Consider the following 56697-nt stretch of genomic DNA (forward strand, 5'->3'; position numbering starts at 1 on the left):
GCGAGGGTCACGGTGATTTGCGGTGCATTCGCCGCATTGGCGGTCGGGGTGAAGCCCAACAGGCGCACGGCAGCTTCGGCCTGAGCCTGCAGTTTCGGCAGGATCTGCGCGCCCTGCACGGTGATCGCGCTGGTCTCCGGGTACAGGCCACCACGGGTGCCGAGGGTTGGCGACGGACGTCCGTCCACCACACGCACCACAACAGGCTGACCGTGGCCGACGGGCGCCAGTTGAGCCGTCAACTTGGGTTCCGGGTTCAGTTGTTGCGGGCTGTGGGCGCAGCCAACCAGGGTCAAACTGGTCACAGTGATCAAACCGAACAACAGGCGTTGCAACATGCTCTTCTCTCCAGAATCAGGCACAAACAGGCCGGCAGTATAGCGGTGCGCCACTGCGGGGAACCAGCACCGCACAGTGTTTGATGATATCTCTGACAAACCCTTGCTCATGCGGTTCCTGTCACACAGATGTCACCCCCCATACACTTGCACGTAATGGCCTGCAGGCAACCTTCTCGGCAGTCACCCAAACGGTATTTTGCCATGCGCCATCTGATCTCTCTGTTCGCGCCACGCCCACTGCATCGCTGCTTCGCCCTGCTCGACCGCAACGGCCGCTGCCAGGCCTTCAGGCAGTGCAGCCTCCAGCCCATGGGCGATGGCTGGGTTGAAATCGAAGAGATCCGCCTGAACTGGCTGAATCAGCCACTGCCTGCCGGTGCCCGCGTCGTTTCCCGGCAGCACCGGCCACGCTCGCGTGCACAACATCTGATGACGACCTGACCAAACACCTAATAAAAGTCATTAAACACGACCATTTCCCTGCGTTTCTTAGATACAATCTCCCCCCGATTATAAGGACGTCTCCTGATCGGGCCTCGCAGCATCGTCAATGCGCTTGTATTGACACCCCGAACCGCCCACAGAGAGCCGCCCACACAGATCGAGTGAAGCTGGCGCGCTTGCTGTTTTGTTGAGCAAAACCTCCACTTTTCGCGAATCTGCAGAGCTGTCATTACGCTCGGTCACTGAGCTGTTTGCCCGTTTTGCCTGCCCTGTATCCCATGGCGGCAATCCATCCGGGCACGGTGCCAGGCTGGGACAGCCCTTTTTTGAGGTTCACGTCTTCAAAAGAGCGTGAAAAAAACGGGTTTTCACAACTTCACAAGAGTGTGGCGAGCAAATGAATAGTTTTGCGTCTGAACATGCACCATTAGCGTCTACAACAGCCCAACGACACAGGACCGAGTATTCCTCGAACACCGGAGCCTGAAGCCTGTCCGCTACGGATTTGGTTGCACAAACGGATGTATCGACCATAAGTCGAATTGCCTCCCGCGCGCCGAAATGAGTTCATATGGCTCATAGGCCCGGCAGGTAGCGTCCGTCGAAGTTGCGATAAATTGCGAAGATTCGGACATGGCGATACTGCCATGAGATCCAGGGGCATCACTGACTCGCCCCGGAACGCCTGGCAGCCATGCCGACAATTTGGTGCTGCAGATTTTGGAGACGCGTTAAATGGCGCATAACGAAGCAGTCGACGTAGTACTGGTTGGGGCCGGCATCATGAGTGCCACCCTTGCAGTACTGCTCAAAGAGCTCGACCCCGCGATCAAGCTGGAAGTCGTCGAGCTGATGGATTCCGGTGCCGCGGAGAGTTCCAACCCGTGGAACAACGCCGGTACCGGTCACGCCGGGCTGTGTGAGCTCAACTACACGCCGCAGGCCGCCGATGGCACCGTCGACATCAAGAAAGCCGTGCACATCAACACCCAGTTCGAGGTGTCGAAGCAGTTCTGGTCGTACCTGACCAAAAAAGGCACGTTCGGCTCGTGCAAATCGTTTATCAGCCCGGTGCCTCACCTGAGTTTCGTGCAGGGCGACAGCGGCGTGTCCTTCCTCAAGGAGCGCTTCAAGGTGCTGAGCAAGCACCACGCCTTTTCGGACATGGAGTACACCGAAGACAAGGCCAAGATGGCCGAGTGGATGCCGCTGATGATGCCTGGCCGCGATCCTGGCGAAACCCTCGCCGCGACCCGCGTGATCAATGGCACCGACGTCAACTTCGGCGCCCTGACCAACCAGTTGCTCAAGCACCTGACCAGCGCACCCGATGCCCAGGTCAAGTACTGCAAGCGCGTGACCGGCCTCAAGCGCAGCAACGGCGGCTGGACCGTGAGCATCAAGGACGTCAACAGCGGCAACACCCGTGAAGTCGATGCCAAATTCGTCTTCCTCGGCGCGGGCGGTGCGGCACTGCCGCTGCTGCAAGCCTCGGGCATCGAAGAGAGCAAAGGCTTCGGCGGCTTCCCGATCAGCGGCCAGTGGCTGCGTTGCGACAACCCGGAAGTGGTCAAGCACCACCAGGCCAAGGTCTACAGCCAGGCTGCCGTAGGTTCGCCGCCAATGTCCGTGCCGCACCTGGACACCCGCGTGGTCGAAGGCAAGAAGTCCCTGCTGTTCGGACCTTATGCCGGTTTCACCACCAAGTTCCTCAAGCACGGCTCCTTCATGGACCTGCCGATGTCGGTTCGCGCCGGCAACATCGGGCCGATGCTTTCCGTGGCAAAAAACAACATGGACCTGACCAAGTACCTGGTCAGCGAAGTGATGCAGTCGATGGAGCAGCGCCTGGAGTCCCTGCGCCGCTTCTACCCTGAGGCGAAAGCTGAAGACTGGCGCCTGGAAGTGGCCGGCCAACGAGTGCAGATCATCAAGAAAGACCCGAAAAAAGGCGGCATCCTGCAATTCGGTACCGAACTGGTCGCGGCCAAGGACGGTTCCCTGGCGGCACTGCTCGGCGCTTCGCCAGGTGCCTCGGTGACCGTTTCGATCATGCTTGAGCTGATCGAAAAATGCTTCCCGGGCAAAGCCAAGGGCGAATGGGCCAGCAAACTGGCAGAAATCTTCCCGGCCCGGGAAAAGGTCCTGGAAACCGACGCTGCGCTGTATCGAAAGATCAATACGCAGAACAACGTGGCCCTGGAACTGGTTGAAGCCAGCAGCGAGACCGAAAGCTACGCTTGATTCGGCCTTATAAAAAACGCCCCGTTCTCACTGAGAGCGGGGCGTTTTTTTATGCCTTTATAAGATCGCAGCCTTCGGCAGCTCCTACAGGAGGTACGCCGTTCCAAAGTAGGAGCTGCCGAAGGCTGCGATCTTTTGATCTTTAACCGCGAGCTTTTTCGATCAGCTCGATGTAATCCGGCGCGTTGCGCTGATCCTTGATCAGGGCAACGAAGTCATTTCCGTGCTCATCCTTGCCATTCACGTCGTAACCCGCTTCGACGAAGAACGTCAGGAAACGCGCGAAATCGTCGATGCGCAGGCCACGGTAAGCCTTGACCAGTTTGTGCAGGGACGGAGAAGTCGCGTCGACCGGTTCGAAATCGAGAAACAATTTGATCTGCTCATCGCCGATCTCGTCACCAATCACTTGTTTTTTATCTTTACGCATTGCCGACTCCAGCTCGCAGACATTTCACGGGGCGGGCAGTTTACCCCTGCGCAGGCACAAGGCTCAACGCGGACGAGTACTGCCGGTGTGCAGATCGGCCCAGACATGGCCATTGGCATAGCTGAGAAACTGGCAATACACCGTGTCGTTGCGCAACAAGTCGATCACCACCCGGTATTGCGCCAGCGGGTAATAGAGGGTCAGGGTCTTGCTCGCCTCGTCGTAAACCGGCTTCTTCAGGCTTTTGCTTTCACCATCGAAGTTGATCAGCACCTGACTGATGGTGGCACCCTTGTTGAGGGATTTGCCCTTGAGACGAATCATTAATGGGGACGTGACCGGAATCGGCTGTTGATTGGATTGACGCTGAGCACCGACCACCACCGAATAATCGGTGACCTGCATCAGTTGCTGCTGTTCGGGATCACTGTCACGCAGGGTCAAGTCATCGGGCGGCAGGAACTGCGCATGCATGGGCGCCGGCGCGGCGGCCAGGGGCAGGCTGAGGGTCAGCAACAGGGCTGTGCAGCAGCGGATCGAACGGCTCATGGCAGGCTCCGGAATCGGGGCCGAGCACTCTAGCATGGGCTGAAGGAAGTGGTTCAAGTGCACAGAAACCCCTGTGGGAGCGGGCTTGCTCGCGAAAGCGGTGTGTCAGCTAATTTGATGTCGGCTGACACGCCCTCTTCGCGAGCAAGCCCGCTCCCACAGGGGCAAAGATCAGTCGAACTGCGCGCGCATCCAGGCCTGATACTCGGCAACACCAGGCTCGCCTTCGCGTGGCGCCCAATGCGCCAGCTCACCCTCACCGACCGGGCGATAAGGTCCGGCCTTGCATTCGAACATCAGGCTGTCGGCCTCGAGCACCACCAAACCGTGGAACACACCGGTTGGCAGGTCCACGCCAACACAGTCGCCACCGGCCTGGAGCACGGTCTTGCTGAGCACCGCGCCGGTCTCGTCAAAGATCAACACACCCAGCCGCCCCTTGAGAACCAACAGGGTTTCGGCCTTGTTGGCGCCCAAATGCCGGTGAGGCGGGATATACGTGGACGGCTGCAACCCCACCGCCATGCGATGGCAGGCGTCTTCCATCTGATGGAAGTTGTGATGCTGGCGCCCACGAGGACTGGCCGCGGCTTTCCCGGCCAGCTCGGCGAACAGGGTCTGATCCAGAAAGCGAGGCGTATCCATGTCTTACATTCCTTTAACGGCGAAAATCCCGTTGGCGTTACGCCAGTAGCCTTTGTAGTCCATGCCGTAACCGAAGATGTAGCGATCGATGCACGGCAGGCCGACGAAGTCGGCCTTGAGGTCCGGACGGGCCTTGCGGTCGTGGTCTTTGTCGATCAGCACGGCGGTGTGCACTTTGCGGGCACCGGCGTGTTTGCAGAAGTCGATGATCGCGCCCAGGGTGTGACCTTCGTCGAGGATGTCGTCGATGATCAGCACGTCACGGTCGATGAAGGAAACTTCCGGCTTGGCTTTCCAGAACAGGTCGCCGCCGCTGGTTTCGTTGCGATAGCGGGTGGCGTGCAGGTAGGACGCTTCCAGCGGGAAGTGCAGGTAGGTCAGCAGCTTGCCGGAGAAAATCAGCCCGCCGTTCATCACGCAGAACACCACCGGGTTGCTGTCCGCCAGTTGATCGTTGATTTGTGCACCGACGCGGGCGATGGCCGCCTCGACTTCAGCTTCGGTGTACAGGCAGTCAGCCTCTCGCATGATTTGACGGATATGCTCGAGATCAGCGGACATGGCGCTCTCCAAGGTTTTGGGGGGAGGGACGGATTCGGAAAAGCGGGCAAAGGTACGCATCAAGCGAGGCCAGATCAAGCGTTTGTGGACTAACGTACTGTATGTCTATAGGACAACACCCTCGGATAGATTAATCTAGGCCGGTTTTTTTGCCCGCCGCCGGAGCCTTTCCCCATGCCCATCCATGAGATCCGCCACCCGCTGATCCGTCATAAACTTGGCCTGATGCGCCGCGCAGACATCAGCACCAAGAATTTCCGTGAGCTCGCTCAGGAAGTCGGCGCCTTGCTGACCTATGAAGCCACCAAAGACCTGCCGCTGGAATCCTACGATATCGAAGGCTGGTGCGGCACGGTGTCGGTCGAGAAAATCGCCGGCAAGAAGATTACTGTCGTGCCGATCCTGCGTGCCGGCATCGGCATGCTTGAGGGCGTGCTCAGCCTGATCCCGGGGGCCAAGGTCAGCGCCGTCGGCGTTGCCCGCAACGAAGAAACCCTGCAGGCCCACACCTACCTGGAAAAGCTGGTTCCGGAAATCAACGAACGCCTGGCGATGATCATCGACCCGATGCTCGCCACCGGCAGCTCCATGGTTGCCACCATCGACTTGCTGAAAAAGGCCGGCTGCCGCGACATCCGCGCCATGGTGCTGGTTGCCGCCCCGGAAGGCATCGCCGCCGTAGAGAAAGCTCACCCGGACGTGATCATCTACACCGCTTCCATTGATCAGAAACTGAACGAACACGGTTACATCATCCCTGGACTGGGCGATGCCGGTGACAAGATCTTCGGCACCAAGCAGAAGGACGCGTGACCATGCAGCAAGAGTTCAACGATCCGCTCTGGCGCACGGTGCTGTCGGGTGCACAGATGCTGTTCGTGGCCTTCGGCGCCCTGGTGTTGATGCCGCTGATTACCGGACTCGACCCGAACGTGGCGCTGTTCACGGCCGGCCTGGGGACGATCCTGTTCCAGATCGTCACCGGGCGTCAGGTGCCAGTGTTCCTGGCATCTAGCTTTGCCTTCATCACCCCGATCATTCTCGCCAAGGGCCAGTTCGGCCTGGCCGCGACCATGGGCGGCGTGATGGCGGCAGGTTTCGTCTACACCTTCCTCGGCCTCGCGGTGAAGATCAAAGGCACCGGTTTCATCGACCGCTTGCTGCCGCCGGTGGTAATCGGTCCGGTGATTATTTCGATCGGCCTGGCCATGGCGCCGATTGCCGCCAACATGGCCATGGGCAAGGCCGGCGATGGCAGTGAATTGATTCATTACCAGACGGCAATGATGATTTCGATGCCCGCACTGCTGACCACACTGATCGTCGCGGTATTCGGCAAGGGCATCTTCCGCCTGGTGCCGATCATCTCCGGCGTACTGGTGGGCTTTGGCATGGCGTTCTACTTCGGTGTGGTCGATACCGCGAAGATTGCGGCGGCACCCTGGTTCGCCATCCCGCACTTCACCGCGCCGGAGTTCAACTGGCAGGCGATTCTGTTCATCGTTCCCGTGGCCCTGGCCCCGGCCATCGAACACATCGGCGGCGTGATTGCCGTGGGTAGCGTGACCGGTCGCGATTACCTGAAGAAGCCCGGCCTGCACCGCACCCTGCTCGGTGACGGCATTGCCACCACGGCGGCCGGTCTGTTCGGCGGCCCGCCCAACACCACCTACGCCGAAGTGACCGGCGCGGTGATGCTGACCAAGAACTACAACCCGAAAATCATGACCTGGGCGGCGATCTTCGCCATCAGCCTGGCGTTCATCGGCAAGTTCGGCGCACTGCTGCAAAGCATTCCGGTACCGGTGATGGGCGGGATTCTGTGCCTGTTGTTCGGTTCGATCGCGGCGGTGGGGATGAACACGCTGATCCGCCACAAGATCGATCTGGGCGAGGCGCGCAATCTGGTGATTGTGTCGGTGACCCTGGTTTTCGGGATCGGCGGCGTGCTGATCGGCACCGGCACCGGGCCGGACGATTTCGGCCTCAAGGGCATCGCGCTGTGCGCGGTGGTGGCGATTGGCTTGAACCTGATCCTGCCGGGCAATGACAGCTGGAAGCACAAGAAAGCGGATGAGCCGCTGATCTAAGCAGGTTCGGATTCTTCGCTGACTGAAAGACCCTCTTCGCGAGCAAGCCTGCTCCCACATTTGGAATGCATTCCACCTGTGGGAGCGGGCTTGCTCGCGAAGCTTTTAAAGCGCCAATGGCGCTCGCTCGCACAATGTACTCAATGCCCGAGCCCAATGCGGGTCATCGTTGAGGCACGGCACCAGCACCAGGTCCTCTCCCCCCGCTGCGCGGAATTGTTCCTTGCCGCGATCACCGATTTCTTCCAGGGTCTCGATGCAATCGGCAACGAACGCCGGGCACATCACCAGAATCTTTTTCACGCCGCTTTTGGCCAACTCATCCAGGCGCGCCTCGGTATAGGGTTCAATCCATTTGGCGCGTCCCAGGCGCGACTGGAACGACACCGACCACTTGCCCTCAGGCAACCCCATGCGCTTGGCAAACTCTGCCGCCGTACGCAGGCACTGGGCGCGATAACAGGTGGCGACCACCGCCGGCGACGCTCCGGCGCAGCAATCACCGCCACCCTCGAAGCAGTGACCGGGGTTGAGTTTCTTCAGATGTCGTTCCGGCAAGCCGTGAAAGCTCATCAGCAAGTGATCGAAATCCTGCTCCAGATAGGGCCGGGTCGTGGCCACCAACGCATCGAGGTATTCCGGTTGGTCGTAGAACGGCTGGAGCACCGACAACTGCACGTCGAGATTTTTCTCGCGCACCACGCGCCTGGCCTCCTCGATGACCGTCGTCGTGGTGCTGTCGGCGAACTGAGGATAAAGCGGGGCCAGGGTGATTCGCTTGTGTCCCGCCACGACCAGGCGCACCAGCGTCGATTCAATCGACGGCTCGCCGTAACGCATCGCCAATTCGACCGGACCGTGCTGCCATTGACTGATCATCGCTTGTTGCAGGCGACGGCTGAGCACCACCAGCGGCGAGCCCTCGTCCCACCAGATCGAGGCATAGGCATGGGCCGACTGCTCGGGACGCTTGATCAGGATCAGCGACACCAACAGCCGTCGAACCGGCCATGGCAGGTCGATCACGTACGGGTCCATCAGAAATTGATTGAGGTAGCTGCGCACATCCGCCACCGAGGTGGAGGCAGGTGAACCCAGGTTGACCAGAAGCAACGCGTGATCGGTCATGCAACGTCCTATTTCAAAGGCGACTGGACAGGTCGTCCAAAGCCGCGCGCAAATCCGTGAACTTAAAAGTGAAACCAGCCTGTAACAAACGCACCGGAGTGGCGCGCTGGCCACCCAGCAATAACAGCGACAACTCGCCCAACCCCACCTTCAATACGAAGGCCGGCATCGGCATGAACGTCGGACGATGCAATACGCTGCCCAGCGCCTCGGCAAACTCGCGGTTGCGCACCGGTTTGGGCGCGCACGCATTATAGGGACCGCTGGCCTCGTTGCGATGCAGAAGAAAATCAATCAGGGCGATTTGATCGTCGATATGAATCCACGGCATCCACTGCCGGCCGTTGCCTATCTGCCCTCCCAGGCCCAGTTTGAACGGCAGTAACAGCCGCGACAAAAAGCCGCCCTGCGCCGACAGCACCAACCCGGTTCGAATGAGGATGACGCGAATGCCCAACGCCTCAGCCCGCTGTGCGGTCTCTTCCCAGGCGATGCATAACTGGCTGGCGAAATCATCGATGACCGGTGGCGACTCTTCGGTCAACTCACGTTCGCCACCATCGCCATACCAACCAACAGCGGATCCGGAGATCAGCACCCGAGGTTTCTGTTCGCGGCTTTCCAGCCAGGCCAGCAGGGTTTCGGTCAGCGAGATGCGACTGCTCCACAACAGGGCTTTGCGTTTGTGCGTCCAGGGCCGGGCGGCAATCGGCGCACCGGCAAGATTGATAATCCCATCGACAGGTTCCTGCCCGATATCCTCCAAACGGGCAATTCCACGCACTTGGGCACCACATATTTTCGCGACATTTTCAGGTTGGCGACTCCAGACTGTCAGGCGATGACCTTGGCCCAACCAGTGCCGGCAGAGCTGACGTCCTATCAAACCAGTACCGCCGGTCAGCAATATGTGCATGACTTCTTCCTCGCGTGGCGTTTTACCTTGTCCATTAGTCTATTTTTATAAGCAGGGATCTTTGGTATCGAGCAGGCTCTATGTTTAACAATAGGCCAAGCTGTCAGATCGAGAACGCTAAAAGTTATACCAAAAAACAATATTGTACAGGTTTGAACCCCAGCGTAGTCTGTACAGAAAGGTAAACGAGGCCCCTATGACTGTACCTATCGCAATCATCGGCACCGGCATTGCCGGACTCTCCGCCGCCCAGGCCCTGACGGACCTCGGGTACGTGGTTCAACTATTCGATAAAAGCCGCGGCAGCGGCGGGCGCATGTCGAGCAAGCGCAGCGATGCGGGTGCCCTGGACATGGGCGCGCAGTATTTCACTGCCCGCGACCGGCGTTTTGTCAACGAAGTCCAGCGCTGGCAAGCCAAAGGCTGGGTCGCCGAGTGGACGCCGCAGCTGTATACCTACCATGGCGGCCAGCTCAACCTGTCGCCGGACGAGCAGACCCGCTGGGTCGGCACACCCCGCATGAGCGCCATCACCCGCGCGCTGCTCGGTGACCTGGAAGTGCATTTCGCCTGCCGGATCACCGAGGTCTATCGCGGTGAAGAACACTGGCACCTGCAGGACGCCGAAGGCTTCACCCACGGACCGTTCAGCCACGTGGTCATCGCCACGCCGGCCCCTCAGGCCACAGCTTTGCTGGCATCGGCGCCGAAACTGGCCGGGGCCGCCGCCGGGGTGAAAATGGACCCGACCTGGGCCATCGCCCTGGCCTTCGAAACGCCGCTGGAAACGCCCATGGAAGGCTGCTTCGTACAGGACAGCCCACTCGACTGGCTGGCCCGAAACCGCAGCAAACCCGGACGCGACAACACACTCGACACCTGGGTGCTGCACGCCACCAGCGCCTGGAGTCGCCAGCACATCGACCTGTCCAAGGAAGCGGTGATCGAGCAGTTGCACGGTGCCTTCGCCGAACTGCTGCACGACTCCATGCCCGCGCCGAGCTTCAGCCTCGCCCACCGCTGGCTCTACGCCCGCCCCGCCAGCAGTCACGAATGGGGTACCCTGGCCGATGCCGACCTGGGGCTGTATGCCTGTGGCGATTGGTGCCTGTCCGGACGCGTCGAAGGAGCCTGGCTCAGCGGTCAGGAAGCCGCCCGCCGCCTGCATGAGCACCTGCAATGATCGTAGGAGCTGCCGAAGGCTGCGATCTTTTGATCTGACCTTCACATAAAGATCGCAGCCTTCGGCAGCTCCTACGGGGCCATTGCACCGCCAAAAACCTATACAAAATATTTGACTTGTATAACTTCGAATCTATGATGAAGTTATCTTGTACAGACACGAATGTTTGTACAGGTTCAGATTCGAGGTGCTCCGATGCTCCACTCCCCCGCCAAACCGAAAATCGCCATCAGCGCCTGCCTGATGGGCCTCGATGTGCGCTACAACGGTGGGCACAAAGAGTCGCGGCTGTGCAGCCGCACCCTCACTGACTACTTCGATTTCATCCCGGTCTGCCCGGAAGTGGCCATCGGCCTGGGTGTACCGCGCCAACCGATTCGACTGGTGGGCAGCGCGGATCAACCCGAAGCCGTGGGCACCCTCGATCACAAGCTTAACGTGACGCAACCACTGGACACCTACGGCCGGGACATGGCAGCGCAGTTGGGGGATATCTGCGGCTATATTTTCATGCAAAATTCCCCGTCCTGCGGGCTGGAGCGGGTCAAGGTCTACCACGCCAACGGCGCACGGGCGGACAGAGACGGGCGCGGGATCTATGCCCGGGCCTTCTGTCTGCGGCACCCGGACTTGCCGGTGGAGGAAGACGGCCGGCTCAACGATCCGGTGCTACGGGAAAACTTCCTCACCCGGGTTTTCGCCTACAGCGCCTGGCAGCAACTGCGCCAGGAGGGCATGACCCGGCGTGGTCTCACGGACTTTCACTCGCGCTACAAATACCTGCTGATGGCCCACAACCCGGTGCAGTACAAAACCCTGGGCCACCTGCTGGGCAACATGGGCAAAACCGATCCGCAGGAACTGGCCCCCCGCTATTTCAGCGAACTGATGGCGGCACTGAAAAAATGCGCCACGCGCCGCACTCACACCAACGTCCTGCAACACCTCAGTGGCTACCTGAAACAGGCCATCAGCGGCGAAGACAAGCAGGAAGTGCAGCACGTGATCAACCAGTACCGCTTGGGTATCGTGCCGCTGGTGGTGCCGCTGACGCTGCTCAAGCATCACTTTCGCCAACACCCCGATCCGTACATCGCACAGCAGGTTTACCTGCAACCGCACCCGGAAAACCTCAGCCTGCGAAACGCCATCTGATGAAAAAAGGACTCGACACCAGCGCCCGCGAAGACCTCGGCGATGACTTTAAAAAGGCGCTGGACGCAGGCTGGCTGCCGATCCGTGAAGTGGCGCGGCAAACCGGGGTCAATGCCGTGACCTTGCGCGCCTGGGAGCGGCGCTACGGTCTGATCGTGCCGCTGCGCACGCCCAAGGGCCATCGGTTGTTCTCGGCCGACCACGTACAACGCATCCAGACCATCCTCACCTGGCTCAACCGTGGCGTTGCCGTCAGCCAGGTCAAGCCATTGCTCGACACGCCTCAAGCCTTCAGCGAGTCCGTCGACAACGATTGGCACGCCTTGCTGCAAACGTTACTGCTGGCGATCAGCCGATTGCAGGAGCGTGCCCTGGACGACAGCGTCAATCAGGCGATGGCGCTGTATCCGCCGCGAACCCTGTGCGAGCAATTGCTGATGCCCTTGCTGGCCGCTCTGGAGCAACGCTGGCAAGGCCAGTTCGGGGCGCAGATGGAGCGGGGCTTTTTTTGTGCCTGGCTGCGCAGCAAGTTCGGTGCGCGCATCTACCATAACAACCGTCAGTTACGCACCGCGCCGTTGCTGCTGGTCAACCATTCGGACCTGCCCATGGAACCGCACCTGTGGCTCACGGCTTGGCTGGTCAGCAGTGCGGATTGCCCGGTGGAGGTCTTCGACTGGCCGCTGCCTGTCGGCGAACTGGCACTGGCAGTCGAACTTCTGCAACCCCGCGGGGTTCTGCTGTACTCAAGCAAAGCCCTGAATCCGGCGCAACTGCCGAAACTTTTCAAAGGCGTCAGTTGCCCAAAAATGATTGCCGGACCAACGGTATGCATCCACCACGCCGAGTTGTCTGCAAGTACTGCCGAGATCGCTGATTTGTACCTGGCCGAAGATCCGTTGTCGGCACATCAGGCACTCGTTCAGCGAGGACTGATTTAAATGGATCCCGTGGATAACAAAATGCAATTGATCTGGCTGCGCAGCGACTTGCGCCTGCATGACAACACCGCCCTCTCGGCCGCCGCGGCTCGCGGCCCGTGCGTGGCGGTGTATCTGCTGAGTCCGGAACAATGGCTGGTACACGATGATGCGCCCTGCAAAGTGGACTTCTGGCTGCGTAACCTGCGCGAAATGAGCCGCGAGCTGGGTCAACTGAACATTCCCCTGCTGATCCGCCAGGCTCCCCGCTGGGATGACGTGCCCAGCGTATTGCTGAACCTGTGCCGAGAGTGGCAAGTCGACGCGTTGCACCTCAACGAGGAATACGGCATCCACGAGTCCCGTCGCGATGCAGCGGTCGCCCGGACGCTACAGGCCGAAGGCATCGAAGTTCACCGCTACCTCGATCAATTGCTGTTCAGGCCCGGGAGCGTGCTGACCCGCACCGGCACTTACTTCCAGGTCTTCAGCCAGTTCCGCAAAGTCTGCTACGAGCGCCTGCACCACTCCCTGCCCAGCCTGGTAGGAGCGCCGCACAAACAAGCGCCGCTGAACATTGCCAGCGATGCGATCCCCTTGAGGGTCGACGGTTTCGCAACACCTGCTGATAACCTGCGCAACCTGTGGCCGGCGGGAGAAGCCGCAGCCCGGCATCGCCTCGACAGCTTTAGCGATGCACAGATCGAGCACTATCAAAGCGAACGGGATTTCCCGGCGAAGCCCGGTACCAGTCAGCTCTCGGCCTATCTCGCCGCCGGGGTGATTTCTGTACGCCAATGCCTGCACGCGGCCTTGAACAGCAATCAAGGTGAATTCGAAAGCGGCAAGACCGGCGCCGTCACCTGGATCAACGAACTGCTGTGGCGCGAGTTTTACAAACACATCCTGGTGGGTTACCCACGGGTTTCCCGGCACCGCGCGTTTCGTCCGGAAACCGAAGCCCTGGCCTGGCGCAACGCCCCAGAAGAACTGGCCGCCTGGCAACAGGCGCGTACCGGCTTGCCGATCATCGACGCCGCCATGCGCCAACTGCTGGCAACCGGCTGGATGCACAACCGCCTGCGCATGGTGGTGGCGATGTTCCTGACCAAAAACCTGCTGATCGACTGGCGCGAAGGCGAACGCTTTTTCATGCGTCACCTGATTGACGGCGACCTGGCGGCGAACAATGGTGGCTGGCAGTGGAGTTCGTCCACCGGCACCGACTCGGCGCCTTACTTCCGGATTTTCAACCCGTTGAGCCAGTCGGAAAAATTCGACCCCGAAGGCGTGTTCATTAAGCAGTGGTTGCCGGAACTGGCCGGGCTGAACAAAAAGGACGTGCACAACCCCGCCAATCTCGGCGGCCTTTTCGGTGTTGTGGATTACCCCCCACCGATCGTCGACTTGAGCGCTTCCCGTACGCGTGCGTTGACGGTATTCAAAAACCTGCCCTTGCGGCAGTATGCCGCCGTTGGATCATGAATTATCGCCTCCGGGATGACTTCGATGCCGGGGCTTTGCATGATGGACATTTACCCGTATTGGGCCGGGCAATTGCCCGGCTGAAAAGGAGATTGGGATGAGTCGTACGCTCGCACGACGATACTGGCTGACCGGTGCCAGCAGTGGCATTGGTGCCGCCCTGGCCGAAGAAATCCTCAAAACCGGTGCGCACCTGGCCGTCAGTTCGCGCACCGTGGCACCACTGAAAGACTTGTCGCTCCGTTACCCGGGGCAGGTGCTGGTGGTCGCCGGAGACCTGACCAACAGCCAGACCGTGCGCGAGATCGGCGAGCAGATTGCCGAAGACTGGGGCTCGCTGGACACCGTGATACTCAACGCCGGTACCTGCGAGTACGTAGATGCCAAGCAGTTCGATGCGTCGATTGTCGAGCACGTGGTGCGTACCAACCTGTTGGCCAGCAGTTATTGCATCGAGGCCGCCCTGCCTTTGCTGCGGGCCGGTACCGCACCGCATATGATCGCCATGGCCAGCACGGTGACTTACCTGCCACTGCCCAAGGCAGAAGCCTGCGGCACCTCAAAGGCCGGGCTGCGTTACCTGTTCGAGTCCCTGCGCATCGACCTGGCCCCGGAAGGCATAGAACTCACGGTGATCAGCCCCGGGTTTGTCGAGACGCCGCTGACAGCGAAAAACGACTCCTCCATGGCTTTGAGCTGGCCGGTGGAGAAAGCCGCGCGGCACATCTTCGAAAAACTCAAGGACCGCCCGCTGGAAATCGCTTTCCCGGCGGCGTTCATGGGCGCCCTCTGGCCACTCGCCAAACGGCCGGACCAAGTGAAACTGGAAATCGGCAAGCGCATGATACGCAGCCAGCCGCCGATCAAGGATCAACCCTGAAAATCGCCATTATCGGCATCGGTATCCCGGACGTTCCGATACTTGAGCGTCCGTCCGACCTTTCACACAGCACCCGGTGACTGCCTTACACTGCGCACCATGAAAACCATCCCCCATACGCAAATCGCGGAACCCGCAGTCACCTGCTCGACCTGCGCGGCCTGCTGCTGCCAGCTCGAAGTCATGCTGATCACCGATACGGGCGTGCCTGAACGGTTCATCGATACCGATGACTGGGGTGGGGAAGTGATGCTGCGCCTGGATGACGGCTGGTGTGCCGCGCTGGATCGCAACACGATGATGTGCACCATCTACGAAAAACGCCCGCTGATCTGCCGGGAGTTCGAGATGGGCGCACCGGAGTGCATCGAAGAGCGCCAGGGGATTTCGACGGCGTATCGCTAGTTTGAAGTTGTCCCAATACCAATGTGGGAGCGGGCTTGCCCGGAGCAAGCCCGCTCCCACATTTAGTACAGCGTTGCGCCTTACAACGGCATCGTGTAATGCAATGCGTAACTTTCTACACCATCGTTCGGAGTGGTGATCCCGGCATTGGAATAGTGCGTCGCGCGGACCCCGACTTCATGCCCGCCGGCAAAGCGCAAACCGAAACCAAAGCGGTCTTCAAACTGGAAGGCGCTGCCCAGATCGTTGTTTTCGACTTCGGTGCTGGCAAAGGCTGCCACGCCAACCCCAAACTCGATGTAGGGTTTGACGTTCTGGCCGGAAAATTCATAAACAAGCACGGGCGAGAACGACAGGCTGTGGTTACTGGATGTCTTGTCACCTTCCCAATAGGTGTAGGCGCCGTCCCAATAACCGGTCAGACGACCCACGTCACTCTGACACCAGCTCTGGTCCCAATCGAATTGCATCCCCAATCGATAGGTCATGGTCGACTCGCCGGTTTGCCCCACGGCAAACTCCACACCTGCCGCCTGCGCGGTAAAAGTGTGCCCCAAAAGTGCGGCCGCAATCGCGGCCAAGCAGAATAGTCGCTTCACTTGAAACTTCCTTTTGCGAACGATTTCGTATGGTTTTTTTGTTGCCAAGCCCTGCAAAACTATAGAAGTCAGCGATTTATCAGAAGTTCACCCGACTCTTCGTATTCCCCCCGGACAGCCTTCTACCTGCTGAAGCTTCGCACAACGCCAGCCGTATTCCACAATATCGGCAAGATATTTCTGAAATGTAGCGGATCGGCGCTGGTCCAGAACTGTGCCTCACGGGCCGGCCCATCGGCGAGCAGCTCGCCTTCGGCCAGCAGACGCTGAAGTTGCCGCGCGACGGCGGCGCCGGTGTCGATCAGGCTGATGTCCTCGGGGATCATCTGCCGCAGCATCGGCTTGAGAAAGGGGTAGTGGGTGCAGCCGAGAATCAGGGTGTCCGCGCCGGCAGCCAACAGTGGCCGAACATATCCAGCCAACAGCTGACGCAACTCCGGGCTGCGCAGGTCGCCGTTTTCAATCAGCTCCACCAGCCCGGGGCAGGGCTGGGTGATCACTTTCACGTCCGTGGCGAAGCGGTCGAGCAACGCGGCGAACTTGGCGCTCTGCAAGGTACCGGTGGTGGCCAGCACCCCCACCACGCCGGAGCGGGTTGCGGCGGCGGCCGGCTTGACTGCCGGCTCCATGCCGACGATGGGCCATTCTGGATAGTCGCGACGCAAGTCGGCGACACCGGCAACCGTCGCCGTGTTACACGCCAGCACCAAGGCCTTGGCGCCCTGTTGCCGAAAGAAGTCGGCCATCACGCTGCAACGCTGCCGGATAAATTCCGGGGTTTTCTCGCCGTAGGGAACATTCCCGCAGTCGGCGACGTACAGCAGAGATTCATTAGGCAGCAAACGCTGGATCTCGGCCAGTACCGAGAGCCCGCCGACACCGGAGTCGAACACGCCAATCGGCGCTTCACGCATGTTTCGACCCACAGACACTGCAGCCCGGATCGCGCTTGACCCGCAATTCACGGAAGCGCGTGCCCAAGGCATCGATCAACAGCAGGCGCCCCACTAGCGGCTCGCCGAATCCGGCCAGCAACTTCAGCGCTTCAAGCGCTTGCAGACTGCCGACCAGCCCCACCAGCGGACCGACCACGCCGGCCTCGCTACAGGTCAATTCGGCTTCGCTGCCGTGCCCGTATAAACAGTGGTAGCACGGACTCTCCGGTCGACGCGGATCGAACACCGACAGTTGCCCTTCGAGGCGAATCGCCGCACCGCTGACCAGCGGTTTGCCGGCCGCCACGCAAGCGGCATTGACCGCTTCACGGGTGGAAAAATTGTCGGAACAATCGAGGACCAGATCCACCCCACCCACCACGGCGGCCAGGGAATCCTCATCCAGCGCCGCACGATGGGTGATCAGTTGAATCTCGGGATTGATCGCGGTCAGGCGCTTGATTGCCGAATCGACCTTGGTCATGCCGACGCTGTCGGTGTCGTGAATGATCTGGCGTTGCAGGTTGGTCAGGTCGACCGTGTCGAAGTCCGCCAGGTGCAACTCGCCAACCCCGGCGGCCGCCAGATACAGCGCCACGGGCGCGCCAAGGCCGCCAAGGCCGACGATCAATACGCGGCTTTGCTTGAGCCGCAACTGGCCGTCGATATCGATGTGTTGCAGCAGAATCTGCCGGCTGTAACGCAACAATTCCTGATCATTCAGCACGGCAGGCGCCCCAGACTGATGCGTTGGTGACCGCCCAGATCGGTGCGGCTGTGGACTTCTTCAAAACCCCGGGTCAGCAGCAAATCGCGGACCGCCTCGGCCTGATCATAGCCGTGTTCGAGCATCAGCCAACCACCGGCATCCAGATGGTCCGGTGCCTGGGCGACGATCAGGCGCAGATCGTCGAGCCCGTCGATACCCGCCACCAGGGCGCTGGCCGGTTCGAAGCGCACATCGCCCTCGACCAGATGCGGATCGGCCGCTGCGATGTAGGGCGGATTGCTGATGATCAGTTGAAAGCGCTGACCGTCCAGAGCGCTGAACCAATGGCTGCTCAGCACGGTGGCGTTACCCAGATGCAGGCGCTGGCGATTGCGTTCGGCCAGGGCCACGGCCTCCAGCACGCGATCCACGGCGGTGACATTCCATGCCGGGCGTTCGCTGGCCAGGGCCAGGGCGATGGCGCCGCTGCCGGTGCCGAGGTCGAGTACCCTGGCCGGTGTGGCCGGCAACAGTTCCAGCGCGGCTTCCACCAACAACTCGGTGTCGGGGCGTGGGATCAGCGTGTGCGGTGCCACTTCCAGGTCCAGTTTCCAGAAACCCTGCTGGCCAAGAATATAGGCCACCGGCTCACCGCTGCGGCGGCGTTGCAAGTATTCGGCAAACGTCAGCGCCGCTTCGCTCGGTACGATGCGCTCCGGCCAGGTGTGCAAAAAACTGCGGGACTTGCCCAACGCCGCCGCCAGTAGCAGTTCGGCATCCAGACGCGCCGTCGGCGAGTCGGGTAAATCGGCGGCGCGCAACAAACTGGCAATGATCGTCATTTACTCACCTATCGCTGCCAGTTGATCGGCCTGGTACTCGGCCAGCAACGGCTCGATCACCGCCTCGACACCGCCGGCGAGGATCTCGTCGAGGGAATACAAGGTCAGGTTGACCCGGTGGTCGGTGACCCGGCCCTGGGCAAAATTGTAGGTGCGGATGCGCTCGGAGCGATCACCGGAGCCGACCAGCAACTTGCGCTCGCTGGCGATGGCGTTGGCCGCAGCGGAGGTCTGCTGATCGTTCAGCTTGGCCGACAACCAGGACATCGCCCGGGCGCGGTTCTTGTGCTGTGAACGTTCCTCCTGGCACTCGACGACGATGCCGGACGGCAAGTGCGTGATACGGATCGCCGAGTCGGTCTTGTTGACGTGCTGGCCACCGGCGCCGGAGGAGCGATAGGTATCGACGCGCAGGTCGGCCGGGTTGATCTCGATGGCCTCCTGTTCGTCCGGCTCGGGCAATACCGCCACGGTGCAGGCCGACGTGTGGATGCGGCCCTGGGATTCCGTCGCCGGAACCCGCTGCACGCGGTGCGCGCCGGATTCGAACTTCAGCTTGCCGTAGACGTTGTCGCCCTCGACCCGGGCAATCACCTCTTTATAGCCGCCGTGTTCACCCTCGTTTTCCGAGAGGATCTCCACCCGCCAGCCACGACGCTCGGCGTAACGCGAATACATGCGGAACAGGTCGCCGGAGAAAATCGCCGCCTCGTCACCGCCGGTACCGGCACGGATCTCGAGGAACACATTGCGCCCGTCGTTCGGGTCCTTGGGCAGCAGCATGCGTTGCAGGTCGGCTTCGAGCGTGACCAGGCGTTCCTTGGCCTCGCGGACTTCTTCCACGGCCATTTCACGCATGTCCGGGTCGCTGTCCTTGAGCAGTGCCTGGGCGCCTTCGAGGTCGTCCTGCACTTTCAGCAGCTGTTTATAGGCGCCCACGATCGGTTCAACTTCCGCGTACTCCTTGGAATAGGTGCGGAACTTGTTTTGATCGGAAATGACCTCGCCGTCGCCCAGCAGGGCAGTCAATTCCTCGAAACGGTCCTGGAGGATATCCAGCTTATTGAGCAGTGACGCTTTCATTGCGGTTTTTTATCCGAAAAGCTATCCGATGAGCCCTCACCGAGGGCAAAGAGTTCCTGGGCCATCGCCAGCGCATCCAGGCGACCTTCGGCAGACAGCTTTTTCAACTGCACGCTCGGTGCATGCAACAGTTTGTTGGTCAGCCCGCGAGCCAGTTGCACCAGCACCTCTTCGGCACTGCTGCCGTTGGCCAGCATGCGCTGGGCCTTTTGCAATTCTTCGTCGCGCAGGCGTTCGCTCTGTTGACGATAGGCCTTGAGCACGTCCACCGCCGCCAACTCACGCAGGCGGACCATGAAGTCTTCGGCGCCGATCAAGACCATCTCTTCGGCGGCCTGGGCTGCGCCCTGACGACTCTTGAGGTTCTCGGCAACCACTTCGTGGAGATCGTCGACGCTATACAGGTAAACGTCGTCCAGCTCGCCGACTTCTGGCTCGATGTCGCGGGGAACAGCGATATCCACCATGAAGATCGGTTTGTGCTTGCGCAGTTTCAAGGCGCTTTCCACTGCACCCTTGCCCAGGATCGGCAACTGGCTGGCGGTGGAACTGATGACGATGTCGCTGCGCACCAGCTCTGCCGGAATATCCGACAACAACACCGCATGAGCACCGAACTGTTCGGCCAGGATGCTTGCGCGCTCCAGGGTACGGTTGGCGACCACAATGCGCTTTACACCCAGGTCATGCAGATGGCGGGCGACCAGGGTGATGGTCTCGCCGGCACCGATCAGCAAGGCCTGGCTGCGTTGCAGGTCGCTGAAAATCTGCTTGGCCAGGCTCACCGCGGCAAACGCCACCGATACCGGGTTCTCGCCGATAGCCGTGTCGGTGCGCACCTGCTTGGCCGCATTGAACGTGGCCTGGAACAGCCTCCCGAGCAACGGCCCGATGGTCCCGGCCTCGCGAGCCACGGCATAGGCCGACTTCATCTGGCCGAGAATCTGCGGTTCGCCCAACACCAGCGAGTCGAGCCCGGAAGCGACCCGCATCATGTGACGAACTGCCGCATCATCTTCATGCACATAGGCGCTTTCGCGCAGCTCGTCGTAGCTCAAATGATGATATTCGGCCAGCCAGCGCAGCACGACGTCTGCCGACAGGTGATCCTGTTCTATATAGAGTTCACTGCGATTGCAGGTGGAGAGGATCGCAGCTTCGCGGCTGTCGGTGAGTCGGCAGAGCTGCTGCAAGGCCTCAACCAGCTGCTCAGGGGTAAAAGCCACGCGCTCGCGGACGTCTACTGAAGCAGTCTTGTGGTTAATACCGAGTGCAAGGAAGGCCATTCAAAGTCGCTGATTGTGACGTGAAGCCGACAATTGTCCTACTTCGACGGAATCAGAACAACTACTCGATATCTATCGTGCCAGTAGACGACGCCGACGTTGCGAGCGGTTCTCGTTTAAAGGATCCCCAAGAGTCTTCTATCGGGCTGGCAGGTAAATTGCCGGGCCGGTTATGTTTGGCCGAAAGCTTGTGTCATGATGATCCGACCGCAGGTTAGTCGTCCTCCTCCTATATGAATAGATCTTCCGCGTTGCTCCTCGCTCTTGCCTTCCTCAGCGGCTGCCAGGCCTTGGCCCCCGTGTCGTCGGACGGTGCGCCACCGGTTGAAGACAGCACCCCGGCCCCTGAAAAGCCCAAGGTCTACAGCTCATTCAGCGAGGAAACCATTTTCAGCCTGTTGAGTGCCGAACTGGCGGGCCAGCGCAATCGTTTCGACATTGCCCTGGACAACTATGTGACCCAGGCCATCAACACCCAGGATCCGGGCATCTCCGAGCGCGCATTTCGTATCGCCGAATATCTGGGCGCCGATCAGGCAGCCCTGGACACTGCGCTGATCTGGGCCAGGAACGCCCCCGACGACCTCGAAGCGCAACGCGCCGCTGCCGTGCAGCTGGCACGCACCGGTCGTTATGACGACTCCATGGTCTATATGGAGAAAGTCCTGCAAGGCAAGGGCGACACCCATTTCGACTTCCTTGCGCTGTCCGCGGCCGACACCGACCAGGACACCCGCAACGGCTTGATGAAAAGTTTCGACCGTTTGTTGCAACGTCATCCGGACAACAGCCAGCTGATTTTCGGCAAGGCCTTGCTGATGCAACAGGACGGCGACACCAAAGGCGCGTTGAAGTTGCTGGAAGACAATCCGCCGGACGACGGTGAAATCGCGCCGATCCTGCTGCGCGCGCGCCTGCTGCAAACCCTCGATCGCGGTGACGAGGCCTTGCCGCTGCTGCAAAAAAGCATCAAGAAGTACCCGGACGACAAACGCCTGCGCCTGACTTACGCGCGGATGCTGGTTGAACAGGACCGCATGGACGACGCCAAGGCCGAGTTCTCGAGCCTGGTCCAGCAATACCCGGAAGACGACGAACTGCGTTACTCCCTGGCACTGGTCTGCCTGGAAGCCAAGGCCTGGAACGAGGCCAAGGGTTATCTTGAAGACCTGATCGCCCGGGAAAGCCATGTCGACTCGGCACACCTGAACCTCGGCCGCATCGCCGAAGAACAGAACGACCCGCAAGGCGCGCTGATCGAATACGCCAAGGTTGGTCCGGGCAGCGACTACCTGCCGGCGCAATTGCGCCAGGCCGACATTCTGATCGACAACGGCAAGACCGCCGAAGCCCAACGCAAACTGGCGGCTGAGCGCGACGAGCAGCCCGATTACGCGATCCAGTTGTACCTGATCGAAGTCGAAACCCTGTCCGCCAACAATCAGGGCGACAAGGCCTGGAACGTTCTGCAACAAGCCTTGCAGCAATATCCGGACGATTTGAACCTGCTCTACACCCGCGCCATGCAGGCGGAAAAACGCAATGACCTGGCGCAGATGGAAAAAGACCTGCGCACGATCATCAAGCGCGACCCGGACAATGCCATGGCGTTGAACGCCCTCGGCTACACCCTGTCCGACCGCACCACGCGCTACGCCGAAGCCAAGGCCCTGATCGAACAGGCGCACCGGATCAGCCCGGAAGACCCGGCGGTGCTCGACAGCCTTGGCTGGGTGAATTACCGCATGGGCAATCTCGACGAAGCCGAGCGCCTGCTGCGCCAGGCCCTGGAACGCTTCCCCGACCAGGAAGTCGCTGCGCACCTGGGCGAAGTCCTGTGGGCCAACGGCAAACAGCGTGAAGCGAAACAAGTCTGGGGCAAGTTCCTCAAGGAACAACCCGACAGCCCGACCCTGCGCGGCACCATCAAACGCCTGACCGGATCAGAGACTCTTTAAGATTATGTTTTTGCGCCATTTCATCGTTTTCAGTTTTATCGCCCTGCTCGCCGGCTGCGCAGGCCTGGGTCCCCGCGAATCGGTCGAGGGTCATGGCAACGCCGCCCAATGGCGCGAGCACAAACAGCAACTGACCGGCCTCGATGGCTGGCAGATCGACGGCAAGATCGGCATCCGCGCCCCGAAAGACTCGGGCAGTGGCACGCTGTTCTGGTTGCAGCGCCAGGATTACTACGACATTCGCCTGTCCGGACCACTGGGCCGCGGTGCCGCTCGCCTGACCGGACGTCCGGGCAAGGTGTCGCTGGAAGTCGCCAACCAGGGACGCTACGACGCGCCGAACCCGGAAGTGCTGCTCGAAGAACAGCTGGGCTGGAAATTGCCGGTGTCCAACCTGGCCTGGTGGGTGCGCGGGCTCCCGGCTCCCGACAGCAAAAGTCGCCTGACCCTGGACGGCGACAGCCGCCTGGCCAGCCTGGAACAGGATGGCTGGAAGGTCGACTACACCGCCTACACCGAGCAAAACGGTTACTGGTTGCCCGAGCGTATCAAGCTCAGCGGCACCGACCTTGATGTCACGCTGGTGATCAAGGTCTGGCAACCGCGCAAACTGGGGCAATGACATGCCGGACAATCGCCTGACGCTGCCCTCGCCGGCCAAACTCAATCTGATGCTGCACATTTTGGGTCGCCGCGAAGACGGCTACCACGAACTGCAGACAATGTTTCAGTTTCTCGATTACGGCGACGAAATCACCTATGCCCTGCGCGATGACGGTGTCATTCAATTGCACACCGAATTCCCGGGCGTCCCCCACGACAGCAACCTGATCGTGAAGGCTGCCAGAAAACTTCAGGAGCAATCCGCTTGCCCGCTGGGCGTCGATATCTGGATCGACAAGATCCTTCCAATGGGCGGCGGCATCGGTGGCGGCAGCTCGAATGCCGCAACGACTTTGCTTGGTTTGAATCATCTGTGGCAATTGGGCTGGGATGAAGATCGCCTTGCCGGGCTGGGGTTGACGCTGGGCGCCGACGTCCCGGTTTTCGTACGTGGCCACGCGGCTTTCGCCGAGGGCGTGGGGGAGAAACTGACCCCTGTCGACCCGGAAGAACCGTGGTATCTGGTGCTGGTGCCGCAAGTCTCTGTAAGTACGGCAGAAATTTTTTCAGATCCGTTGTTGACACGTAACACTCCTCCCATTAAAGTGCGCCCCGTTCCCAAGGGAAACAGTCGTAATGACTGCTTGCCGGTGGTAACAAGGCGTTATCCAGAGGTACGTAACGCTTTGAATTTGTTAGGTAAATTTACCGAAGCAAAACTCACCGGAACTGGAAGTTGTGTGTTTGGGGGCTTCCCAAGCAAAGCTGAAGCTGATAAAGTCTCGGCCCTTCTTACAGAGACCCTTACAGGGTTTGTAGCAAAAGGAAGCAACGTTTCGATGTTGCATCGCAAGCTGCAAAGTCTGCTCTAAAGGAACCGATTACTGGGTAATCGTTGCAACAGATACAGGGGCGTCGCCAAGCGGTAAGGCAGCAGGTTTTGATCCTGCCATGCGTTGGTTCGAATCCAGCCGCCCCTGCCATTTTCCTATACTCATCCAGGTTACCCTCAGCCTTCAGGTACTGCGCGTGTCCAAGATGATGGTCTTTACGGGGAACGCTAACCCCGATCTGGCTCGGCGTGTTGTACGTCAGCTGCATATCCCTCTCGGTGACATCTCTGTCGGTAAATTCTCCGACGGCGAAATTACAGCCGAGATCAATGAAAACGTTCGCGGTAAAGACGTCTTCATTATTCAGCCGACTTGCGCTCCGACCAACGATAACCTGATGGAACTGGTAGTGATGGCTGATGCCTTCCGCCGCTCCTCGGCTACTCGTATCACTGCTGTTATTCCTTACTTTGGTTATGCCCGACAGGATCGCCGTCCGCGTTCCGCACGCGTGGCTATCAGCGCGAAAGTCGTGGCTGACATGCTTACCGTAGTCGGCATCGACCGTGTTCTCACGGTTGATCTGCATGCTGACCAAATCCAGGGTTTCTTCGATATTCCGGTAGATAACATCTACGGCTCCCCGGTTCTGGTGGATGACATCGAAGATCAGCGCTTCGAAAACCTGATGATCGTGTCCCCGGACATTGGCGGCGTCGTGCGTGCACGTGCCGTTGCCAAATCCCTGGGCGTGGATCTCGGGATCATCGACAAACGCCGTGAGAAAGCCAATCACTCTGAAGTGATGCATATCATCGGTGATGTCGAAGGGCGTACCTGTATTCTGGTCGATGACATGGTCGATACCGCCGGCACCCTGTGCCACGCGGCCAAGGCCCTGAAAGAGCATGGCGCAGCCAAGGTTTTCGCCTACTGCACGCACCCTGTGCTGTCGGGTCGGGCGATCGAAAACATTGAAAATTCCGTGCTGGACGAGCTGGTGGTGACTAACACCATCCCGCTGTCCGCTGCAGCACAAGCCTGTGCGCGTATCCGCCAACTGGATATCGCACCGGTAGTTGCCGAGGCGGTCCGCCGCATCAGCAATGAAGAATCGATCAGCGCGATGTTCCGCTAAGGGCCCTGCCCTTCTCGAAATGTCTCGTTGACGAAAAGCGCCCCGCCCCGGCATTCCTGTCGGGGCGGGGCTTTTTTGCCCATATCGCCTTTAGCGCTGGTCGCAAACGCTGGGGCGAGTGTGGTTATTTTGGAGATACAACATGAACGATTTTACCCTGAATGCTGAAGTGCGTTCCGACCTGGGGAAAGGTGCGAGCCGCCGCCTGCGTCGTCTCGCCGCCCTGGTTCCAGCTGTAGTTTACGGTGGCGAAAAAGCCCCTGAATCCATCAGCATGCTGGCCAAAGAAGTTGCCAAACTGCTCGAAAACGAAGCGGCTTACAGCCACATCATCGAGCTGAACGTTGGTGGCACCAAGCAGAACGTCGTGATCAAAGCCCTGCAGCGTCACCCGGCCAAAGGCCACGTGATGCACGCTGACTTCGTACGCGTAGTAGCTGGCCAGAAACTGACCGCTATCGTTCCAGTGCACTTCATCAACGAAGAAGCACCGACCAAGAAAGGCGGCGAAATCTCGCACGTTGTTGCCGAGATCGAAGTTTCCTGCCTGCCGAAAGATCTGCCTGAGTTCATCGAAGTCGACCTGGCTAACGCTGAAATCGGTTCGATCATTCACCTGTCGGACCTCAAGGCTCCTAAAGGCGTTGAGTTCGTTGCCCTGGCACACGGTGATGACAAGGCTGTTGCCAACGTCCACGCTCCACGTGTTGCTCCAGAAGCTGCAGAAGGCGCTGCAGAGTAATTTTACTCTGTACGCCGGAGTGACCGGAAACATCGCGGACTAGAGCATAGCGAGAAAGCGGGCGAGAACGCGGAGTTTACATCATGGTAAATGAGCAATTTTCGTCCACTTTCGCCGCTTTCCCTGATTGCGGCGATGTTATCCACCACTCCAAGGAAGGGCCCCTATCGTGACTGCCATCAAACTGATCGTTGGCCTGGGAAATCCAGGCGCTGAATACGAACAGACCCGGCATAACGCAGGGGCCCTTTTTGTTGAGCGCATCGCGAACGCACAAGGCGTGAACCTTGTGGCGGACCGCAAATATTTCGGCCTGACCGGGCGCTATTCGCATCAGGGTCAGGATGTTCGTCTGCTGATTCCCACCACGTACATGAACCGCAGCGGCCAGGCCGTGGCGGCACTCGCCGGTTTCTTCCGCATCAAGCCTGAAGAAATCCTCGTGGCGCACGACGAACTCGACCTGCCACCCGGCGTTGCCAAACTCAAGCAGGGCGGCGGCCATGGCGGTCACAACGGGTTGCGCGACATCATTGCGCAACTGGGCAATCAGAATACGTTCTACCGTCTGCGGCTTGGCATTGGCCACCCGGGCGTCGCCAGTATGGTTTCAAATTTCGTCCTGGGTCGTGCGCCACGCGCCGAACAGGAAAAACTCGATGCCAGCATCGACTTTGCCCTCGGCGTGCTGCCGGATATCCTCGCCGGGGAATGGAACCGCGCGATGAAAAACCTGCACAGCCAGAAGGCCTGACTCTAACTCCTCGGGGAAACACCATGGGATTCAATTGCGGCATCGTCGGCCTGCCTAACGTCGGTAAGTCCACCCTGTTCAACGCCCTGACCAAATCCGGGATCGCGGCCGAGAACTTCCCCTTCTGCACCATCGAACCCAACAGCGGTATCGTGCCGATGCCGGATCCGCGCCTGGATGCCCTGGCAGCCATCGTCAATCCAAAGCGCATCCTGCCAACCACCATGGAGTTCGTCGACATCGCTGGCCTGGTTGCCGGTGCGTCGAAAGGTGAAGGCCTGGGTAACAAGTTTTTGGCCAATATCCGTGAAACCGATGCCATCGCCCACGTGGTCCGCTGCTTCGAAGACGAGAACGTGATTCACGTCTCCAACAGCGTCGACCCGAAACGCGACATCGAAATCATCGACCTGGAACTGATCTTCGCCGACCTCGACAGCTGCGAGAAGCAACTGCAGAAAGTCGCTCGCAACGCCAAGGGCGGCGACAAGGACGCAGTGGTCCAGAAAGGCCTGCTGGAGCAACTGATCGCCCACTTCACCGAAGGCAAGCCGGCGCGCAGCCTGATGAAGAACATGGGCACCGACGAAAAAGCGGTGATCAAGGGCTTCCACCTGCTGACCACCAAGCCGGTCATGTACATCGCCAACGTCGCTGAAGACGGTTTCGAGAACAACCCGCACCTGGACGTTGTTCGCGCCATCGCCGAAGAAGAAGGCGCCATGGTTGTACCGGTGTGCAACAAGATCGAAGCGGAAATCGCCGAGCTCGATGACGGCGAAGAGAAGGACATGTTCCTCGAAGCCCTGGGCCTCGAAGAGCCTGGCCTGAACCGCGTGATCCGCGCCGGCTACGAAATGCTGCACCTGCAGACCTACTTCACCGCCGGTGTCGAAGAAGTCCGCGCCTGGACCGTCCGCGTCGGTGCCACCGCACCACAAGCCGCTGGCGTGATCCACACCGACTTCGAAAAAGGCTTCATCCGCGCCGAAGTGATCGCCTACAACGATTTCATCCAGTACAAGGGCGAAGCCGGTACCAAGGAAGCCGGCAAATGGCGCCTGGAAGGCAAGGACTACATCGTCAAGGACGGCGACGTGATGCACTTCCGCTTCAACGTGTAAGCCATACGCACAAGAAAAAGCCGCGTTTGATACGCGGCTTTTTTGTGAGAATTTCAAAAGATCGCAGCCTTCGGCAGCTCCTACAGATGATCGGCGTAGGAGCTGCCGAAGGCTGCGATCTTTTAGCTCTATGCCTTTTTGGTTCGCGGCAGGAAGATCGCCAACACCCCGAACAGCGGCAGGAACGAACACAGGTAGTACACGTATTCGATGCCATGAATGTCCGCCAGATGGCCCAGCAGCGCCGCACCAATCCCGCCGAAACCGAACATCAGGCCGAAGAACACCCCGGCGATCATCCCGACATTGCCCGGCACCAACTCCTGGGCGTACACCACGATGGCCGAGAACGCCGAGGCGAGGATGAAGCCGATGACAACGCTGAGGATGCTGGTCCAGTACAGGTCGACATGGGGCAGCAGCAATGTGAAGGGTGCAACACCAAGGATCGAGAACCAGATCACCGCCTTGCGCCCGATCTTGTCGCCGATCGGCCCGCCGAAGAATGTCCCCGCCGCGACCGCGCCGAGAAACAGGAACAGGTGCAACTGCGAACTGGCCACCGACAGGTCGAACTTCTCGATCAGGTAAAAGGTGAAGTAGCTGGTGAGGCTCGACATGTAGAAATACTTGGAGAACACCAGCAACCCGAGTACCACCAGCGCACTGGTGACTCGGCCCTTGGACAGGCCGTGAGTCGCAGCCTGGCCCTGCTTGAGCTTGAACAGGTTCAAGTGGTTGGCGTACCAGCGGCTGATCCGGTAGAGCACGAACAGCGCAAACACCGCGAACAGGCCGAACCAGGCTACGTGCCCTTGACCGTAGGGAATGATGATCGCCGCCGCCAGCAACGGGCCGAACGCAGAGCCTGCATTACCGCCGACCTGGAAGGTCGATTGCGCCAGCCCAAAGCGTCCGCCCGAAGCCAGGCGCGCCACGCGGGACGCTTCCGGGTGGAAGGTGGAAGAACCGATGCCGATCAGCCCCGCCGCCAACAGGATTAACGGGAAACTGGCAACCACCGACATCATCAGAATGCCAACCAGGGTGCAGACCGTCCCCGCCGGCAACAACCACGGCTTGGGATGGCGATCGGTGTAGTAACCGACCCATGGCTGCAGCAGCGAGGCCGTCAACTGGAATGTCAGGGTGATCAGGCCGACCTGGGTGAAGGTCAGGCCATAGTTGGCCTTGAGCATCGGATAGATCGACGGCAGCACCGACTGGATCAGGTCGTTGATCAAGTGCGCCAGCGCTACGGCGCCGATGATGCGCATCACCAGGGGACTGCTTTGGGGCGTAGCGGACGCCGGCACTGAGCCGGACTGGGCGTTGCTGATAGCCATGGGAATTTCCAGACAACAGGAGGTACAAACGTGCAGGTGCGTCAATGTGCCATTTTTCAGTGCAGCAACGCCATCCCCTTAGCCTGCTAACGACTTCGATTTTTCATTTCCACCTCCTTGATGGCGCAAAGCCATGGTCTGAATCTTGCCTTCCTTGTCTGCTTGAACGCGGCCTCCTTACAAAGGAGACCGACAATGGGAAGTTTCGCTACAGAGTCGGCCTACAGAGCGGACAAGGGTGAACTTTCGAGGCCTTTTTAGAGGGCACGAGTCGGAGTCCACAACCTCCGACGCACGCCAATAGTGCGTGGTGTCCAGAGGAGTCTTGGGGCATGCAGGCTTTTTTATCACCGGGGATCGGGCTGCTGGGGCGTTTTGGCTTCGCACGTAAATTCCAGCTGTTGTTTCTGCTATTTATCCTGCCGCTGGCCGGTAGCCTGTGGATGATCGGCCAGGACTATCGCGACAAACTCAACCTGATCTCAGGCGAACGCGCCGGGGTGCGGCAACTGCTTGCGCTCGATGCGCTGGATGACCTGCTCGCCGCCCAGCGTGATCGCGCCGCCCGGTGGCGCGCCACGGAAACCAATCGCCAGCCAACGCCGGCCACCCTCGCCGCGATGGCCGCCTTCGATGCCGTTCAGCCCGCCGTCAGCCAAGCCACTGCCGAGCTGGGCAATGCCCTGCAAAAAGAAGACGCCGAGGGCGAGACCCTGTCGCGTTACCAGGCCCTGCAAACCGCCCTCGATGGCCTCGACTCAAAAAGCCTGAGCAATGTCGGCTGGTGGCCGGATGGTTATGATCGCTTCACCAACGCCTTGAGCGCCCTGCAAGCCTTGCGCGAGCAGATCGCCATGGACAATCGCCTGACGCTGGCACCGTGGCTGGAAACCTACTTGCTGACGCAGATCTCCACCCAGCATGCGCCAGACCTGATCGAACGGGTCGGTCGTCTGGCGGCGGTAGGCCAGGCCTCGGTGGTGTCCGGGCAGTTCACCCTGCAAAGCCGCTTGCAACTGCGCGATTTGCGCAGTCGCATCGGCGATGCGCGCGAGCAGCTGGTGAAGACCGCAGGCCTGCTCGAAGCGCGCTTGCCCAGCGCCCTGCAAACCTGGGCCGGGCAGTACCACGACAGCCTCAAGCGCCTCGATGCGGGCCTGAAGGTGCTGGATGACGGCGTGTTCGGCGGCAGCATCAACCTCAAGCCGGAGGATTTCGAACGCAGTCTCGATGCCCTGCTCTCCGACCTCGCTTCGTTGCGCCAGCAGTCGCTGGTGTCGCTGGATCAGCGCCTGGATTACTACCACGACTCGGCGATCCGCCAGTTCGTTATGGTGGCCGCCGTGTTGGGCTGCCTGCTGTTGGCGGCACTGTATCTGTTCATCTGTTTGCAGGCCTCGATCCGCCGCAGCGCCAGCGGCATCACGGTGCTGGCCGAGGCCTTGCGCGATGGCAATCTGAGTCTGCAAGTGCCGGTTCAGGGCCGGGACGAACTGGCGGTCATCAGCACCGCGCTGAACGTCGCCGTGGTGCAACTGCGCAGCAGCCTGCAAGGGGTGGATCACGAAACCCTGCAACTGAGCAACGCGGTGCAAACCCTCAACCATCACTCCAGCGATGCCCTGGGCGAAGTCGAAGCCCAGCAGTTGCAGATCAGCCAGATTGCCGCTGCGGCGACACAACTGGCCGCCACCTCACAAGGGGTGGCCCACAGTTGCGAACAGGCGTCCGGCAGTGCCCAGCACACCCGACGCATTGCCGCCGACAGCAGCCGTGACAGCCTGCGCACCACCGCGAGCATCCAGCAACTCAATCAACGCCTGAACGAGACCGCTGCGGCGCTGGGCCGGGTCAGCGAGCAGGGGCAGCAGATTCAACTGGTAGTCGACACCATTCGCGGCGTCGCCGAGCAGACCAACCTGCTGGCGCTCAATGCCGCCATCGAGGCGGCTCGGGCGGGCGAGCAAGGGCGTGGCTTCGCGGTGGTAGCCGATGAAGTGCGCAGCCTGTCGCAACGCACGCAATCGTCGACCGCGCAGATTGCCGGCACGGTCGACAGCCTGCGCAGCACCGTGAATGAGGCCGTCAGCCTGATGCAAGCCGCCTGCAGTCAGGCAGAGAGCGATGCACAAGCGGTCACCGGCCTCGGTGAACGGCTCGGTGAAATCGCCAGTGCGGTGCAGAGCGTCACCGATACCCTGGCGCAAATCGCCACGGCGGTTGAAGAACAGGCCAGTACCGCCGACGAGGTCAGCGGCAATATCCAGCAGGTCGATCAAGCGGCGGTGCGCCTTCTTGAAGGTGCCCGCGCGGTGAACCAGGCAGCGGACACCCTGAGCCACGGCAGCAAGGCCCTCAGCGCCAACACCGGGCGTTTCCGCTTGAGTTGAATCCGCCAGGACTTCTCAGGCGCGGATCACCGCCTCCGGGAAGTCCTGCTCCAGTTCGCTCTTTAGCCAGTCGATAAACCACGCCACGTCCGCCGAGAGTTCGGCGGACGGCGTCAGCACCCGATAGCTCTCCAGCTTCACTTGCGCGTCCACCACCCGCACCAGCTTGCCGCTATGGAGCTCTTCGCGCACCAGCACTTCGTTGGCAAGCGCAATGCCCTGCCCGCTCTCGGCCACCGACAAGGCGTGGTCGTTGTTGACGTAGAGCATGTCCGAATTGAGGTGGATGTCGAGGTCATTGGCGGCGAACCACAGGTTCCACCACTCGCCGTCATCGACGTGGATCAGGTTGTGCTTCACCAGGTCCGCGGGACTGTCGATGGGCTCGACGCTGGCCAGATAATCGGGGGAACAGATCGGAAACACCCGAGGACAAATCAGGCTGGTGCGCGAGTGGGCATATTGGCCGTCCAACCCGTAGACGATGCCCAGGTCAGCGCTTTTGCCATCCACCTCGGTGAAGGTCGAATTGGGTTCGATGGCGAATTTCAAGCCCGGACGCAGGTGCCGCATAGCCTCGATGCGCGGCATCAGCCAGCGCTTGGCAAACCCCGGCACCACCATGATGCGCAGCCAGCGTTCGGCGTGCTTGGGTTGCGCCTCTTTTCCGGCCTCGATGATCAACTGCAAGGCGGCGGTGATCTTGCGGTGGTACTTCTCCCCCGCCGTCGTCAGGTTGACCCCGCGAGAGGTACGCTCGAACAGTTGGATGCCTAGCCAGTCTTCCAGCAATTTCACGTGGCGGCCGATGGCCGGCTGGGTCACGTGCAGGGCCTTGGAGGCTTCGACATAGCTGCCCAACCGGGCCGCGGCATCAAAGGCACGCACTGCGTTGAGCGGCGGCAAACGGTGGTCAGGCATGGTATTCGGGCGCCTTCTGCTGTTAAATTTTTTAACAGCCCCTATGTTAAAATTGAAGTTTCGCCCCCGCAACCCCTCGCTGATAATCGATCCACAGCAAAACAAAAAAACAGCTGGTTACAACACCCGAACGCAATCTCGATCCTGCCCAGAAAAATAATATCCATGGCCCGACGACACAGCTGTTTTCAGCACGTGCGCAGGCGATGGGGGAATCGGAGGTAACGCATGAATGCCCTGCATTCGCTGCAAACGCTGGCGGTGTCCATCCGCTCAGTGCGCAAAGTCTACGGTGATCCAAAGACTGGCCCGGTGGCGCTCAAAAGCATCGACCTGGACATTCGCGACAACGAGTTCTTCACCCTTCTCGGCCCATCGGGCTGCGGCAAAACCACGCTCCTGCGGATGATCGCCGGGTTCGAATTCCCTACCGAAGGCGAGATTCTGCTCTACGGCGAAAACATCGCCGACCGCCCGCCCTTCCAGCGCCCGGTCAACACGGTGTTCCAGCATTACGCGTTGTTCCCGCATATGACCATCGCCGAGAACCTGGCCTTCGGCCTTGAGTCCCACCCGATGGGCAAAGTCCTGAACAAAACGCAATTGGCCGAACGGGTGCGCGAGATGCTCGCCCTGGTGCAGATGGAACGCTTTGCCAACCGCAAGCCGGCGCAACTTTCCGGCGGTCAGCAACAGCGTGTCGCCCTGGCTCGTGCATTGGCGCCGCACCCCAAAGTCTTGCTGCTCGACGAACCGCTCTCGGCGCTGGACCTCAAGTTGCGCCAGGCCATGCGCGAAGAGCTGAAAACCATTCAGGCCCGCACCGGCATCACCTTCATCTTTGTCACCCATGACCAGGAAGAAGCCTTGACCATGTCCAACCGCATCGCCGTGTTGTCCGAAGGCGAGGTGCAGCAGGTCGGCCGTCCGGAAGACATCTACGAACGCCCGCGCAATCGCTTCGTGGCGGACTTCATCGGTGAAACCAACTTCATCGAAGGCACGGTCACCCGCATCGAAGACGGCCTGGCCTGGTTCGCCGGCCCCGCCGGTCATCCATTGCCTGCACAGCCGTGCAGCGATGTTCGAGTCGGGGCCAACGTCGCACTGTCCGTACGCCCCGAGCGTTTGCATCTGGTGCCGGGCAATACCGAATGTGCCTTGCCATGCCGAATCGAAGCGCAGATCTACCTCGGTACCGACCTGCAATACCAGGTCAGCCTGAGCGACGGTTCGCGCCTCACCGTGCGCACCCCGAACTGCGTCGACCAGAGCAAACGCTTCGCCGTCGGCACCCAGGCCGGTCTGTTGTTCGACCAGGGCAGCGCCAGCGTCCTGCACGATTGAGCACGAGGAATCGCCATGCACGCTTTACCGATTGCCAATACCCTGGAACGTCGGCGGGCCTTCCAGAGCTTTCTCGGTGTCAGCCCCGCGCTGATCGCCATCGGCCTGTTCCTGATCGTGCCGATCCTGATCGTCATCGGTTACTCGTTGATGGAGGCCAACCCCTACGGCGGGGTGAACAAGGTATTGAGCAGTGACGCCTACACCTCGTTGCTGTTCGAACGACAACTGGATGACAGCCTGGCCTTCGCCGACTCCTACCTGATCATTGCCCTGCGCTCCATCGGCATCGCCGGGCTGACCACCCTCATCACTTTGCTGATCGGTTTTCCGGTGGCGGTGTGGCTGGCCATGCAGCCGCCCCATCGTCGTGGTCTGCTGATCTTTCTGATCACCGTGCCGTTCTGGGCCAACCTGTTGATCCGCACCTATGCGTGGATTCTGCTGCTGCGCAATACCGGGGTGATCAACAACAGCCTGATGGGCCTCGGAGTGATCGACCAGCCGCTGCAACTTCTCTACACCGACGGCGCGGTGCTGCTGGGGCTGGTTTACACCTACGCGCCCTTCGTCGTACTGCCGATCTACGCCACCCTGGAAAAAATGGACATCCGCCTGCTCGAAGCGGCTCAGGACCTCTACGCCGGACGCATTCGAACCTTGCGCAAGGTGGTGTTGCCGATCGCCAGGCCGGGGATTCTCGCCGGCGCCATTCTCACTTTCGTGCCTTGCCTGGGCGCGATGATCGCCCCGGAACTGCTCGGTGGCGGCACGCGGATGATGCTCGGCAACCTGATCTTCCGGCAGTTCAGCGATGCGCGCAACTGGCCATTCGGCGCGGCCCTGTCGCTGGTGCTGATGGCGGCGGTGATGTTGGTACTGACGGTTTATGCCCTGCGTGCCGAGCGCCAGCGCATCGCCAAAGGAGGTGCGTGATGATCAGCCTGTTCAAACGCAACACGCTGGGTGTGCAGGATTTCCCGGGCTTCGGCGGTTTCAGTTTTCTGTTCTACCTGTACCTCTACGCGCCGATCGTGGTGCTGGTGGTGTTCTCGTTCAACGCCAACCAGTCGGCCACGGTGTGGACCGGTTTCAGCCTCGACTGGTATCGCGCGGCCTTCGCCAACCAGGCCCTGCGCCAGGCGGCCGGCAACAGCCTGTTGATCGCGGTCTGCGCCAGCATGGTCGCCACGGCCATCGCCACCCTCGCCGCCCTCGGCACTTCACGGGGTGCGAAGTTCAAGGGCCTGCAACTGTCCATGGGCGCGATCATGTTGCCCCTGGTGCTGCCGGAAATCGTGGTCGGCGTCGCCACCCTCGCGCTGTTCTCCACCATCGGCCTGTCCCTGGGCTACGGCAACCTGATCATTGCGCACACCGTGTTCTGTATTCCGTTTGCCTTTCTGCCGATACGGGCACGCCTGAACGACATGGACCTGTCCCTGGAACAGGCCTCGGCCGACCTGTATGCCGGCCCGTGGCGGACCTTCCGCAAGGTCACCCTGCCGCTGCTGATGCCGGGGATTTTCTCCGGGCTGATGCTGGCCTTCATCGTGTCGCTGGATAACTTCGTGATCTCGATGATGGTCTCCCAGGCCGGCACCACGACCTTGCCGATCTTCATCTTCGGCCTGTTGCGCATGGGCGTGACACCGGACGTCAACGCCGTCTCGACCCTGATCCTGGGCGTCTCGGTGCTGTTCGTCACGCTCTCTTATCTGCTGGGCAAAAAGAAAACCTGAACCTTCTACGTACTGTGGGGAAATAGCATGAGCAAGTTGATTGCAAGCATCGGCACTTCGTTGTTCCTGACTTTACCGCTGACCATGGCCGGCAGCGTTCAGGCCTCGGAAAAACTCAACGTGGTGAGTTGGAGCGGTTACTTTTCGCCGGAGATTCTCGCCAAATTCCAGAAGCAGACCGGCATCGAAGTCACCGTTGACTCCTACGATTCCAACGAAACCCTGCTGGCCAAATTGAAGCAGGGGGGTGCCGGTTATGACGTGGCGATCCCGTCGCACCAGTTCGTGCCGATCCTGATCAAGGAAAAACTGCTGGAGCGTTTCGACCCGGTCAACCAGCCCTACTACGCCAGCGTCGTCGACAACCTGAAAAAACCCACCTGGGACCCGGAAGGCGCCTACTCCGTGCCGTTCATCTGGGGTACCACCAGCGTGGTGCTCAACACCGAGCGCTACAAGGGCCCCACCGACAGCCTCAAGGTGCTTTACGAGCCACCGGCCGAGCTGCAAGGGCGGATCAACATGTTCGACTCGGTCAGCGACGTGGTGGACATGGCCAGCCTGTACCTGAACATTCCGCTGTGCAGCGAAGACCCGAAGCAGATGCAGCAGGTTCTGACCCTGCTCAAGGCGCAGAAACCCTTCGTCAAGACCTATAGCTCCAAGGCCGGCTCGATCCGCGAAAACCTCGCCTCGGGTGAAATCGACATGTCGACCTTCTGGGGCGGCTCGTCGATGCGTGCCCGGGAGATGAAACCGAGCCTGAAATACCTGTACCCGAAAGAAGGTGTGCTGGCCTGGGTCGACAACATGGTCATCCCGACCGGCAGCAAGAACCCGGCGAACGCCAAGGCCTTCATCGCGTTCCTCAGCCAGCCTGAAAACGCGGCGATGACCCAGAACTTCCTCAAGCACCAGAGCCCGATCAAGGGTGTGGAGCCGTTCCTTGATGCGAGCCTCAAGGACGCGCCGGAACTGCACATTCCCGAAGGCACCAACGTGGTGTTCAGCAAGACTTGCGGCGAAGGCGCGATCCGCCTGGCCGACCGTCTCTGGACCAACCTGATGCGTTGATCTCTACCGCCCCGACGCGATGGCGGGGCGTTTTTCCAGCCGTCTGAAAGGCCGCTTGCAATGAACTCTAATAACATCAGCGAACTGGTCCTGTTGCAGGCCCACGAGCTCGCCGAACGCATCCGCCTGCGCCAGGTTTCCTGCCGGGAAGTGATGCAGACTTATCTTGCCCACATCGAACGCTTCAACCCGCAGGTCAATGCGCTGGTGAGCCTGCAAGCGCCAGAAGACCTGCTGGCCCGGGCCGATATCCGCGATGCCGAACTGGCGAAAGGCCAATACCGTGGCTGGATGCACGGCCTGCCCCACGCCATCAAGGACTTGTCCCTGACCCGTGGCATCCGCACCACCCTGGGTTCGCCGCTGTACAAGGACTTCATCCCCGAGCGCGACGGCATCATGGTCGAGCGGATCAAGGCCGCCGGCGCGATCATCATCGGCAAGAGCAACACCCCGGAATTCGGCCTCGGCTCGCAAAGCTATAACCCGCTGTTCGGCGCGACCGGTTGTGCCTACGACCCGAGCAAGACCGCAGGCGGCAGCAGCGGTGGCGCGGCGGCGGCGCTGGCCATGCACCTGGTGCCGGTGGCCGACGGCAGCGACATGATGGGCTCACTGCGCAACCCGGCGGCCTTCAACAACATCTTCGGGTTCCGTCCGTCCCAGGGCCGCGTGCCCTTCGATGACAGTGCCGACCTGTTTATCGACCAACTCGGCTACGAAGGCCCCATGGCTCGCAGCGTGCGCGATGCGGCGTTGCTGTTGTCGGTGCAGGCCGGGGCCGATGCGCGGGCGCCACTGTCCATTGCCCAGCCCGGCAGCGTCTTTGCGGCACCGCTGGATCGAGACTTCAAAGGCACGCGTCTGGGCTGGCTCGGCGACTTCAACGGCTACCTGCCGATGGAGCAAGGCATCCTCTCGCTGTGCGAGAAGGCCTTTGTCGACTTCGAAAGCCTGGGTTGCCACATTGAACCGGTTCAGTCCGAATTCGCGCCAGAGAAGCTGTGGAGCAGTTGGCGGACGTTGCGTCACTGGATGGTCGCCGGTTCGTTGGGTGCGACTTATGCCGACCCGCAAAAACGTGCGCTGTTGAAACCGGAGGCCTGCTGGGAAGTGGAAAACGGCCTGAAACTCTCGGCCACCGACGTGTTTGCCGCCTCGGTGACGCGCAGCGACTGGTATCGGGCGATCTCCAGGCTGTTCGAAAAATACGACTACCTGCTGCTGCCCAGCGCCCAGGTGTTCCCGTTCGATAAAACCCAACCGTGGCCCGCCGCCATCGAGGGTGTGACCATGGACACTTATCACCGCTGGATGGAGGTGGTGATTCCCGGCACCTTGTCCGGCTGCCCGGTGGCCAACGTACAGGTCGGCTTCAACGCCAGCGGCCTGCCCATGGGCCTGCAAATCATCGGCCGGCACCAGGCCGACTTCGCCGTCCTGCAACTGGCGCACGCGTACGAACAGGCCAGTCGCTGGTTCCAGCGCTGCCCTTCACCCCTGCTCAAAGGATAGATTTTGATAAACGGTTGAAAGCGCAGAGAAATATTTTAGATTTATGCTTGACGCATCCCCGTTACCGGTGAATAATGCGCGCCACTTGGCTACATAGCTCAGTTGGTTAGAGCATAGCATTCATAATGCTGGGGTCCGGGGTTCAAGTCCCTGTGTAGCCACCAAGTACTAAAAACGGCTTACCGCAAGGTAAGCCGTTTTTTTATGCCTCGAGAAAAGTACGCTACGGCGACAGGAAATCCTGTGCCGCCGTATTGAAGTTGTCGCATCGGATTTCGAATGGCTGCCAAGGCAGACAGGGGCAGGCCCCTACGCCCGTTGGCAGCAGAAACGTCATTGTCCGCGAAGGCGCTCGATGAATCCTGCAATTCGACCGCACGCATCACTGAGCGCTGCGTCGGAGACCGTGAACGAGATGCGTACGAAGCCCGCGGTGCTGGCGCCAAAAGCGCTGGCATCGAGTACGGCAACACCGGTTTCACGGAACAGTTGCCAGGCAAAGTCCGTGCTCGACAAGCCCGTCTCCCGCACATCCACCAGCATGAACATGCCCGCCTCAGGCACCTTGCACTTGAGCAGCGGCACGTGGCGCAATCCTTCGACCACCAGGTCTCGGCGCCGACGGTAAAGAGCCCGCCCTTCCCCGACCACTTGCTCATCCAGCTCCAGTGCCTTGAGCGCGGCGGCCTGAATGAACCCCGGCAAGCCGTAGAGCATGCACAGCAACAGGTTATCGAGGTGGCCGATCAGCTCTTGCGGTCCCACCACCCAGCCTACCCGCCAGCCGGTCATGGCATGGGATTTGGACAGACTGTTAAGCACCACGGTGCGCTCGGCCATGCCCTCAAGGGTGGCCACACTCTGGTGCGGACGGTCATAGGTCAGCTGACCGTAAACCTCGTCGCTGATGACCCACAGGTTATGGCGTTGAGCAATCAGCGCAACGGCCTCCAGCTCCTCGCGGGTGTAGACGTTGCCGGTGGGATTGTTCGGCGTGGCCAAGGCGATGCCACGGGTCTTGTCGGTCACCACCGCTTCCAGCGCGGCCAGGGTCAGGCGGAAGTCTTCTTCGGCCGGCTGGGCAATCGGCACCAGGCATGCACCTGAAGCCTGGATGCTCGCCGCGTACGTCAGGTACATGGGTTCCGGCACCAGCACTTCATCGCCTTGTTCGAACAGGCACATGGCCGTGGCATACAAACCGTTCTGTGCGCCGGCCACCAGCGCCACGTTGTCGGCGGACACCGGCTGGCCGAGCAACGCCGACTGCTTGGCGGCAATCGCTTCGCGCAGGGCCGGGCGACCGATCACGTGGGTGTAATGGGTGTCGCCCTCATTGATTGCCTGAACCGCTGCCGCGCATATTTCATCGGCAGTGGCGAAATCCGGATCGCCGATGCTCAACACGATCGCATCTTCACCGCGAGCCTGTGCATCACAGGCTGCGTAGTGAATGTCCCAGGCGGTGACGGTTTCGCCACTGATGCGTTTGACCATGGACGAATATTTCATATGACACTCCTTATGAGCCCTTGGGCCGATGTGTCCATCGACCTTGAAGTCAGGCCTGACGTTGCGGCGTTTTGCCTATCCGGGCAAAACCTTGCTCAATGACAATCGCCAGGATGATGTAGATCACCGCCACCACCAGCAGCGGCTCATAGACACGTAATGTTTGCGAACGTACCAGGTTTGCCGCGCCCAGCAAGTCGGTAACCGCCACGGTCGAGGCCAGCGCCGTGGCCTTGAGCAGCATCACGCTTTCCCCGGCCAATGTCGGGCGCAGCATCTGCAAGGCGCGCGGCATCCACACCCGGCGCAACACCAGCCAGGGGCGCATGCCATAGGCCCGCGCGGCTTCCAGTTCGCCACGCGGTACCGCGCGCAAGCCACCGCGCAACACTTCACCGACGTACGCGGAAACGCTCAAGGTCAGCGCGAACGCCACGTACCAGAAGCCTTCTCGCAAGTACGGCCAGAACATGCTGCCGCGAATCAGCGGGAAGGTCGCAAAAACACTGCCCACGCCGTAGTACAACACGTAAATCTGCACCAGCAGTGGCGTCCCCCGCAGCACGCTGGTGTAAAAGCGCAGGCCGTTGGACAGCAAGCGGTTCTTCGACAAGCGCCCCAGCGCCACGAGCACCGCCATGAAAAAGCCGATAACCCCCGAGATCAGCAACAGCTGCAGGGTCAGTCCGGCGCCCTTGACCAGCTCCTGGTAAAAATTGCCCAGCCAATGAAAGTCCATGCTCGCCCTCCCCTTATGCGTGCCGTGGCATCCAGCGTTCGAAGCGCACTTCGACCCGCCGGAAGACTGAGCTGGAAACCAGCGTGATCAAGTAATAGAACGCTGCCACGGCGAGGTAAAACAGCAAATAGTGCTTGGTCGATGCCGCCGCCTGGCGACCCGCTGTCAGCAATTCGCTGTAACCCACGACGCTGATCAAGGCGCTTTCCTTGACCAGCACCAGCCACAAGTTGGATAACCCGGCGATCGCGAAGGGCAGCATGCACGGCAGGATCACCCTCCTCACCAGCAAACTGCGGGAGATTCCGTAGGCGCGCGCCGCTTCAATCTGACCGTGGGGGATGGACTCGATCGAACCGCGAATGATTTCCCCCGAATAGGCACCCTGCACAATGCCCAGCACCACCACGGCAGCCATGAACCCGTTGATCTCGACGCTCGGCTGGCCGAATGCGGCCAGCGTCAGGTTGATCAGATCGGCACCGGCGTAGTAGAGCAGCAGGATCAGCAGCAATTCCGGCACCGCGCGGTAGAGCGTGGTGTAGCAATTGGCGCAAACGACCATCCAGCGCGGCCCCTTGAGCTTGACCATGGCCACGACCAGGCCGATGGCCAGCCCCAGGACAAAGGCCCCCAGGGAAATCCCCAGGGTCTTGACCATCCCCTGGGCCAAGGCCTGGAGCCAGCCATCGCTGAAGAACAGCCGGGAAATATCAGAAAGTGTCATGAGCACACCTGCGTTGGGTTTGCCGGAAGAAGCTGATTACTCAAGGGCCGAGATATCAGACTTGAAGTAGCGCTCACGGATCTTTTCGTAGCTGCCGTCGGCACGCAGCGATTGCAGCGCCACGTTCAAACGCTCGCGCAGGGCATCGTTGCCTTTGCGCACACCCGCGCCCACACCATCGCCAAACAGCGGGTCAAGCGGAGCCACGCCCTTGCTGGCGAGCATTGAGTTGTCGGGGTTGTCCAGCAGCGGCTCAACCACCAATTGGTCGGCCAACATGATGTCGACGCGACCACTGCGCAGGTCCGCGAGGATGTCGTCCTGGTCGTTGTAATAACGGATGGTGGAGGTTTCGCCGTAGTACTTTTTGACGAACGCGGCGTGGGTGGTCGAACCCTGCACACCAATGATCTTGCCCTTGAGGCCGGCCGGGGTCGGCTCGAGCTCCATGCTGCGATCACCGATCCACAGTGCGCGGGTGAAGAAGTACGGCTGGGTGAAATCGATCACTTGCTGACGCTCGGGAGTGATCGACAACGAGTTGAGCACCACGTCAACCTGTTGCGACTTCAGGGCCGGAATCAGGCCGTCCCAGGACATTTCGTTAAGGCTGCAATCGGCCTTCATGCGCTCGCAGACTGCGGTGATCATCTCCGGTTCAAAGCCACTCCACTCGCCCTTGCCGCTCTTGAAGGAGAACGGCGGGTAAGGTTCCAGGGCGATACCAAACACCAGTTTGTCAGCAGCGAACGAGGTGCTGGCGATGCCGGCCAGCAGGCAGGCTTGCAGGGTGATCAACAGAGTTCTCTTCATGTCTTGATGCCTCTTTTCAGGTTGTAGTTATCGAGGTGAAAACATCAGTGCGGGTTATCCGCGATTGTCCTGGGCCATCACGAATTGACGGCAACGCTCACTGCGTGGATCGAGCAATACCTGCTGCGGCGTACCTTCTTCTTCGATCCGGCCTTGATGCAGGTAGATGACCTTGCTCGACACATCGCGGGCGAAGGCCATTTCGTGGGTGACCAGAATCATCGTCCGCCCCTCTTCGGCGATGCCCTGAATCACCCGCAACACTTCGCCCACCAGCTCAGGGTCCAGGGCCGAGGTCGGCTCATCGAACAGCATCACTTGCGGGCGCATGGCCAGGGCCCGGGCAATCGCTACGCGCTGTTGCTGGCCACCGGACAGAAACGAGGGATACACGTTTCGCTTGTCGATCAGGCCGACTTTTTCCAGCAAGTGCTCGGCATGCGCCGTGGCTTCCTTGCGGTCCTCGCCAAGTACGTACACCGGCGCTTCGATAACGTTTTCCAGCACGGTGCGGTGGGGCCACAGGTTGAAACTCTGGAACACCATGCTCAAGCGCGTGCGCAGACGCTCGACCTGACGCGGATCGGCGATCTGCGCGACGCCACCACGCCCTGACTTCAAACGCACTTCCTCGCCGTTGATTCTCAGGCTGCCGCTGCAGGGGATTTCCAGCAGGTTGATGCAACGCAGCAAGGTACTTTTGCCCGAACCACTGGAACCGATCAACGAGACCACCTCGCCCTCTTTGGCGCGCATCGAAATGCCCTTGAGCACGTGGTGATCGGCATAGCTCTTGTGCAGGTCATCGATGGCAACGACTGCGGTGTCCGTGTGTGACTGGGGGATATTCACGTGGGTGAGTGCTTGCACGTCTGGATCCTCGAATTCTGATTGTTCAGGCAGGCCGGGCAACGCCACGACTATTCGTCGTCGCGCGCCGGGATCCACCACTCTTCACCACGTACGGTGCGTATGTACTCCGGCCAGCGGAAGCGATGAGGGGCTTGAAAGTCGGCCGGCAATAGCGGCGCCTGCCAGTGCTCGCCACCGATGCCGCCGCCGGTGCGCTGGTTGAACTCGTCCGTGGCAGCCTTCAGCAGGTCTTCGTTGCAGAACAGGTCGAGCAAGGTGTTGGCAATGGTTTTCGCCGCCACCTCGATCATCGGGTCGATGGTCTGCGGTATGCCGCCCAGGGCATTGGAGACCCAATCCGGGTACACGTGGCCGGCGGGAGCGCTGAGCATCGGGCGGGCCACCAGCAGACGCACGGTCGGGCAATGCCAGGTGTATTCGGGGTAGTCGTCGGAGGTCAGGTACTTCTGCCATGCCGGCATTTGCAGGCGCATCTGCCGTTCGCATTCCTGCGGGTCGATCAGTTGTTCAGTGGCTGGCAGGAAGGGCTCCGCCATCGGTTCCAGGCCGAGATTGCTCTGGATCTGGCGGGCAATGTCACAGGCCTCGGCGCCCCAATGCGGTGCGCCGACGGCGGCCAGGTTGCTGTACGTCGCACGCGCCAGCACGTGGTTGGGCAGCCCCCCACGGGACTTGCAGACCCAGGTCTTTTTCCACTGGCAACCGGTGGCCATCGCTGCAGCGGCGGCGTTGTTATCCATCACCTGGGAAATGGTTTCGGCCTGCTCGATCGAGTCGCAACGCAGCAGGTACTGGATCTGTGACAGGTGCGGTGGCAGGTTGTCTGCGGTGGCCTGCCCGGCCGTCAGGATGGCCTCGTTGTAACTCCACAAACCGGTGAACGGCAGGGTCGAACGGCGCAGGCTTTCGTTGAGGTTGTAGAAGTGCATCAGCGCATCGTTGGCGCCCGGTGCCCGCGCAGCCAGGTGATTCTGCGGGATCGGACTATAGCGGTCGGCGGCAATCCAGTGTTCCGGGTCTTCGCAGGTGAAGCTGTAGATGTAGGCGTAAGCAATGCCGCAATGGGTATCCCAGGTGGTGGTGTTGTTCAGCGGCAACATGTAGGTGGGGTGAAAGCTGATCGCCGCATCCAGGTTGTCGTAGTAACCCTTGGCCGCGTGTACGGGTTTGGACGCACGGAGCTTTTCCGCCGGCTCACCAAAGAAACGAATGGTGCCCTCGATGCCGAACTCAAGCATCGCCGCCTTCGCCGCGAGCACCCCGCCCAACGCACTGATGCCGAGCGCAGAATGCGGGTCGGTGTGGCCAGGAGCGAATCGCGACAAACCTTCGCGGGGCATCTTGCGGGTGGTGGCAGCCTGGCAGTTACCGGGGACCGCATCGTATTCGGCGTAGGTTGCCAGCACCGGTCCCTGGCCATTACTGAAGGTTGCGCAAAACGCGGTGGGCATGCCGCCGCTGTTTTCTTCGACGGTGAAACCTTCCTTGCGCAACAGATCCACATACCAGGCACAGGACTTGTACTCGCGAAACGCTGGCTCCGCGTAGTGCCAGATGATCTGGTGCCAATCCGATAACTGCTGGCGATGCTGGTCGATCCACTTCAGGGCAAATCTCTTCTGCAATTCCATGCGGTTCACTCCTAACGGTTCAGCAAATGGCGGCTCAGGCAGACAGAAAAGCGGCGGCGTCCAGTTCCAGCAGAATCGGCTGACGGATGTGGGCCTGGCTGGCAAGTACCTCGCGCAACTGCTCAAGGCTGCTTATGGCGATGTGGGCGACGTGGCAGGACTTGGCCAACGCGGCAAAGTCCGGTGGCAGGATGTCCACGCCCAATGGGGGAATATCGCGGTTGGTCATGTAGTCGCGGATTTCGGCATAGCAGTGGTTGTTCCACAGCACCACGATCACCCCCAACTCTGCTTCACGGGCAGCGATCAGTTCGGCACTGGAGAACTGCACGCCGCCATCGCCGACCACCGCCACCACGGGACGATCGGGCGCGGCGAGCTTGGCGCCGATGGCCGCCGGCAAGCCGTAACCCAAAGTGCCAAAGCCGGTGCCGGCGTTGAACCAGCTGTTGGCTTGCGGGGCGCGATAACCCAGCGCGCCCTGATACACCGGCTGGGTCGAATCGCCGACCACGATCGGCGCGGGCAGACTGTCGCGCAGGGTGTCGAGCATCTGCTGCATGACGTTCTGCTTGCTGCTCCAGCCGGACCGTTCGGCAGCGTTGACCTGTGCCACACGCTGATAGGCCCAGTCGCTGGCGGCGGCTTCAGGCACTGCCGCCAGGAGCGCATGCAGCCCTTGCCCGGCATCGCCCAGCAAGCCCACGTCGGCGCGAGCCGCCCCCAATATCTGCAAGGGATCGATGTCCAGGCGAATCAGCGGCGCATTGAGTGACAGCGGGCCCAGACCAAAGAAGTCGTAATCGGTTTCCCCCAATTCGGTACCGACTGCCAATACCACGTCGGCTTCGGCAAACAGTGCACGGCCATGAGCCGACGACTGCACCCCGTCGAGCAACAGCGGGTGCTCCGGCGCAAGCAGGCCACGGGCATTGGTGGTGAGAGCGACCGGCGCCTGCAACTTTTCCGCCAGTGCCTGCACCAGCGGGCCTGCGCCTCGGGCGCCGCCACCGACGAGGATCAACGGCTTGCGCGCCGTCGCCAGCAGCTTCACCGCCGCCGCAATATTCGCGGCAGCCGGCGCCGGGGCTTGCGGCAAGCTACGTGGGCGCAGGTCGAGGTTGTCGGCCGGCATTTCCAGCACGTCCAACGGAATTTCGATGTGCACTGGACGCGGGCGGGCACAACCGAACAGCGCGAAGGCACGGGCAAGCACTTCCGGCAATTCCTCGGGCCGCTGCAAGGTATGGCTGAAGGCGCAGACCCCGGCAACCACTGCACGCTGGTCGGGCATTTCATGCAGGTAGCCATGGCCCAGGCGTTGATGTTCGCGGCGGCTGGTGGTGGAAATCACCAACATCGGCACCGAGTCGGCGTAGGCCTGGCCCATGGCGGTGAGGATGTTTGTCATCCCGGGGCCGGTAATGATGAAGCATACGCCAGGCTTGCCGCTGGCCCGGGCGTAGCCGTCCGCCATGAAGCCTGCACCCTGTTCGTGACGCGGACTGATGTGGCGCAGAGAACTGCCGTGCAGCCCGCGATAAAGCTCGACCGTGTGCACACCGGGAATGCCGAACACCGACTCCACGCCGTAGCCTTCAAGTAACCGGACGAGCGCCTGGGCACAACTGGTCATGCGAGCACCTCTTTATTCTTATTGGGAATGCCAGGCTCACAGAGACCTGAACCGAGGGCCCTAGTATTGGTGACGAAACGATTACATCAATCGAAATAAATTTGCGTCACTGTCAAATTTTATTGAACGGTCTTATGGCGCATTTCGGCGTGTCGCTGCCGGTCAATGGATCATTTTGCTCACCTGTGACGGGTAAATTATTCGATTGATGGGGCCACTCATTTTCATAAAGATGAAACCCTCGGCACTTGCCCCTCTGTCTCAAGGAACGCTTTATGCGCGTCGAGCATCAGCCCCTGTTGACCCGCACCCCCTGTACCCAGCGGCACCTGATCAGCTTCCATTACGGCCGGCCGGGACGCGCCGGCAAGGTTTATCTGCAAGCCAGCCTGCACGCCGACGAATTGCCCGGCATGCTGGCACTGCATCACCTGCGTGGAATGCTCGACAGTGCCGAGGCTCGCGGACAGATTCTCGGGGAGATCGTGCTGGTCCCCATCGCCAATCCGATTGGCCTCGAACAGACCTTGATGCACGACGCGATGGGGCGTTTCGATTTCAACAGCGGTGAGAATTTCAATCGCCGGTATCCTGATTTGGCCGAGACAATCAGAGATCGGCTGGCCCATGAGCTGACCGGGGATGCCGATGAAAACCGGCAGATCATTCGGCGCGCCATGGCCAGTGCCCTGAAACAGATCCGCCCGAGCAGCGAGATCGACTCGATGCGCCAGGCACAATTGCTGCTGGCCCACGACGCCGACTTCGTCCTCGACCTGCATTGCGATGCCCAGGCCGTGGTTCACCTGTACGGAGAAACGCCCTGTTGGTCGCAGATCGAACCGCTGGCACGCTACATCGGCGCACAGGCCAGCCTGCTGGCCAGCGGTACGGGCGCCGGTTCGTTTGACGAGGCTTGCGGTCAACCCTGGTGGCGCCTGGCCGAAGCGTTTGCCGGGCGCTTTCCGATCCCTTCCGGCTGCGTCGCCGCTACCGTCGAGTTACGCGGTGAAGCGGATGTCGATCATGCATTGGCCCGCGTCGATGCCGCCGCCCTCTACGCCTTCCTGCAACACCGGGGCATCCTCGCCGGCACACCGCCGCCGATGCCCGCCCTGCTCCAGCCCGCAACGCCCTTCGACGGCTCGCTGACCTTGCGCGCCCCCTGCGCCGGGCTCGTGGTATTCCTGCACAAACCCGGCGCGTGGATCGAGCGTGATGAACCGGTGGTGCACGTCATAGACCCCATCACTGGCGCTACGCAGGTTGTATGCAGCTCCATCCGTGGCGTGATGTACATGCGCAGTGCGATTCGCTTTGCGGCGGCGGGGGTTGAATTGTGCAAAGTGGCCGGGGCTACGGCACTCGAAGGCGGCGTAATGGTTTCGGCGTGATGGTGCCGCGGTCACAGGCCAGCCTGGACCGCGGCCATCGGCCACTGAGGAGGGTCAGTTGCGAACCGTCGGTAATGCCGACAACGCCCGCTCCCAGATCTGCCAGGTGCGCAGCCAGACCATCGCCTGCCAATCGGCGTCGGCGGGATAGAACTGCTCAAGCAGATTCAGCTTGATCTCGCGCCCCGTTGCGTCATTCGGGTTGCCGTGCAGATGCAGCCAGTGATCATCGCGCAGATGACGGTGAACGTCCGGTCCCGGATAAGTCCCGCACTCAATGACAAACGGCATCAGGCGCACCTGCGGCAGTGCATTGATCAGCGCCTGCGAGGTGTAGCCGGTGGCCGTTGCCGCCACACCGGTTTCGCTGACGGTGTCGGCGCCGGTTTGCAGGCTGTAGAGCCACGGGCCATAAATCGCCTGCGCATCCGACAACGCCGGATAGGCGGACTCGGTGATGGTCAACAACATCGGATGACCGTACTCGCCAGCGCCGGTGTGCAAGTCGAAACACATGGCGACCTCGGCATGGGCCACGTGCGTTTGCACGATCTTGTGCAATGTGCGGTTCGACCAGCTCGGCGCCAGCCCGCCGAAAAACAGGCCATCGGGATGAGCATGCTGACCGCCCTCGACAATCGACATGACTGCCGGCCAGCCGTGCAGGTGAATCTGCTCGTCGAGCAAGGCATCGGCACGATCACGATCCGGGCCGTGCAGCTGCGGGCAGGCATAGATTTCATGCAGGGCGTTGTAGGCCTGGTTGTCTGGCAGCGGTCGCTGGAAATCCAGGTGATTGCGGTTCAGATCGATGTTGTCTTCGTTGACCCGGCGCAACCACGCCATGCCCCAGGGGTTGATGGCATGGATCATGACCACGGCGACATCCGTTGGCAGGCAGCGCTTGCCCAACTCCTGCAGCCATTTGATCTGGCAGCCCGAACCATAGAAGCCTTCGACCCCGTGAGTGCCGCTCAACGCGATCAGCAGCCGCTTGGCGCCCGGATCACCCAGCACCGCCACATCGGTGCTCAGGGGTTCGCCGAACGGCCCTTTGAGCGGGTGTGGATACTCCGTCAGCGTTGCGCCTGCCGTGGTCGCCGCGGCCAGGAATTGTTCACGCTGGGTGCGATAGCTGGAATGGGTGGGGAACTCGGTTTGCATGTCTGCCTCTTGTTGATTTACCGGCCTGCCTGTTGGCAACGACCCTACAGAAAATTCCGCCATTGATGAAGGACAAAAACATCGGTGCCGCCGGACCCGGTTTGCGTCCCTCCCGGTCGGCCGATAAAGTCCACTGATCGTAGATCCAACGGACGGAGTACCCCACGTGTTCTCAACCTACCCTTTGCGCCGCTATCGCCTGCCAGCCCTGTTTCTGCTCGCCAGTACCCTGACCCTGACCGCGTGCAACAACGCTTCGGTGCCGACGCTGCCGCTTGCACCGGAAAGCGCTTCGGGCTTTCGCACCGACCTGAAAACCCAACACGCCGAGAAATACATGGCAGCGGCGGCCAACCCGCTGGCGGCCGAAGCCGGGCGGGAGATGCTGCGCCGGGGCGGCTCGGCCATCGACGCGGCGATTGCGATGCAAGCGGTGTTGACGCTGGTTGAGCCACAGTCTTCGGGCATCGGTGGCGGCGCATTGATCGTACTCTGGGATGGTAAGGCCGTGCGCACCTACGACGGGCGTGAAACCGCCCCGGCCGGCGCCACCGAGAAGCTTTTCCTGCAACCCAACGGACAACCGATGGGGTTCACCCAGGCGCAGATCGGAGGCCGCTCGGTGGGCACGCCCGGCGTATTGCGCGCCCTGGAACTGGCCCATCAAAAACACGGACGCCTGCCTTGGGCGCAGCTGTTTGAACCGGCCATCCGGCTCGCCGAGCAAGGTTTTGCCATTTCACCTCGATTGCACCAGTTGATCGCTGCGGATTCGTCCATGCCGCGCTCACCGGAAATGATGGCTTACTTTCGCAATGCCGATGGCAGCCCAAAAGCCGTCGGCACAAACCTGAAGAACCCGGCCCTGGCCGCCGTGTTCAAACGCATCGCCCATGAAGGCCCGGATGCCCTGTACAAAGGCCCGGTCGCCGAGGAAATTGCGACCAAGGTTCAGGGTCACACCAACCCCGGCAGCCTGTCCCTGACCGACCTCGCCAACTACCAGGCCAAGGAGCGCGCGCCGCTGTGCACCGACTACAAGCGCTGGCAAGTTTGCGGCATGCCGCCGCCGTCATCGGGCGGGATCGCCGTGGCGCAGATCCTCGGCACGCTGCAAGCCCTGGAGACTCGCGACAAGCGCATGGCGCTGGCACCGCTGAAACCGGTCAAGACCACCGCCTCGGCCGGTATCGAACCCGACCCGCAAGCCGTGCACCTGATCTCTGAAGCCGAACGCCTGGCTTACGCCGACCGCGCTCAGTACGTCGCCGATTCCGACTTTGTACCCGTGCCGGTCAAGGGCCTGGTCGACCCGGCCTACCTCGCCAGCCGCGCCGCCCTGATTGGCGAACGCAGCATGGGCACGGCCAAACCCGGCACTCCGCCGGGCATCCGGGTGGCCTATGCGCCAGACCGTTCGCCGCTGCGGATTTCCACCTCGCAGGTGGTGGCCGTCGATGACGCCGGCGGTGCCGTGTCGATGACCACTACCATCGAATCGGCGTTTGGCTCGCACATCATGGTTCAGGGTTTCATGCTCAACAACGAGATGACCGACTTCTCGTTCATCCCCGAGGAAAACGGGCAAAAAGTCGCCAACCGCGTCGAGCCCGGCAAACGCCCGCGCTCCTCCATGGCCCCGACCCTGATCTTCGACCGCCAGAGCGGCGAATTCCTCGCCACCGTCGGCTCCCCCGGCGGCTCGCAAATCATCGAATACGTGGCCAAATCCACCATCGGCCTGCTCGACTGGAACCTCGATGCGCAAGCCGCCATCAACCTGCCCAACTTCGGCAGCCGCAACGGCCCCACCGAACTGGAACTGGGCCAGTTCAGCCCGATGCTGATTCAGGCGCTGAAAGACAAAGGGCACAGCGTGAGCGAGATCGACATGACCAGCGGCACCCAGGCGATTGTTCGGGTCAAGGACGCCCAAGGCAAAGCGTCGCTGACAGGCGGGGCCGATCCGCGGCGTGAGGGGCAAGCGTTGGGGGATTGAGTCGTACGCGGCGTTTTTTTATGCCTTTGAATCAAAAGATCGCAGCCTGCGGCAGCTCCTACAGGGAAACGCATTCCAATGTAGGAGCTGCCGCAGGCTGCGATCTTTTGATCTTTGCTATTAGGCCGTCAACGAATAGATCAACGCCGTAATCGCCACCAGGCCCACCGCCGTCGCTCCCGGTCGTTCAAGCCTAACGTTGCAATGCAATGAGAAAGGGCTTACCGGTGGGTAGGCCCTTTGTTTATGAGCAAGTCGCTATCGACTGATCTTCAACCCCTGCCGAACCTGGTGCTTCTCCAGCGCCAGCTCGATCAGTCGCGTCACCAGTTCGCTGTAGGTCATGCCGGTGGCCTGCCACAGTTTCGGGTACATGCTGATGCGGGTGAAGCCGGGCAGCGAGTTGATTTCGTTGATCAGCACTTCACCGGAGTCGGTCAGGAACACGTCGACTCGGGCCAGGCCGGAACAGCCCAGGACCTGGAACGCTTCGACGGCCAGGGCGCGAATGCGCTCGCTGGCCTCGACGCTGATGTTGGCCGGCACCACCACTTCAGCCGCCGTGTCGTCGATGTACTTGCTGTCGTAGGAATAGAACCCGCTGCGCACCACGATCTCGCCGCAGCCACTGGCGATGGCGTCTTCATTGCCGAGCACCGCGCATTCAATCTCGCGGCCGCTGACGGCAGATTCGATCAACACCTTGGTATCGAAACTCAAGGCCAGTTCCACCGCTGCACTGTACTCGGCCTCGTTGGTGACCTTGCTCACACCCACGGAAGAGCCCTGGTTGGCCGGTTTGACGAACAGCGGCAAACCCAACTTGCCCCGCACCTCGGCAAACCCGGTGCGCGCCGCCATGGCGCGGGTCAATGTCACGAACGGCGTCACGGCCAGGCCGGCATCGCGCAGCAGGCGCTTGCTGATGTCCTTGTCCATGCACACGGCCGAGCCGAGCACATCGGAGCCGACAAACGGCAGATCGGCCATGCGCAGCAAGCCTTGCAGGCAACCGTCTTCTCCGAGGGTGCCGTGGACAATCGGGAAGATCACATCGACGTGACCGAGCATTTCCTGGCTGGAGGTTTCCACCAATTGCTGACTGGCTTTGCCCGGTACCACGGCCAGTTCGCGATTGGACTGATTGAGGGCGATCAGCGCCGGGTTTTCCTGGTTCAGCAAAAAGTTGGAGGGGTCGTTGAGGTGCCAGTGGCCTTGTTTGTCGATGCCGATCAACACCGGCTCGAAGCGTGAGCGATCCAGCGCATCGACGATGTTTTTCGCCGATTGCAACGACACCTCATGCTCGGCCGAACGGCCTCCGAAAATGATCCCCACGCGCAACTTGCTCATGACCTGGCCTCATACTGAAAAATAAACAACGACCTGTAGCGAATGCGCCCCACAGTGCAGTATTTGCCCTTGGTTTTCTAGCGGGCAAACCGCCATCCGATCAGAAGACAGCGAACCGTTGGCTGAGATACCGTGTTGCGCATCAAACTCAAGACGATCATCACCATGGCCAAGCGTCCGCCTAGCAATGACTGGTTCCTTCGCGCGCCCGATGTCGGCGGGCTGCAGCGTTTCGAGGCGTTTTTTGCCAGCCATGGCTATGATCTGCACCGCCACGACACCTATGCCATCGGTCATACCCTGGCCGGGGTGCAGAGCTTTCAGTATCGCGGCGGCTGGCGTCACAGCCTGCCGGGCGCAACGATCGTACTGCACCCGGACGAAGCCCACGATGGCGAAGCCGGCACCGAGTCCGGTTTCCAGTACCGGATGATGTACATCGAACCGGCGCTGATCCAGCAGATGCTCGGTGGGCAAGCGCTGCCATTCATCAAGACCGGGCTATCGAACGATCCCCGCCTGTTCGCCGCCACGGGCGCGTTGCTGCGCAGCCTGGATTGCCCGCTCGATCCACTGGAAGAACAGGACGCGCTGTTCGATCTGGCGCAAGCCATGAGCACGGTTTCCGGCGCGGCGGGCAAACGCTCGGGTTTCGATTACGTGGCCGCGCAGCGTGCGCGGGAATACATCCACGGCGCCCTGGATCGCACCGTGACCCTGGATGAACTGGCGCAGCACAGCGGTCGGGATCGCTGGAGCCTGTCCCGGGATTTTCGCCTGTTGTTCGGCACCAGCCCCTACCGCTATCTGACCATGCGGCGCCTGGACCTGGTCCGTGCGCTGCTGATCCAGGGTCAGAGCCTGGTCAGCGCCGCGCTGATCGCAGGCTTCACCGACCAGAGCCACATGACCCGGCAATTTAGCAAGACCTACGGCCTGTCACCGGCCCGCTGGATCAACATGCAGCGCCGTTGAGCCACGCACAATCGTACAAGAAGCACGTTGAGTCGCTGGCTATCGTGGGTTCACCAACCACCGCGAGAGCTGTTTCATGAATGCTTACGAAAGCCTGAACTTCGCTGAAAAAATCAGCCGGATCGATTCCCACTGGTCGCCCCGGGTCATCGCCGAAATGAACAACTACCAGTTCAAGGTGGTGAAGTTGCTGGGGGACTTTATCTGGCACGACCACCTCGATACCGACGAAACCTTCATCGTGCTCGAAGGCCGGTTGCGCATCGATTTTCGCGATGGTCACGTGCTGGTGAACGCCGGGGAAATGTACGTGGTACCCAAAGGCGTCGAGCACAAGCCTTGTGCCGAGCAGGAGGTAAAACTCCTGCTGATCGAACCCAAGGGCGTGCTCAATACCGGCAGCGAAGGTGGTGAGCGCACGGCCGAGAATGATGTGTGGATTTGAGCGCTGACCGACTCAAGCCTGCAAGGTCTTGCCGTCCACCGGCTCGCCAATGGTCAGGAAGTGCCCGCCCGCCACGTGGTGCAAGGTGCGCAAGGCATCTTGCCCTTCGAAGTGCCAGCGGCCTTCGCTGAACACACGTTCGTCTGCCTGGGCGGCAATCACTTCGGCCAGGAACAGATCGTACTGCTGGTGGTTGTTCGGCTCCGGCAACAGGCGACACTCCAGCCAGGCCACACAGCCTTCGAGCATCGGCGCATCGACCGACTCGCCGGTGAACGTCTGCAGGTCGTAGGTCTCAAACTTGTCGCGCCCCTGGCCCCGGGTCAATTCCAGGCCGGAGGTCGAACCGACGGTTTGCACAATGTCGGCCTGGGCGGCGCAGGGAACATTCAGCACAAAGGTGCCCGAGGCTTCCAGCAACTGGCGAGTCCAGGTGGACTTGTCCAGCACCACGGCAATTTTCGGGGGGTCGAAGTCCAGCGGCATGGCCCAGGCTGCCGCCATGATGTTGCGCTGGCCATCGTGGGCTGCGCTGACCAGCACGGTCGGGCCATGATTGAGCAGACGATAGGCCTTGGACAAGGGAACCGGACGGCGGTGGGAAGCGCTCATGGAAGTCTGCTCCTGGGGGAAAAGAGCCGATTGTAGCGCCCACGTAACCCTGTGGGAGCGGGCTTGCTCGCGAAGGTGTCAGTTCAGTCACAGTTGCGTTGAATGACACACCGCTTTCGTCGGAACGCCGCCCGGAGCAAGCCCTCTCCCACCAAGAGCGGATAGCAGGTCAGTTAGTGAGTTGATTGGCAAACTGCCCCACCGCATTGACCACTTTCCGCGCGCCGTCCTGGATCTCGACAATCACCGCCCCCGCTTCCGCCGCCAGCGCCAGGCCCTGCTCGGCCTGAAGCTTGCCGTCGGTCATCAGGGCCACGGCGTTGCGCGCCATGTCCTGGTTCTGCCGGACCACAAGGACGATTTCATCGGTGGCCTGGCTGGTGCGCGAAGCCAGTTGCCGGACCTCATCCGCTACCACGGCGAAGCCCCGCCCTTGCTCGCCCGCACGCGCCGCTTCGATGGCCGCGTTGAGCGCCAGCAGATTGGTCTGCTCGGCAATGCCGCTGATGGTTTTGACAATGGTACCGATCACCAGCGACTGCTCGTTCAGGGCTTCGATGCCATCACCGGCGGTTTGCATATGCCTGGCCAGGTCGCGCATCACGTCCACGGCCTGGGTCACCACGGCATTACCGCGCTGGGCGCTTTGGTCGGTTTGCTGCGAGGTGCTGTAGGCGATGTTGGCGGCCTCGGCGACGGCTTGTTCCTGATTGACCTGGTCGGTAATCACCGTGGCGAACTTAACCACCTTGTAGAGATTATTGTTGGCATCGACCACCGGGTTGTAGGACGCCTCCAGCCAGACCGTACGACCATGGCTGTCGACCCGTTTGAAACGGTTGGCCACGAATTCGCCCGCGTTCAGGCGACGCCAGAAGTCCTGGTACTCGGCACTGTTGTAATCCGCCGGCTCGCAGAACATGCGGTGATGTTTGCCCTTGATCTGCGCCAGGCTGTAACCCATGCCACTAAGGAAGCGGTCGTTGGCGCTCAGCACATTGCCATTGAGGTCGAATTCGATCACCGCCGTGGAGCGCACCAGCGCGCCGATCAGGTTCTCGTGTTCGCGGGAGGCCTCGATGGTGCGGGTCAGGTCGCTGGAGAAAATCGAAAAACACCTGATCCGCCCATCCGCCGAGCGCACCGGTTGCAGGATCGAACGCAGCCACGCCTCCTGGCCGGTACCGCGCAACAGGCGCACCGCGCCGGCGAAGTGCTCGCCACGGGTCAGCGCGTTTTTGAAACGCAGTTGGAATTCATCGGATTTCACGTGATCCGGGACCAGGTCGTCGATGTGCCGGCCAATCAGGTCGCCGCTCTTGTAATGCATTTCGCCAAGGAAGTTCTGATTGACCGACTGAACCCGTCCATCGCTGTCGAGGGTCAGCACCAGCATCTCGCTTTCCAGGCTGTCCTTCACTTGCTGGAGGCTGGAGAGTTCTTCACGAAGAGCCGACAGCTCCTGCTTCAAGCGTTTATTGAACATGGGAAAGCACCGATGGACAGGGGTAGAAAGCGATATGCAGCCTAACCATCGGCCTTGGAAACATTTACTTAAGCGTGTTTCAGGCTTGCCCTGTAAAAATAGTTACTACGCACACAATCAATGCGCGCCAGCCGCAGAACAGCCTGCGACTCTCGGCATCCGCGCACCGAAATAAGCCGCGCTGCCCACGCCCACCGCGCCCATCACCGCACTGAACATCACGCAGATCCATGGACTCCAAGGCATCAGGCCGATCAGCAAAAGCGGTGTGACACTCGCCCATGCGGCGTAGGCGATGTTGTAGGTAAAGGAAATGCCCGAGACGCGAATCCGCGCCGGGAACAGGCTGACCATCACCGATGGCACCGCGCCAACCACCCCGCAAGACAGCCCTGCCACGGCGTAGGCCAGGCCAACCCAGTCGCCGCCCATGATCAGGCTGGCATACAGCACGCCGATGCCCAGCGGCAGCAGCAGGCTATAGAACATCACCGTGCGCCAGGCGCCGATGCGGTCGACCAGCAGCCCGGCGAGCACGCAGCCGATGTTCAAGAACACGATGCCCAGTGCGCTCAAGGCGAAGGTATGGCTGGCGGTCATGCCAAAGGTTTTCTGCATCATGGTCGGGGTGATGACCACGAACACCACCACGGCCGAGGTCAGCACACAGGTGAGAATCATCGCTGGCAAAATGGCCAGGCGATGCTCGCGCAAGACCGTGCGCAGCGGCAGTTCGCCGGCCGCCTCCCGCTGTGTCTGCATGGCCATGAACACCGGGGTTTCGCTGAGCCAGCGACGCAGCCAGACGCCAATCACGCCAAACACGCCGCCCAGCAGGAAGGGGTAACGCCAGGCGTAATCGAGGATTTCCGTTGGAGTGAACGCTTGCGCCAGGAAGGTTGCGGTCAATGCACCGATCAAATAACCGAAGGTCAGCCCCGCCTGCAAGAACCCCAGGGCATAGCCGCGATGGCCGACGGGCGCGTGCTCGGCGACGAATACCCAGGCACTGGGCACCTCG

At 60.9% G+C, this 56697-nt stretch carries 54 protein-coding genes, 2 tRNA genes and 2 pseudogenes (2 of these 58 running past the window's edge); 30 read left to right on the forward strand and 28 right to left on the reverse strand.

The window, feature by feature from the left end; translation table 11 throughout:
• Window positions 1–338, reverse strand: partial view of a YajG family lipoprotein gene (locus tag ACM6IT_RS26645; RefSeq protein ID WP_056726255.1) — the 5' portion only. It extends 247 nt beyond the left edge of the window; 338 of the gene's 585 nt are visible here — the first part of the coding sequence; it begins with the start codon at window positions 336–338; the stop codon falls past the left edge of the window.
• 204 nt (window positions 339–542) lie between these two features.
• Between ACM6IT_RS26645 and ACM6IT_RS26650 the strand changes: the two genes are divergently transcribed.
• Window positions 543–782, forward strand: a complete 240-nt coding sequence (locus ACM6IT_RS26650) for a hypothetical protein (RefSeq protein ID WP_056726256.1) — start codon at window positions 543–545, stop codon at window positions 780–782.
• Between the two features lie 738 nt (window positions 783–1520).
• Window positions 1521–3029 carry a malate dehydrogenase (quinone) gene (mqo, locus tag ACM6IT_RS26655; RefSeq protein WP_056726257.1) on the forward strand — a complete coding sequence of 503 codons (1509 nt, stop codon included), beginning with the start codon at window positions 1521–1523 and terminating at the stop codon, window positions 3027–3029.
• Between the two features lie 142 nt (window positions 3030–3171).
• Here the strand turns inward: mqo and ACM6IT_RS26660 are convergent, their stop codons facing one another.
• The 4 genes from ACM6IT_RS26660 to ACM6IT_RS26675 form a co-directional block, all read right to left on the reverse strand.
• On the reverse strand, window positions 3172–3459 hold the full coding sequence (locus ACM6IT_RS26660) for a PA4642 family protein (RefSeq protein WP_046041883.1): 288 nt from the start codon (window positions 3457–3459) through the stop codon (window positions 3172–3174).
• A gap of 63 nt (window positions 3460–3522) precedes the next feature.
• Window positions 3523–4008 carry a hypothetical protein gene (locus ACM6IT_RS26665; RefSeq protein WP_056726258.1) on the reverse strand — a complete coding sequence of 162 codons (486 nt, stop codon included), beginning with the start codon at window positions 4006–4008 and terminating at the stop codon, window positions 3523–3525.
• A gap of 171 nt (window positions 4009–4179) precedes the next feature.
• A complete protein-coding gene (locus ACM6IT_RS26670; RefSeq protein WP_414914548.1) occupies window positions 4180–4653 on the reverse strand; it encodes a WbuC family cupin fold metalloprotein in 474 nt (157 codons plus the stop codon).
• Window positions 4654–4656: 3 nt separating this feature from the next.
• Complete coding sequence (locus ACM6IT_RS26675; RefSeq protein WP_008045996.1) at window positions 4657–5214, reverse strand: hypoxanthine-guanine phosphoribosyltransferase; 558 nt, start codon at window positions 5212–5214, stop codon at window positions 4657–4659.
• Window positions 5215–5388: 174 nt separating this feature from the next.
• On the opposite strand from ACM6IT_RS26675, the gene upp reads away from it, so the two are divergent.
• Window positions 5389–6027 (forward strand): uracil phosphoribosyltransferase, encoded by a 639-nt coding sequence (gene upp, locus ACM6IT_RS26680; protein ID WP_056726260.1) that lies wholly within the window; start codon window positions 5389–5391, stop codon window positions 6025–6027.
• Window positions 6028–6029: 2 nt separating this feature from the next.
• Complete coding sequence (locus ACM6IT_RS26685; protein WP_046041878.1) at window positions 6030–7304, forward strand: uracil-xanthine permease family protein; 1275 nt, start codon at window positions 6030–6032, stop codon at window positions 7302–7304.
• A gap of 105 nt (window positions 7305–7409) precedes the next feature.
• On the opposite strand, the gene hemH is transcribed toward ACM6IT_RS26685, so the two are convergent.
• Both hemH and ACM6IT_RS26695 read right to left on the reverse strand, forming a co-directional pair.
• Window positions 7410–8432 (reverse strand): ferrochelatase, encoded by a 1023-nt coding sequence (gene hemH / locus ACM6IT_RS26690; protein ID WP_056726261.1) that lies wholly within the window; start codon window positions 8430–8432, stop codon window positions 7410–7412.
• Window positions 8433–8445: 13 nt separating this feature from the next.
• Window positions 8446–9348, reverse strand: a complete 903-nt coding sequence (locus ACM6IT_RS26695) for a TIGR01777 family oxidoreductase (protein WP_414919002.1) — start codon at window positions 9346–9348, stop codon at window positions 8446–8448.
• Between the two features lie 196 nt (window positions 9349–9544).
• Between ACM6IT_RS26695 and ACM6IT_RS26700 the strand changes: the two genes are divergently transcribed.
• The 7 genes and pseudogenes from ACM6IT_RS26700 (at window position 9545) to ACM6IT_RS26730 (ending at window position 15376) form a co-directional block, all read left to right on the forward strand.
• Entirely contained in the window at window positions 9545–10531 is a 987-nt protein-coding gene (locus tag ACM6IT_RS26700) for an NAD(P)/FAD-dependent oxidoreductase (protein WP_056726263.1), read from the forward strand.
• A gap of 195 nt (window positions 10532–10726) precedes the next feature.
• Entirely contained in the window at window positions 10727–11686 is a 960-nt protein-coding gene (locus ACM6IT_RS26705) for a YbgA family protein (protein ID WP_414919003.1), read from the forward strand.
• On the forward strand, window positions 11686–12627 hold the full coding sequence (locus ACM6IT_RS26710) for a MerR family transcriptional regulator (RefSeq protein WP_414919004.1): 942 nt from the start codon (window positions 11686–11688) through the stop codon (window positions 12625–12627). The genes ACM6IT_RS26705 and ACM6IT_RS26710 overlap by 1 nt, the downstream gene beginning before the upstream one ends.
• A gap of 21 nt (window positions 12628–12648) precedes the next feature.
• The gene (phrB, locus tag ACM6IT_RS26715; protein ID WP_414914544.1) at window positions 12649–14091 is read left to right on the forward strand and encodes a deoxyribodipyrimidine photo-lyase; all 1443 of its coding nucleotides are present in this window, start codon (window positions 12649–12651) and stop codon (window positions 14089–14091) included.
• 2 nt (window positions 14092–14093) lie between these two features.
• Window positions 14094–14192 (forward strand): annotated as a pseudogene (locus tag ACM6IT_RS26720) (nuclear transport factor 2 family protein); the annotation flags it as partial.
• Entirely contained in the window at window positions 14189–14971 is a 783-nt protein-coding gene (locus tag ACM6IT_RS26725) for an SDR family NAD(P)-dependent oxidoreductase (protein ID WP_056726266.1), read from the forward strand. The pseudogene ACM6IT_RS26720 and the gene ACM6IT_RS26725, both read left to right, overlap by 4 nt.
• A gap of 99 nt (window positions 14972–15070) precedes the next feature.
• A complete protein-coding gene (locus ACM6IT_RS26730) occupies window positions 15071–15376 on the forward strand; it encodes a YkgJ family cysteine cluster protein (protein ID WP_056726267.1) in 306 nt (101 codons plus the stop codon).
• Window positions 15377–15456: 80 nt separating this feature from the next.
• Here ACM6IT_RS26730 and ACM6IT_RS26735 read toward each other — a convergent pair whose 3' ends face one another.
• The 6 genes from ACM6IT_RS26735 to hemA form a co-directional block, all read right to left on the reverse strand.
• Window positions 15457–15975 (reverse strand): acyloxyacyl hydrolase, encoded by a 519-nt coding sequence (locus tag ACM6IT_RS26735; RefSeq protein ID WP_056726268.1) that lies wholly within the window; start codon window positions 15973–15975, stop codon window positions 15457–15459.
• 122 nt (window positions 15976–16097) lie between these two features.
• Complete coding sequence (gene murI, locus ACM6IT_RS26740) at window positions 16098–16889, reverse strand: glutamate racemase (RefSeq protein WP_056726269.1); 792 nt, start codon at window positions 16887–16889, stop codon at window positions 16098–16100.
• The gene (locus ACM6IT_RS26745; RefSeq protein ID WP_414919005.1) at window positions 16882–17637 is read right to left on the reverse strand and encodes a molybdopterin-synthase adenylyltransferase MoeB; all 756 of its coding nucleotides are present in this window, start codon (window positions 17635–17637) and stop codon (window positions 16882–16884) included. Before ACM6IT_RS26745 ends, murI begins: the two co-directional genes overlap by 8 nt.
• Window positions 17631–18461 (reverse strand): peptide chain release factor N(5)-glutamine methyltransferase, encoded by an 831-nt coding sequence (gene prmC, locus ACM6IT_RS26750; protein WP_414919006.1) that lies wholly within the window; start codon window positions 18459–18461, stop codon window positions 17631–17633. Before prmC ends, ACM6IT_RS26745 begins: the two co-directional genes overlap by 7 nt.
• The gene (gene prfA / locus ACM6IT_RS26755) at window positions 18462–19544 is read right to left on the reverse strand and encodes a peptide chain release factor 1 (protein ID WP_056726272.1); all 1083 of its coding nucleotides are present in this window, start codon (window positions 19542–19544) and stop codon (window positions 18462–18464) included. It lies immediately after the preceding gene.
• Complete coding sequence (gene hemA, locus ACM6IT_RS26760; protein ID WP_414919007.1) at window positions 19541–20830, reverse strand: glutamyl-tRNA reductase; 1290 nt, start codon at window positions 20828–20830, stop codon at window positions 19541–19543. Before hemA ends, prfA begins: the two co-directional genes overlap by 4 nt.
• Before the next feature lie 233 nt (window positions 20831–21063).
• Here hemA and ACM6IT_RS26765 point away from each other — a divergent pair, with 233 nt between their 5' ends.
• From ACM6IT_RS26765 to ychF, 8 genes are all read left to right on the forward strand, one after another.
• Window positions 21064–22788 (forward strand): tetratricopeptide repeat protein, encoded by a 1725-nt coding sequence (locus ACM6IT_RS26765; protein ID WP_056726274.1) that lies wholly within the window; start codon window positions 21064–21066, stop codon window positions 22786–22788.
• Between the two features lie 4 nt (window positions 22789–22792).
• Window positions 22793–23410 (forward strand): lipoprotein insertase outer membrane protein LolB, encoded by a 618-nt coding sequence (lolB, locus tag ACM6IT_RS26770; RefSeq protein WP_414914542.1) that lies wholly within the window; start codon window positions 22793–22795, stop codon window positions 23408–23410.
• Between the two features lies 1 nt (window position 23411).
• Entirely contained in the window at window positions 23412–24263 is an 852-nt protein-coding gene (gene ispE, locus ACM6IT_RS26775) for a 4-(cytidine 5'-diphospho)-2-C-methyl-D-erythritol kinase (RefSeq protein ID WP_223540960.1), read from the forward strand.
• 36 nt (window positions 24264–24299) lie between these two features.
• A tRNA-Gln gene (locus tag ACM6IT_RS26780) sits at window positions 24300–24374 on the forward strand.
• 46 nt (window positions 24375–24420) lie between these two features.
• The gene (locus ACM6IT_RS26785; RefSeq protein WP_003171603.1) at window positions 24421–25362 is read left to right on the forward strand and encodes a ribose-phosphate pyrophosphokinase; all 942 of its coding nucleotides are present in this window, start codon (window positions 24421–24423) and stop codon (window positions 25360–25362) included.
• Window positions 25363–25504: 142 nt separating this feature from the next.
• Window positions 25505–26104, forward strand: coding sequence for a 50S ribosomal protein L25/general stress protein Ctc (locus tag ACM6IT_RS26790; protein WP_056726277.1), 600 nt, complete (start codon window positions 25505–25507; stop codon window positions 26102–26104).
• 169 nt (window positions 26105–26273) lie between these two features.
• Complete coding sequence (pth, locus tag ACM6IT_RS26795) at window positions 26274–26858, forward strand: aminoacyl-tRNA hydrolase (protein ID WP_008037207.1); 585 nt, start codon at window positions 26274–26276, stop codon at window positions 26856–26858.
• A gap of 23 nt (window positions 26859–26881) precedes the next feature.
• Entirely contained in the window at window positions 26882–27982 is a 1101-nt protein-coding gene (ychF, locus tag ACM6IT_RS26800; RefSeq protein WP_056726278.1) for a redox-regulated ATPase YchF, read from the forward strand.
• 128 nt (window positions 27983–28110) lie between these two features.
• Here the strand turns inward: ychF and ACM6IT_RS26805 are convergent, their stop codons facing one another.
• Complete coding sequence (locus tag ACM6IT_RS26805; protein ID WP_414919008.1) at window positions 28111–29328, reverse strand: MFS transporter; 1218 nt, start codon at window positions 29326–29328, stop codon at window positions 28111–28113.
• A 1331-nt stretch (window positions 29329–30659) separates the two neighbouring features.
• Here ACM6IT_RS26805 and ACM6IT_RS26810 point away from each other — a divergent pair.
• Window positions 30660–31718, forward strand: a complete 1059-nt coding sequence (locus ACM6IT_RS26810; protein ID WP_409078432.1) for a methyl-accepting chemotaxis protein — start codon at window positions 30660–30662, stop codon at window positions 31716–31718.
• A gap of 15 nt (window positions 31719–31733) precedes the next feature.
• Here ACM6IT_RS26810 and ACM6IT_RS26815 read toward each other — a convergent pair whose 3' ends face one another.
• Window positions 31734–32639, reverse strand: a complete 906-nt coding sequence (locus ACM6IT_RS26815) for a LysR substrate-binding domain-containing protein (protein WP_056726281.1) — start codon at window positions 32637–32639, stop codon at window positions 31734–31736.
• 228 nt (window positions 32640–32867) lie between these two features.
• On the opposite strand from ACM6IT_RS26815, the gene ACM6IT_RS26820 reads away from it, so the two are divergent.
• The 6 genes from ACM6IT_RS26820 to ACM6IT_RS26845 all read left to right on the forward strand — a co-directional run bounded on the left by ACM6IT_RS26820 (window position 32868) and on the right by ACM6IT_RS26845 (window position 38481).
• On the forward strand, window positions 32868–33986 hold the full coding sequence (locus ACM6IT_RS26820) for an ABC transporter ATP-binding protein (RefSeq protein WP_414919009.1): 1119 nt from the start codon (window positions 32868–32870) through the stop codon (window positions 33984–33986).
• A 15-nt stretch (window positions 33987–34001) separates the two neighbouring features.
• Window positions 34002–34922 (forward strand): ABC transporter permease, encoded by a 921-nt coding sequence (locus tag ACM6IT_RS26825; RefSeq protein ID WP_414919010.1) that lies wholly within the window; start codon window positions 34002–34004, stop codon window positions 34920–34922.
• A complete protein-coding gene (locus ACM6IT_RS26830) occupies window positions 34922–35728 on the forward strand; it encodes an ABC transporter permease (protein WP_056726284.1) in 807 nt (268 codons plus the stop codon). Before ACM6IT_RS26825 ends, ACM6IT_RS26830 begins: the two co-directional genes overlap by 1 nt.
• Before the next feature lie 27 nt (window positions 35729–35755).
• Window positions 35756–36802, forward strand: coding sequence for an extracellular solute-binding protein (locus tag ACM6IT_RS26835; RefSeq protein WP_056726285.1), 1047 nt, complete (start codon window positions 35756–35758; stop codon window positions 36800–36802).
• Window positions 36803–36862: 60 nt separating this feature from the next.
• Window positions 36863–38317: an amidase gene (locus ACM6IT_RS26840; RefSeq protein WP_414913355.1), complete on the forward strand. Its 1455-nt coding sequence runs from the start codon at window positions 36863–36865 to the stop codon at window positions 38315–38317.
• Window positions 38318–38404: 87 nt separating this feature from the next.
• Window positions 38405–38481: transfer RNA gene (locus ACM6IT_RS26845), tRNA-Met, on the forward strand.
• Between the two features lie 169 nt (window positions 38482–38650).
• Here ACM6IT_RS26845 and ACM6IT_RS26850 read toward each other — a convergent pair.
• From ACM6IT_RS26850 to ACM6IT_RS26880, 7 genes are read right to left on the reverse strand one after another with little or no spacing between them, the layout of a single operon-like run.
• Window positions 38651–39829 (reverse strand): pyridoxal phosphate-dependent aminotransferase, encoded by a 1179-nt coding sequence (locus ACM6IT_RS26850; protein WP_414919011.1) that lies wholly within the window; start codon window positions 39827–39829, stop codon window positions 38651–38653.
• 49 nt (window positions 39830–39878) lie between these two features.
• Complete coding sequence (locus ACM6IT_RS26855) at window positions 39879–40568, reverse strand: ABC transporter permease (protein WP_056726288.1); 690 nt, start codon at window positions 40566–40568, stop codon at window positions 39879–39881.
• Window positions 40569–40581: 13 nt separating this feature from the next.
• Window positions 40582–41295: an amino acid ABC transporter permease gene (locus ACM6IT_RS26860; RefSeq protein ID WP_056726289.1), complete on the reverse strand. Its 714-nt coding sequence runs from the start codon at window positions 41293–41295 to the stop codon at window positions 40582–40584.
• Window positions 41296–41331: 36 nt separating this feature from the next.
• Window positions 41332–42108: a transporter substrate-binding domain-containing protein gene (locus tag ACM6IT_RS26865; protein WP_056726290.1), complete on the reverse strand. Its 777-nt coding sequence runs from the start codon at window positions 42106–42108 to the stop codon at window positions 41332–41334.
• A 54-nt stretch (window positions 42109–42162) separates the two neighbouring features.
• Window positions 42163–42978: an ABC transporter ATP-binding protein gene (locus tag ACM6IT_RS26870; protein WP_409078423.1), complete on the reverse strand. Its 816-nt coding sequence runs from the start codon at window positions 42976–42978 to the stop codon at window positions 42163–42165.
• 50 nt (window positions 42979–43028) lie between these two features.
• Window positions 43029–44612 carry an amidohydrolase gene (locus tag ACM6IT_RS26875; RefSeq protein ID WP_414913354.1) on the reverse strand — a complete coding sequence of 528 codons (1584 nt, stop codon included), beginning with the start codon at window positions 44610–44612 and terminating at the stop codon, window positions 43029–43031.
• A 34-nt stretch (window positions 44613–44646) separates the two neighbouring features.
• The gene (locus tag ACM6IT_RS26880; RefSeq protein WP_414919012.1) at window positions 44647–46248 is read right to left on the reverse strand and encodes a 5-guanidino-2-oxopentanoate decarboxylase; all 1602 of its coding nucleotides are present in this window, start codon (window positions 46246–46248) and stop codon (window positions 44647–44649) included.
• 275 nt (window positions 46249–46523) lie between these two features.
• Here ACM6IT_RS26880 and ACM6IT_RS26885 point away from each other — a divergent pair, with 275 nt between their 5' ends.
• The gene (locus ACM6IT_RS26885; RefSeq protein ID WP_056726293.1) at window positions 46524–47642 is read left to right on the forward strand and encodes a succinylglutamate desuccinylase/aspartoacylase family protein; all 1119 of its coding nucleotides are present in this window, start codon (window positions 46524–46526) and stop codon (window positions 47640–47642) included.
• 54 nt (window positions 47643–47696) lie between these two features.
• Here the strand turns inward: ACM6IT_RS26885 and ACM6IT_RS26890 are convergent, their stop codons facing one another.
• A complete protein-coding gene (locus ACM6IT_RS26890; protein ID WP_056726294.1) occupies window positions 47697–48806 on the reverse strand; it encodes a DUF2817 domain-containing protein in 1110 nt (369 codons plus the stop codon).
• Window positions 48807–48972: 166 nt separating this feature from the next.
• Here ACM6IT_RS26890 and ggt point away from each other — a divergent pair, with 166 nt between their 5' ends.
• A complete protein-coding gene (gene ggt, locus ACM6IT_RS26895; protein ID WP_414919013.1) occupies window positions 48973–50805 on the forward strand; it encodes a gamma-glutamyltransferase in 1833 nt (610 codons plus the stop codon).
• A gap of 258 nt (window positions 50806–51063) precedes the next feature.
• On the opposite strand, the gene ddlA is transcribed toward ggt, so the two are convergent.
• Window positions 51064–52158: a D-alanine--D-alanine ligase gene (gene ddlA / locus ACM6IT_RS26900; protein WP_056726296.1), complete on the reverse strand. Its 1095-nt coding sequence runs from the start codon at window positions 52156–52158 to the stop codon at window positions 51064–51066.
• A gap of 165 nt (window positions 52159–52323) precedes the next feature.
• On the opposite strand from ddlA, the gene ACM6IT_RS26905 reads away from it, so the two are divergent.
• Window positions 52324–53133 (forward strand): AraC family transcriptional regulator, encoded by an 810-nt coding sequence (locus ACM6IT_RS26905; protein ID WP_414919020.1) that lies wholly within the window; start codon window positions 52324–52326, stop codon window positions 53131–53133.
• A gap of 76 nt (window positions 53134–53209) precedes the next feature.
• On the forward strand, window positions 53210–53578 hold the full coding sequence (locus ACM6IT_RS26910; RefSeq protein WP_056726297.1) for a cupin domain-containing protein: 369 nt from the start codon (window positions 53210–53212) through the stop codon (window positions 53576–53578).
• Window positions 53579–53590: 12 nt separating this feature from the next.
• Here ACM6IT_RS26910 and ACM6IT_RS26915 read toward each other — a convergent pair whose 3' ends face one another.
• From ACM6IT_RS26915 to ACM6IT_RS26930, 4 genes and pseudogenes are all read right to left on the reverse strand, one after another.
• Window positions 53591–54190, reverse strand: a complete 600-nt coding sequence (locus ACM6IT_RS26915; protein WP_056726298.1) for a flavin reductase family protein — start codon at window positions 54188–54190, stop codon at window positions 53591–53593.
• A 169-nt stretch (window positions 54191–54359) separates the two neighbouring features.
• Entirely contained in the window at window positions 54360–54968 is a 609-nt protein-coding gene (locus ACM6IT_RS26920; RefSeq protein WP_414919021.1) for a methyl-accepting chemotaxis protein, read from the reverse strand.
• Window positions 54948–55676 (reverse strand): annotated as a pseudogene (locus tag ACM6IT_RS26925) (PAS domain-containing protein); the annotation flags it as partial. The pseudogene ACM6IT_RS26925 and the gene ACM6IT_RS26920, both read right to left, overlap by 21 nt.
• Window positions 55677–55793: 117 nt before the next feature.
• On the reverse strand, window positions 55794–56697 hold the 3' portion of the coding sequence (locus ACM6IT_RS26930) for an MFS transporter (protein WP_414913350.1). 410 nt of this gene lie beyond the right edge of the window; only the last 904 of its 1314 coding nucleotides appear in the window; its start codon lies off the right edge, out of view; its stop codon occupies window positions 55794–55796.

Origin of the sequence: Pseudomonas sp. IT-P4 (assembly GCF_949767755.1) — a bacterium.
Classification (GTDB): Bacteria; Pseudomonadota; Gammaproteobacteria; order Pseudomonadales; family Pseudomonadaceae; genus Aquipseudomonas; species Aquipseudomonas monachiensis.

Coding starts and splice junctions, on each gene's coding strand:
- ACM6IT_RS26650 (WP_056726256.1), top strand. CDS start 543: ATGCGCCATCTGATCTCTCTGTTCGCGCCACGCCCACTGCATCGCTGC.
- ACM6IT_RS26710 (WP_414919004.1), top strand. CDS start 11,686: ATGAAAAAAGGACTCGACACCAGCGCCCGCGAAGACCTCGGCGATGAC.
- ACM6IT_RS26675 (WP_008045996.1), bottom strand. CDS start 5,214: ATGTCCGCTGATCTCGAGCATATCCGTCAAATCATGCGAGAGGCTGAC.
- ACM6IT_RS26820 (WP_414919009.1), top strand. CDS start 32,868: ATGAATGCCCTGCATTCGCTGCAAACGCTGGCGGTGTCCATCCGCTCA.
- ACM6IT_RS26860 (WP_056726289.1), bottom strand. CDS start 41,295: ATGACACTTTCTGATATTTCCCGGCTGTTCTTCAGCGATGGCTGGCTC.
- ispE (WP_223540960.1), top strand. CDS start 23,412: ATGCCGGACAATCGCCTGACGCTGCCCTCGCCGGCCAAACTCAATCTG.
- hemA (WP_414919007.1), bottom strand. CDS start 20,830: ATGGCCTTCCTTGCACTCGGTATTAACCACAAGACTGCTTCAGTAGAC.
- ACM6IT_RS26850 (WP_414919011.1), bottom strand. CDS start 39,829: ATGAAATATTCGTCCATGGTCAAACGCATCAGTGGCGAAACCGTCACC.
- ACM6IT_RS26885 (WP_056726293.1), top strand. CDS start 46,524: ATGCGCGTCGAGCATCAGCCCCTGTTGACCCGCACCCCCTGTACCCAG.
- ACM6IT_RS26830 (WP_056726284.1), top strand. CDS start 34,922: ATGATCAGCCTGTTCAAACGCAACACGCTGGGTGTGCAGGATTTCCCG.
- ychF (WP_056726278.1), top strand. CDS start 26,882: ATGGGATTCAATTGCGGCATCGTCGGCCTGCCTAACGTCGGTAAGTCC.
- prmC (WP_414919006.1), bottom strand. CDS start 18,461: ATGACGATCATTGCCAGTTTGTTGCGCGCCGCCGATTTACCCGACTCG.
- hemH (WP_056726261.1), bottom strand. CDS start 8,432: ATGACCGATCACGCGTTGCTTCTGGTCAACCTGGGTTCACCTGCCTCC.
- ACM6IT_RS26670 (WP_414914548.1), bottom strand. CDS start 4,653: ATGGATACGCCTCGCTTTCTGGATCAGACCCTGTTCGCCGAGCTGGCC.
- ACM6IT_RS26815 (WP_056726281.1), bottom strand. CDS start 32,639: ATGCCTGACCACCGTTTGCCGCCGCTCAACGCAGTGCGTGCCTTTGAT.
- ACM6IT_RS26730 (WP_056726267.1), top strand. CDS start 15,071: ATGAAAACCATCCCCCATACGCAAATCGCGGAACCCGCAGTCACCTGC.
- ACM6IT_RS26915 (WP_056726298.1), bottom strand. CDS start 54,190: ATGAGCGCTTCCCACCGCCGTCCGGTTCCCTTGTCCAAGGCCTATCGT.
- ACM6IT_RS26765 (WP_056726274.1), top strand. CDS start 21,064: ATGAATAGATCTTCCGCGTTGCTCCTCGCTCTTGCCTTCCTCAGCGGC.
- lolB (WP_414914542.1), top strand. CDS start 22,793: ATGTTTTTGCGCCATTTCATCGTTTTCAGTTTTATCGCCCTGCTCGCC.
- ACM6IT_RS26810 (WP_409078432.1), top strand. CDS start 30,660: ATGGTGGCCGCCGTGTTGGGCTGCCTGCTGTTGGCGGCACTGTATCTG.
- ACM6IT_RS26840 (WP_414913355.1), top strand. CDS start 36,863: ATGAACTCTAATAACATCAGCGAACTGGTCCTGTTGCAGGCCCACGAG.
- ACM6IT_RS26695 (WP_414919002.1), bottom strand. CDS start 9,348: ATGCACATATTGCTGACCGGCGGTACTGGTTTGATAGGACGTCAGCTC.
- ACM6IT_RS26825 (WP_414919010.1), top strand. CDS start 34,002: ATGCACGCTTTACCGATTGCCAATACCCTGGAACGTCGGCGGGCCTTC.
- ACM6IT_RS26700 (WP_056726263.1), top strand. CDS start 9,545: ATGACTGTACCTATCGCAATCATCGGCACCGGCATTGCCGGACTCTCC.
- ddlA (WP_056726296.1), bottom strand. CDS start 52,158: ATGAGCAAGTTGCGCGTGGGGATCATTTTCGGAGGCCGTTCGGCCGAG.
- ACM6IT_RS26790 (WP_056726277.1), top strand. CDS start 25,505: ATGAACGATTTTACCCTGAATGCTGAAGTGCGTTCCGACCTGGGGAAA.
- phrB (WP_414914544.1), top strand. CDS start 12,649: ATGCAATTGATCTGGCTGCGCAGCGACTTGCGCCTGCATGACAACACC.
- ACM6IT_RS26890 (WP_056726294.1), bottom strand. CDS start 48,806: ATGCAAACCGAGTTCCCCACCCATTCCAGCTATCGCACCCAGCGTGAA.
- ACM6IT_RS26665 (WP_056726258.1), bottom strand. CDS start 4,008: ATGAGCCGTTCGATCCGCTGCTGCACAGCCCTGTTGCTGACCCTCAGC.
- ACM6IT_RS26875 (WP_414913354.1), bottom strand. CDS start 44,612: ATGGAATTGCAGAAGAGATTTGCCCTGAAGTGGATCGACCAGCATCGC.
- murI (WP_056726269.1), bottom strand. CDS start 16,889: ATGCGTGAAGCGCCGATTGGCGTGTTCGACTCCGGTGTCGGCGGGCTC.
- ACM6IT_RS26805 (WP_414919008.1), bottom strand. CDS start 29,328: ATGGCTATCAGCAACGCCCAGTCCGGCTCAGTGCCGGCGTCCGCTACG.
- prfA (WP_056726272.1), bottom strand. CDS start 19,544: ATGAAAGCGTCACTGCTCAATAAGCTGGATATCCTCCAGGACCGTTTC.
- ACM6IT_RS26725 (WP_056726266.1), top strand. CDS start 14,189: ATGAGTCGTACGCTCGCACGACGATACTGGCTGACCGGTGCCAGCAGT.
- ACM6IT_RS26910 (WP_056726297.1), top strand. CDS start 53,210: ATGAATGCTTACGAAAGCCTGAACTTCGCTGAAAAAATCAGCCGGATC.
- mqo (WP_056726257.1), top strand. CDS start 1,521: ATGGCGCATAACGAAGCAGTCGACGTAGTACTGGTTGGGGCCGGCATC.
- ACM6IT_RS26855 (WP_056726288.1), bottom strand. CDS start 40,568: ATGGACTTTCATTGGCTGGGCAATTTTTACCAGGAGCTGGTCAAGGGC.
- ACM6IT_RS26685 (WP_046041878.1), top strand. CDS start 6,030: ATGCAGCAAGAGTTCAACGATCCGCTCTGGCGCACGGTGCTGTCGGGT.
- ACM6IT_RS26880 (WP_414919012.1), bottom strand. CDS start 46,248: ATGACCAGTTGTGCCCAGGCGCTCGTCCGGTTACTTGAAGGCTACGGC.
- ACM6IT_RS26835 (WP_056726285.1), top strand. CDS start 35,756: ATGAGCAAGTTGATTGCAAGCATCGGCACTTCGTTGTTCCTGACTTTA.
- ACM6IT_RS26705 (WP_414919003.1), top strand. CDS start 10,727: ATGCTCCACTCCCCCGCCAAACCGAAAATCGCCATCAGCGCCTGCCTG.
- ACM6IT_RS26865 (WP_056726290.1), bottom strand. CDS start 42,108: ATGAAGAGAACTCTGTTGATCACCCTGCAAGCCTGCCTGCTGGCCGGC.
- ACM6IT_RS26660 (WP_046041883.1), bottom strand. CDS start 3,459: ATGCGTAAAGATAAAAAACAAGTGATTGGTGACGAGATCGGCGATGAG.
- upp (WP_056726260.1), top strand. CDS start 5,389: ATGCCCATCCATGAGATCCGCCACCCGCTGATCCGTCATAAACTTGGC.
- ACM6IT_RS26905 (WP_414919020.1), top strand. CDS start 52,324: ATGGCCAAGCGTCCGCCTAGCAATGACTGGTTCCTTCGCGCGCCCGAT.